We start from the raw sequence: 57,671 nt of genomic DNA on the forward strand, positions 1-57,671 counted from the left end.
CGGGCCATGAGGGGAGGTGTTGTCAGAGGTGGTTACGTCGTCCACGGCGTACTCCTGGGGTTGCGGGCGGGTGGCGTCGGTGTGCGGCGTCGCGGGGCGAGCGGCTGCGGCGGTCACCCGGCACCGCTGTCGTGTCAGGTGAAGGCGAGCTCGTAGAGGCCCGCCGCGCAGGCCCCGCCCGCCAGCGGCCCGACGACCGGAATCCAGGCGTAACTCCAGTCCGAGCCGCCCTTGTTGGGCATCGGGAGCAGGGCGTGCGCGATGCGCGGACCGAGGTCACGGGCGGGGTTGATGGCGTATCCGGTCGGCCCGCCGAGGGAGAGGCCGATACCGACCACCACGAAGGCGGTGATCAGGGCGCCCAGCGCGCCCAGGCCCTTGCCCTCGTCGTTCAGGCCCTGCGTGAGGACGGCCAGCACCAGGACGAAGGTGCCGATGATCTCGGTGGCGAGGTTCTGCCACACATTGCGGATCTGTGGTCCGGTGGAGAACACCCCGAGGACCGGCCCCGGACCTTCGACCGCGGCGGCGGGCCGCTGTCGCGCCTCGGTGACCAGTATCTCGTCGCGCAGGTGCGCGGAGAAGTGACCGTAGTAGGCGATCCACACCAGGACGGCGCCGAGGAAGGCGCCGAGGAACTGGCCCGCCAGGTAGACGGGGACATCGCTCCAGGCGCTGTCCTTGATCGCGATGCCGAGGGTGACCGCCGGGTTCAGGTGTGCCCCGGACAGTGGTGCGGCGATGTACACCGCGGTCATCACGGCGAAGCCCCAGCCGAAGGCGATGGCGACCCAGCCGGCGGCGTGGGCCTTGGACTGCTTCAGTACGACTGCGGCGACCACGCCACCGCCCAGCAGGATGAGGACGGCGGTACCGATGGTCTCGCCGAGGAAGATGTCGGAGCTGGACACGTTGAGTCCTCCGGTCTCGCACTACAGAGAGTGTCTCGGGCGTTGCCGCCGTGCGGTTAGCCGCGCAACCGCGTCGCGATGTCGGCGAGGTGCCGGCCCTGGTAGCGGGCCGCCTTGAGGGTCGGCTCGTCCGGTCCCTCGCCGCCGCTGCTCGGCCAGCTGGTGCCGTAGGGGTTGCCGCCTGCCTCGTACAGGAGCGGATCGGTGTAGCCGGGCGGCACGATGAGGCAACCCCAGTGGTAGAACACGTTGTTGAGCGCGAGGATGGTCGACTCCTGGCCGCCGTGCCGGTTCATCGCCGAGGTGAAGCTGGTGGCGGGCTTGTTGTGGAACACCCCGCTCTGCCAGATGCCGCCGGTGGTGTCGAGGAACTGCTTCAGCTGGGCGGCGACGTTGCCGAACCGGGTGGGGGTGCCGAACGCGTACGCCGTGGCCCACTCCAGATCCTCCAGAGTCGCCTCCGGCACCTGGCTTCGGGTGGCACTGACATGGGCCCGCCAGGCCGGGTTGGAGTCGATCGCGGTGTCCGGCGCGAGTTCCGCTACGCGCCGCAGGCGCACCTCCGCGCCCTGGGCGGCAGCACCGTCGGCTACCGCTGAGGCCAGTGCGTGCACGTTTCCCGTCGCACTGTAGTAAACGACTGCTACACGGACGCCCATGGGACGGCTCCTTCGCTTGTTCTCGCTGTTCGGTCGGTGGATGTGTGTAGGTGTGATCGTCCGGGGACCCGCACAACTCGTCGTGTCAGGAGGCGAGTCGAGGGTCAGGCGACCGTGACGCCGAGAGGGTGAGCAGCAACCGTGTGCGTTCCCACACGGTGACCGCCCGCCGAACCGGGATCCGCCAGGAGACGCCCCAGTCCGCCGGATCGAACTCGGTCGTCAGGGAAAGGCGCAGGCGTGCCCCCATGGCGTCGGAGCCGGCCTCGTCGAGCCGGAACGACGCCTGTACGGGGAGCTCCAGGTCCTTGATGAACAAGTGTCCGCGGGCACGGCGCCGAGCGGTTCCGCCACTGTTGCCGAAGTGTTCGAAGCGGCAACTCAGCATGGGGAACACGGCGGAGTCCAGGACATCGGGCCCGGTGAGGACACGGTCGCGGCGCGCTGTGGCGGAACGCAGGCTGCCGGTGTGCGCGCACACGTACACGCCGATCCCCCCGGACGCGGCCCCGTCGACGTGGATCCGACCGGCGAAGTCCGTGAACTCTCCCGGGCCTCCGCGGCTCCAGGGGAGCGGGGAGCGCAGTTCGACGCGGCTGTGCCGTCGGTCGATGTCGTAGCAGCCGGGTGGCGTGCGCGGCCCTGCCGTACGGACGAATGACTCTGGTTCTGTCAGTGGCATGAAACCCGGTTCCCTCCCGTGCCTCGGCACGCGCTCCTTCTCCGGAGACAGGGCCCGACCCGTCGGCGCGGCAGGCCACGCGTTCTCGGGAATTCGTCACCGGTTGTCCTGAAAGACCGGAGTCGGCTCGGTCGTGTGACAAGGTGTGGACGATCGACGACGCCGCATCTGTCACAGACAACCCTCGCGACCGGTCTGCATATGTGTTCCAGGAGCAGCAGAAAGTCGCGTCGGATAGAGGACAACGTGCGTGAGATCGTGATCGTCGGCGGTGGCTACGCCGGCTTCTACACGGCCCGGGGACTGGAGAAGAGACTGCGTCGGGGCGAGGCCCGGGTGACGGTGGTCGACCCACGCCCCTACATGACGTACCAGCCCTTCCTGCCGGAGGTGGTGGCGGGCTCCGTCGAGGCCCGGCACGCCGCGGTGTCCCTGCGCCGGCATCTGCGCCGCACCCGCGTGCTCGCCGGGGCGGTGACGACGATCAGCAGTGCCGACCGGACCCTCACCGTCCGGCCGGCGCGCGGGCCCGACTACCAACTGCGCTACGACATCCTGGTGGTCACCGCGGGCGCGGTCACCCGCGTCTTCCCCATCCCCGGCCTGGACGACCAGGCCTTCGGTCTCAAACACGTCGAGGAGGCCGTCGCCATCCGGGACCGGCTGCTCACCTCGTTCGACCGGGCGGCCTCACTGCCGCACGGACCTGAGCGCCAGAAGCTGCTCACGGTCACTTTCGTCGGCGGCGGATTCTCGGGGGTCGAAGGCTTCGGGGAGTTGCTCGCGCTGGCGACGGCGCTGCTCAAGCGCTATCCGGAGATCGGCTTCGAGGAGCTCTCCTTCCACCTGGTGGAGGCCCGCGACCGCATCCTCCCCGAGGTGAGCGACGCCCCCGGTGCCTGGGTGGTCCGCTCCCTGGAGCGCCGCGGTGCCCACGTTCACCTGAACACCCAGCTGGTGGCCGCGGAGGACGGTCACGTCGTGCTGTCCAGCGGGAAGGAGTTCGACTCGGGACTGATCGTGTGGGCGGCCGGCAACGCCTCCAACCCGGTCGTCCAACGCCACACCGACCTGCCGATCGACGAGCGGGGCCTGATCGTCGTACGGCCTGACCTCCGGGTCGGCACGGAGGCGGAGCCCGTCCCGGACGTGTGGGCCGCCGGCGACGACGCGGCCGTACCGGACCTGGCCGCCGCGCCGGGAGCGCGCACCGTGCCCAACGCGCAGCACGCGGTGCGCCAGGGCAGGCTCCTGGCGAAGAACATCGTCGCCTCCCTGTGCGGGCGGCGGACGAAGGACTACCTCCACCACAGCCTTGGCGTCGTGGCCACACTGGGGCTGGGCCGCGGCATCTTCCAGTACCGGCGCCTGGTGATCAAGGGCTTCCCGGCCTGGCTCATGCACCGTGGCTACCACGTGCTCGCCGTGCCGACATGGGAGCGGAAGACGCGCGTGCTGGCGGTCTGGACAACGGCCGCCCTCTACGGAAGGGACATCGTCTCGCTGGCCTCGGTGCAGCACCCTCGGGACGCGTTCGTCTCGCGGGGAAACCCTCGGGACGGCGAAGTGACCGCGGGCGCGCCGAGTTCGGGCCCGCGCCCGTGAGGTACGGCTGAGCAGCTGTCGGAGCCCCCGTCCCGAGCGGCAGGCGACGCCCTGCTGGTCGCCGCACGGGCAATCTGGAACGAGGTGAACGGACGGATGATCGACGACTTCGTGGGCCGGGAGGCGGAGCCGGCCCGGCTGTCGGTGATGGTGCGGGAGATCGAATCGCGCACCGGCGGTCAGCAGCCGGTCATAGTGGTGTCGGGCGCACCGGGCGTCGGCAAGACGACCTTCGCCCCGCGCGTCGCTCCACACGGTGTTACCCCTTGGGGCATCAGTGGCAAACAGTGTTCGTGTCGGGTCCGGTGCGCAGCGTATGGTTGTTGTCGGCAGCATTCCCGGCTACCGCGATGACGATGACGTGTCTAGCGATGTTCTGACTGCCGCTCCGGTAGACGTTTCCGTCACGAAGGAACCCACACTCATGCCTGCGATTCTGATCCATGGTGTTCCGGACACTCACCGTGTCTGGGACGGCGTTCGACAGCACCTGTCCCGCACCGATGTGGAGGCCTGGGATCTGCCCGGGTTCGGTGCCGCGCGTCCCGAAGGCTTCGGTTCCTCCAAGGACGAGTACGTCCAGTGGCTCATCGCGCGACTCGAGGAGATCGGTGAGCCGGTGGACCTGGTCGGTCACGACTGGGGGTGCATCCTCACCGCGCGCGTGGCCTCCCTGCGGCCCGATCTGATCCGCACCTGGGCGGGCGGCAACGGGCCGGTCAGCGCGGCGTACGTGTGGCATCCGCTCGCGAAGATCTGGCAGGACGCCGACCAGGGCGACGCGTTCATGGCGGGGCTCGACGTGCCGTCGCTCGTCGAACTGGTGCGGAGCTTCGACGTGGCCGAGGAGGCGGCGCGGGAGACGGCCCGTCACCTGGACGACGAGATGAAGGACAGCATCCTCAAGCTCTACCGTTCCGCCCTGACGGTGGGCGCCGAGTGGGAACCGGATCTGGCCAAGGTGACGGCACCGGGCCTGGTCTTCTGGGGCAAGCTCGACCCCGCCTGCCAGGTCGAGTTCGCGGACCGGCTGGGGGCCGCGATCAACGCCCGGGTTCTGCACCTCGACTGCAACCACTGGACCGTCCTCGATCGCCCCGCGGAGGTCGCGGCCGCCCTGGAAGAGCACTGGGCCGGCACCGGCAGCCACTGAGTCGCCCCCGGCGGCGTCGGTGCGGCGCTTTGGACGCCGCACCGACGCCACGGGCGAGACGTCGGCCGAGTCCTGTCCGGTGACGGACATCGCGTCACCGCAGGCGTCACACGCTCTGGCTGGACGATCGGACAAGCATGCCGGACGAGAGAGCATTCATTGTCCGCCCTCCTCTTCCTACCGTGGAGTCGCACGCTCGAAGAGACAGGAAGCACAACATGACCACATCCCGTGTGACCACACCGTTTCACTCTCACGCGACCACGCACGAGGTGATCGATGGTGTCGACCTCTCCGGACGGCGCGCCGTCGTCACCGGCGGGGCGTCGGGCATCGGTGTGGAGACCGTCCTCGCGCTGGCGGGCGCTGGCGCCGAGGTCACGGTGGCCGTTCGTGACACCGCCGCGGCCGAGGCGCTGCGGGCGGAATGGGCCGGGAAGAGTGCCCGGGGCGAGATCCGTGTGGAGGAGTTGGACCTGGCGGACCTCCGCTCGGTGGAAGCGTTCGGCAAGCGCTGGGACGGTCCTCTGGACATCCTGGTCGCGAACGCCGGGGTGATGGCCATCCCGACGCGCCAGGTCACCGAGGAGGGGTGGGAACTCCAGCTGGCGACCAACTTCCTCGGTCACTTCGCCCTCGCGACCCAGCTGCACGCGAACCTCGCCGCCTCCCGATCGGCTCGGCTGGTTGTGGTGAGCTCCGGCGCTCACCGCACCGCTCCGTTCGACTTCGAGGACCCCCAGTTCGAGAAGCGTCCCTACGACCGCTGGGCGGCCTACGGGCAGTCCAAGACCGCGGACGTCCTGCTCGCCGCCGGCGCCCGGCGCTGGGCCGGTGACGGCATCACCGCCAACGCGCTGAATCCCGGTTGGATCAGCACCAACCTTCAGCGCCACGTCGACGAAGAGACCATGCGGGCCATGGGTGCCATCGACGAGAACGGCGAGATCATCAAGACCTCCTATTACAAGACACCTGAGGAGGGTGCCGCCACTTCGGTGCTGCTGGCCGCGTCTCCGCTGCTGGAAGGGGGCACGGGCAGGTACTTCGAGGACAACCAGGAGGCCGAGGTGGTCACCGACGCGGACGAGACGCCGGGCGGCGTCGCCGCGCACGCGGTCGACCCGGAAGCCGCCGACCGGCTGTGGGACCTGGCGTCCGCGGCCCTGCCCTGATCGCCGACGGCGCGGTGAAGAGGGCGAAGTCGTCGACGAGCCGCCGTACAACGGCTACGGCGTCGGCGCGGGACGCGCACTGATCCCGCCCTTCTGTCTCCGCACCCCCGCGGGACATCCAAAGGCTGTGCGGCCCCGGCCCCCGCCCCCGTCGACGTGTGGACCACGTTCGCTGTCGGGGCGGGAGCTGGGGCCTCATGCAGCAGCGGCGCCCTCGTGCGCGACCGGCCGCGGCTCAGGCGGCGGCACGTCCCGCGAACTCCTTGGCCTTCGCGACCGCTTCCGCCAGGGCCCGGTCGCGGGACTCCTCGTACAGGGGCACCAGCTCGGCCATGGCGGGGTTGTCCGGAGCCATGGTCAGCTCGGGCACGATGAAGTGCACGTCCAGCTCGAGCATGTCGGCGAGTACCGCCTCGAGGTAGTTCTGGACGTACTCGTAGGGCTCCTTGGGGGTGCCGGGGGCGTAGGAGCCGCCACGGCTGGCCACCACGACGGTCGGTGTGCCCTTGGCCGAGGGAGCGGCACCGGCCGTCCGCCCGAAGAGGATGACGTTGTCCAGCCACGCCTTCAGCGTGGACGGGATCGAGTAGTTGTACATCGGCGCCCCGATCAGGACGGCGTCGGCCTGCTCCAGTTCCTCGATGAGCGCGGCCCGCGCCGCGAAGGCGGCCGCCTGATCGGTGCTGTGGTCCTGCGAGGGCAGGAAGCCGGCCGTGTGGGCGGCCGCGTCGATGTGCGGGACGGGCGTGCGGGACAGGTCGCGGTAGACGACCTCACCCCCAGGGTGCTGCTCCTGCCAGGCGTCGCGAAACGCCTTGGTCGCCGAGCGGGACGCGGAATCCTCTCCGGCGAAGATGGAGGAATCGATGTGCAGCAGCGTGGCCATCAGGGATGTCTCCGTATGCATCGGTCACCGAACAGCCGGCTCGGTGAGCGGTCGGTTGGATGAGAGGGAAAAGAGGGACGAGCGCGGGACCGGGAGGGCCGGCGCGCTCGCCCGCCGTGCGGCGACGAGGTCGTCGCCGCACAGGTCTTGGGGCATGGCCGGGCCGTCGGGCCGGCCGGAGGGGCACCCGTCAGGGGTGCAGGACCCCGTCGGGGTCGTAGCGCCGCCAGAGGTCGCGCACCCTGGTTCCGGTCGAGCCCGGGTAGGCACGGTCGCGGGTGACGTCGTCGGGGTGGCTCTCGAAGTTGACGTAGGCGCCGTCGGTATGCAGAGCGAGGGCCTGCCAGGCCCGGTCCAGGTCGGCCCGGTCGTCCGGCGGGAACATCGAGGCGACGACGAGCGTGCGCTGGTGGCGGTGGGAGTAGGCCGTCTCGTCCGGGCCGACGTCGTTGACCGCGCCGCCGAGCGAACGCAACTGCAGCAGGGCCGGTGTGGGGCCGGACGCGGTGGCCACGAGGGACTTGGCGGCGTCCTTCGTCATGCGTGTCAGCAGCCCGTTGGTGGTCACCGACGGCATGCCGCCGGTGTTGGGGTGCAGATGGGCCAGAGGAACGAGCCCTCGGTACGGCATGATGCGCGCGTCCTGGACGCTCACGTCGCCGATGCCGAGGAGCGGCTCGACCGAGGACCGCAGTAGGTCGGGATCCTCCGAGGCCACCACGGCGGTGATCAACGCGGCCGTGGCCGACGTCCCTCGCGGCACCAGGGTCACCGCGGTGGACAGCGTGCGCGGCGCGGCGGCCATCGTCCGCTCCCAGCGCAGGAGGGTCTCCCCGGCCGGGTCGACGGCGGCGGCCAGCTGGACGACGCCCACCGAACCGATCTCGGCCGCCTCGATCTCGAAGGCGACGGCGATGCCGGCTCCGGCGCCCGCTCCGCGCATCACCCAGAAGAGGTCGGGTTCGCGGTCGCGGTCGGCCCGTACGAACCTGCCGTCGGGCAGCACCACTTCCACCGCCCGGACATGGTCCACGGTGAGCCCGTAGTGCCGCACCAGCCAGCCGACGCCTCCGCCGGTGGCGATGCCGCCCACGCCTACGTTCCCGTGGTCGCCGGAGCTGATGGCGAGGCCGTGGGGTGCGAGGGCCTGGGCTACCTGCGCCCACCGGGCTCCGGGCCCGACCCGGACCAGGCGGGCGGTCCGGTCGAGCACCTCCACGCCGTTGAGGGCACTGAGGTCGATGACCATGCCGCCCTCGTTGGTGCTGCGGCCCGACAGCCCGTGTCCACCGCTGCGCACCGAGACGGCCATCCCCTCGCGGCGGGCCATCGCCAGGGCCTCCGCCACGTCGCCCGGGTTCTCGGGCAGGGCGACGAGGGCCGGTCGTCCCACTGTCGTGAACGTCGACCGCAGCCTGCCGTAGCGCTGGTCGTCGGGCGTGACCAGTTTGCCGGTGCGCCCGTCGGCCGCATCGAGGGTGACCGCGTTCACCGGGTGCCCCGCAGGCGCTGCACCTCGGCACGGACGGCGGGAACGACCTCACGGGCGAAACGCCGGGTCTGCTCCTCCGGGTCCGCCGCGGGCCAGAAGACGAAGGTGTCGAAGCCGAGTTCCACCGCCCATTCGCTGAGGGTCTCGGTCCACACGGAGACATCACCGACGAGTCCCTGGCCGCCACGACCGGCGCCGATGGAGCCGATCACGTTGTACACGCGCCGCAGCGAGCGCGGGTCGCGGCCCGCCGCCGTCGCCGCCTCGTCGACGAGGGCCTGACGCGAGGGGACTTCGCCGGGCGGCACGTAGATGTTCAGCGGCGAGATCCAGCCGTCTGCGGCCCGGCCGGCCAGCGACAGCATCTTCGGCTTCTGGGCGCCGAGGAGGATCTCCGTCGGCCACGGCGGTACGGGACCGGCCCGGTAGCCCTCGATGGTGTGGTACGGGCTGTGCAGCTGGACGGTGCTTCCGTGCAGCGCGCGTCGGATGAGGTCCACCGACTCCTCGGCGTACGCCACCATGTCGGCGCCGCGTCGTGCGGGGCCGCCCATCGAGGCGATGGCGTCGGGGATGCCGCCGCCCCCGACGCCGAGGCGGACGCGGCCTTCGGTGAGGACGCTCAGGGACGCCGCCGCCTTGGCGAGCATGATCGGCGGCCTCATCTGAAGATCGGCCACGTCGGTGAGGAAGGAGATCCGCCGGGTGACGGCGGCGAGGTGGGTGATCAGGGTCCACGCGTCCAGGTGACCGGGCACGTACGGGTGGTCCTGGACCGCGAGGTGCTCCAGACCGCTGTCGTCGGCGAGTTGGGCGAGCCGACGTGTGGTGCCGAGGGCGTCGGCAGCGGGGTCGAGGCTCACACCGAAGGAAAGGGTGCGTCCGTAATCGGTCATGTTCACAACGATGCGCCGGTTGCCGAACGGTGGCAAACATGGCGTGAGCGACTTACGAAAAGTAAGCGCCTTATGTTCGGCTGGGTTCGCGATGGCGGCTGCGGGCGGCCGCACTCGCGAGCCATTTCACGGCATCTATGATGAACAGTGGTTCTTTCACTGTCACACGTTCGAGGAGCTTGCGTGGACCCGCTGGAGGATGTGCTGGCTCTGCTGCGCACACGGGGACACGTGTCGTCCGGACTGACCGCCGGGGGCGACTGGGCGGTGCGCTTCCCTGCTCCTCGCGGGGTGAAGTTCAACGCCGTCGAGCGAGGCTCGTGCGAGCTGCTCGTGCCGGACGAGGACCTCTGCGTCGAACTCGGGGAAGGGGACTGCTTCCTGCTCACCCGGCCCCTTCCCTTCGTGCTCCGCGGAGGGCCGGACGTTCCCCCCGTGGACGCGAGCGAGGTGTTCGCCGACGCGGACGACGGCTTCGCGCGCACGGGGACGGGGGACGAAGTCGTTCTGATCGGCGGCGGTTTCACCTTCGGGGAGCGTGCCCGGGTGCTGCTGCTCGACGCACTGCCTGCGATCCTGCACGTGCCGGCCTCGGCTCCGCAGTCCGAGACCCTGCGCTGGGCCCTGGCACAGATCGCCCGGGAACTCTCCCACCGTCCGCCGGCGGCGACCTTGGTGGGGGAGCACCTGGCCGTCGTCATGCTCGTGCATGCCCTGCGCATCCACCTGGCGCAGACCACCCGGCACGCGCCGGGCTGGCTGGCGGGACTGGCGGACCCGATCGTCGGCCCCGCCTTGAGCGCGCTGCATGCCGCGCCGCACCGTCCCTGGACGGTCGCCGAGATCGCGGAGGTCAGCGGCGTGTCGCGCTCGACACTGGCGGAGCGTTTCAAGCGGTCCGTCGGCCTGTCCCCGCTCGACTACCTGAGACGCTGGCGCATCGAACTGGCCTCGCACCGCCTCCGGCACAGCACCGACACCCTCGCCGTCATCGCCCGCTCCGTGGGATACCGCTCCGAAAGCGCCCTGAGCACGGCGTTCAAGCAGGTGACAGGCGTGTCTCCGCGTGTCTACCGCAGCGGGGCGGCCGCCTGAGCCGCGAAGCGGACGAAGTGACGGGACCCGCGCTCATACGATCACTGCGGCGTGTCGTCCTCCCGGCCCCGTGTCCAACGGGCCAGCGGCTGCAAGGCCCGCACCAGGGCGATCCCGTCCGGTGAGAGGGTGTAGCGGACCTGTACCGGGGTGCTGGGAATGACCGAGCGATCGACGAGACCGGCCTCTCCGAGCTCTTTGAGGCGCAGCGCGAGCAACCGGTCGGAGATGCCGGAGATGGCGGCCCTGTACTCGCTGAACCGGGTGGCACCCTGCGCCGCCGCGGTCAGGATCGAACCCGTCCACCGCCGACCCACCAGCTCCAGTGCGGGACCGAACACCGGACAGGCGTCGTCGTGAATGGTCTGGGGCCCGGGTGCCGCCGGGCGCTCGGGACGATGTGTCGTCATCGCTCCTACAAAGTGCAGTACGGAAACAACCGTGTGAACCAATCGCTCCGCCACGTAGCCAGGGAGCGGCCACGGACATGATGGCAAACGCCTCCACCACGTGCGGCATTCCCTCCCAGGGCAGATCCGTTCGGCCGGGGGGGCCTGCGCCGCGCGTGACACGCGGACGGGGCCCGCGGCCCGAGAGGCCGCCACGACGACAGGGGCCGACGGTCCGGCGGCGCCCGGCCGAGATCAGCTGTCGGCGGTGCTGCGCTCGGCGTCCGCGGACGGGTGCGCGGCACCGTTCAGCGAGGCCAGCAGACGCAGGCGTTCCTCGGAGTCGCTGCCCGGTTCGGCGTGGTAGGTGACCAGGGTCTGACCGGGAGCGCCGGGCACCAGCAACTTCTCGTAGTGCAGCTCAAGGGGTCCCACTTGAGGGTGCCTGAGCAGGCTGGTACCGCTCGACTTGTGTTTGACGTCCTGCCGCGCCCACAGCTTGCGGAAGCGTTCACTGCGTATCGAGAGTTCACCCACGATCTCGACCAGGCGGGGTTCGTCGACGTCCGGGCCGGCGACGGAACGCAGATAGGGCACAACCCTGGCGGTCATCTCCTCCCAGTCCGCGTGCAACGACCGCAGCTCAGGCTCCAGGAAGGCCGCGATCACACTGTTGTGCCCCGGCGCGTTGAACGGTGACAGTGTTACGGCGAGGGGGTTGGCGGCGAGGATGTCCATGTACGCGCTGTGGACGTACGCCGGGGTCAGCGGCCAGGTGCCGATCAAAGTCCGGATGCCGTCACTGACCTTCTCGGGCGAGCCGGAGCGCCGTCGGCGGCGGCCGGGGGAGGCGGCCAGCTTCAGGAGGTAGGCCGTGGCGTCCTCGTCCAGTTGCAGTGCCTGCGCGATGCTGACCAGCACCTGCTCGGAGGGGTGCCGGTCACGCCCCTGTTCCAGGCGGACGTAGTAGTCGGAGCTGACGCCGGCGAGGAAGGCCACCTCTTCCCGGCGCAGGCCGGGAACGCGACGGTTGCCGGTGTCCGGGATGCCCACGGCCTCCGGCCGGACCAGTTCTCTGCGCACCCGCAGGTATGTGGCCAGCGGGCCGGGATCGTCGTTGGAGGTCATGCCCACCAGCGTACGGACGTGGGGCCCGCACTGGGTGGCCCTGACACTCCCAGGGTCGGGCAGACCTGGGCGTCCTGCATCGAATGGTGCACAGTGGTTTGCACGGAGCCCGCCGGAAACCAACAGTGTGAGCGGGCCATCCCACTGTTCTGACCAGACCCACTGAGGAACTTGCTCATGTCTGAACTGTTCAAGAGCCCCTTCGACCGTCACTCGACCGCCTCCCAGGTGATCGAGGGCGTCGACCTCCGGGGCAAGCGCGCCGTGATCACCGGCGCCACGTCGGGTATCGGAGTGGAGACCGCGCGGGCCCTGGCCGCCGCCGGTGCCGAGGTCACCCTCGCGGTCCGGCGCCCCGACGCCGGAGAGGTGGTCGCGGCCTCCCTGCGCGCCGCGACCGGCAACGACGCCATCGGCGTCGCCCGTGTGGACGTCGCGGAGCTGGACTCGGTGCAGGCGTTCACCGCCTCGTGGTCCGGCCCGCTGCACATCCTGGTCAACAACGCCGGGATCATGATGCTGCCCGAGCTGGAACGGGGCACCGGCGGACACGAGCAGCAGTTCGCCACCAACTACCTGGGGCACTTCGCCCTGGCCCTGGGCCTGCGCCCGGCCATGGCCGCCGCCGGGGGCGCACGCATGGTGACGGTGTCGTCCAGCGGGCATCTGTTCTCGCCGGTGGTCTTCGACGACCTCGACTACCGATTCCGCCCGTATGACGCACTGGGCGCCTACGGTCAGTCCAAGACCGCGGAGGTTCTCATGGCCGTCGAGGCCGACCGGCGCTGGTCCGGCGACGGCATCCGGTCGAACGCACTGCACCCGGGTGCGATCGCCACCAACCTCCAGCGGCACACCGGCGGTCTGAAGACGCCCGAGCCCTATCGCAAGACGATCGAGCAGGGCGCGGCCACCTCGGTGTTCCTGGCCGCCTCCCCGCTGGCCGAAGGAATCGGCGGTCGTTACTTCGAAGACGTCAACGAGGCCCCGACGGTCACCTCCCGCCCCACGGAACTGGGCGTCCCCGGTGTCGCCGCCTACGCACTCGACGCCGCGAACGCCCAGCGCCTGTGGGACATCACAGCCCCCCAGCTGGGCTGACCCCAGACCCCCTCGGACGGCACCCCGCAGCACACCACGACTCGACGAGAGAAGAGCACGCACATGAAGAGCATCAGCAAGGTCGGTTTCATCGGGCTCGGCGACCAGGGCGGCCCCATGGCCGAGGCCGTGGCCGAGCGAGGCTTCGAACTGCACGTCTGGGTACGCCGACCGGCGTCGCTGTCGGCGGTCGCGTCTGTGCCGCACGGGGTCCACGACTCGGTGGCGTCTGTCGCGGCCGCCACGGAGCTGATCGGCCTGTGTCTGCGCGACGACGACGACATATGGGACGTGCTCGACGGGCAGCGACTGTTGGAGAACACCGCCCCCGGCACGATCATCGTCAACCACGGCACGGGTGATCCGAGTGAGGCCGAGAGGATCGCCGCACACGTCGCGCAAGCGGGCGCCGTCTACCTCGATGCCCCGGTCAGTGGGGGCGGTCCAGGCGCCAGGGCACGCACCCTGACCACGTTTGCCGGCGGGACGCAGGAAGCCTTCCAGGCAGCGCGTCCGGTGTTCGAGGCGTTCAGCGACACTGTGCGGCTGATGGGCCCGGTGGGAAGCGGGCAGTTGACCAAGTTGTTCAACAACGCGCTGACCATTACCAACATGAAGAACGCGGAGGACGTCCTCGCGCTGGCCGCCGAAGTCGGCCTCGATCTGCCCTCGTTGATCGACACCATCGACGCGAGCAGCGGAGGGAGCGCGGCGCTGCGCTCGCTGGGGACGGACATCACTCCGGCACTCGCCGAACATCTTGAGCTGCTCATGCACAAGGACATCCGGCACTTCGCGGATGCCGTGCGGGAGCGCGGAGCGCGCCCCGACGAGGTCTTGGCACGAGGCGAAGCCGGGGCGTCCGGCCTGGTCGAAGCCGCCCGTCTCCTCGCCGGCGCCAGGGGCTGAATCACCTCGAAGCCTAGTTGGCCGCGCCGGGCGCGCCATGACGCGCGCGGCGTGGGAAGGGCTGCCCGCCCGGCGAGCTCGATCACTCCCGACAGCGGCCGACCGGACACACTAGTGGTTGGCCGGGCGTCACGAGCAGCCCGATGATGACGTTGCTTGCGCTGATCGATGCGGCTTCGAGTAGCGTTCCTTCGGGCGAGGCCGATGGTATGGCTTTCGTGCTGCCCGCGGTTGTGCAGCGAAGGCGTCCGGGCCAAGCGTAAATGCCTCGTGAGCCGCGGGATCCTCACCGAACCCCAAGCCGGCCTGTTCACCATGCGCCGACCCGCAAATTGAACCCGCGCGAAGGCTGACAGAACACCCGCTTGGAGTCACTCGCCATTCTTCCGGACTGCTAAACAACTTACGGGGTGCGACTTGACTGGTGGGTGAGGGTGTGCCAGCGGCGTTGGAATTCGGGGGTGTGTTGGGTGATGTAGGTGGGGGTGATGGGGCGGTTGTATTGGCCGGTGATGTGGTGGATGGCGCATTGGTGGGCGATGTCGGCGGCGGATGGTGTGTCGTGGTGTGTGCGGCGGGCTGCCCAGAGGTTGTAGATGCGCCAGTTGAGGAAGTGTCGGCGCAGGTTTGAGGGGCTGACGGGGTTGCCGCCTCGTCCGAGGAGCCCTTGGGCGGCGAGGTGGGTGGAGAGCTGGTCGGGGGTGGGTTCGGTGCCGTGTTGTGTCTGGTAGTTCATCCATTCGAGGTAGTAGCGGTCGGTCAGGGTCGGCTGGCTGTTTGTGGGTGGTGGGTGCGTCAAGTCGTTGACCTGGCCGCGCGGAGGCGGATCGTCTGGCGCCTCGGGCGCGACATGTGCGTAGTGAATCGGGCTCGGTTCTACGGGGGTTGGCGGTCTGGATTCGTGGTTCGCGCCGGTCCGCCGTGCTGGGGACGCGGTGTGGGGGTGCGGGGTGGGGTGGCTGCGGGTGGAGTGCGTGGCAATGGGCTTGTCCGGACCACTGCCGAGTCGCTGATGGTCCTCCGGCGTGGCGGTGGCGTCGGCTTCTGCGTGCAGGGCTGCAGGGCCGGAGGTGCTCGGGAGCGCAGACTCTTCGGTTCGGCGGTGGCGTGCCGGTGAGGCGTCGCTGAGGTCGGGGTCTTTTTCCAGACGGGTTTCACGTCGGGGCGCGGGCGCCGATGCCGGGGTGTCGGTTTGTTGGGTGTTAAGTGCCGTGTTTTCGTGGGTGACTTCGGTTGCGGGTCGTGCCCGATGGTTGAAGGGGTCGTGTGGCTCGGGTATGCGGGTGTGGCTGTGTGCTGGCTCCCACCAGGCCCAGTGTGTCGGTGTGGTTGGTGTACGGGAAGCGTTGCTGAACGCCTGGTGAGGGGTGTGCAGTTGTCGCGGGCCGGACCCCTGCCCGATGCCCTCGGCGGATGCACTCGAGGGACCTGTGCGGGTGGCTTGCGGCGATGAAGTGGCTCGGTTTGTAGTTTCGGGCTGTGTGTGGGCGTGCCCGTCATTGGTCTGTTGGCGTGGGCCGTCGGCTGCGGCTGCCTGGCTGGGGGCTGGTTGCGCGGCGGCTGGGTTGATGCGGCCAGGGGTTGGAGGTGCGCTTGGGGTGGTGTGGGGGAGGGGGATGCCGTAGCGGGTGAGGCGGAGGGGGATGAGGGCTTGGACGGGGGCTTTGTGTCGCCAGGTGCGTCCGTACCGGCTCCTCAATCGGGCCTGGTACAGCAGGCGTTGTTGCTCAAGGGTGAGGGCTTGGGTGTAGGAGCGTTGTTCCCACAGTTTCATGCGCCGCCACAGCAGAAACGTGGCCGCGGGGGCGAGCAGCCAGCGGGCGAGGCGGATGCTGTCCATGTGGGTGCCGGCGGTGATGTGGGCGATGCGGCCGGTGGCGTGGCGGGCGGCTTCGACGGTGGTGATGAACAGCAGGGGGGTGACGGCGTGCATGCCGGTGGCGAGGGGGTCGGGCCAGGCGCTGGCGGCGTTGAAGGCGATGGTCGCCGCGGTCAGGAGCCAGGCGGTGTGCCGTAGGAGAGGCAGGGGGATGCGGTGGTGGGTGAGGAGGAGGTCGAGGGCGAGCAGGACACAGATGCCGGCGTCGATGCCGATAGGGAACAGGTTGGCGAAGCCACCGAAGCCCTTGTCTGCGGCGAGGTCACGGACGGCGGTGTAGGAGCCCGCGAACCCGATGCCGGCGATGAGGATGGCGCCGCTGGCGATGGCAGTGACGAGGAGTCCGTGCACTGGGGGTGTCGCCCGCGTGGCCGAGCCGGTGGGCTTGGACGCGGCGGATGTCTGGGTGCCGTCGTTCCGCGGTCCGGGGGCCGCGTTCGGAGCAAGGGGTGTGGTGGCGTCGTGGGTGGGCGGCCGGGTGCGGGTGGTGTCGTGTGTCGTGGTCATGGGTGGGTGGCCTAGGTGTGTCCGGCGGGACCGAGAAGCGAGTCGATGAGTTGCTCGGTCTCCTTTTCCAAGGGGGAGTTGAGAGCGCGGTTGATGTGCTGGACGCGGCTGATGGCGGTCTGGACGCCGTGCCGGTTGCCCGCGGCCTGCTCGACCAGGATCCAATCCCTGTAGAGGACTTCAGCGGTTTCGTCGATGTCGATGCCGCGGGCGATGGCCCGGCGGGCCCGGTCGAGGTCGTGGTCGGGTCCGGGGCTCGTGCGGTGGGTGGCGATGGTGTGGGCGACCTGGGTGATGGCGGTGGTCATTTCCTGCAGTAGGGGTGCGGCCCAGGGCAGGGGTTTGCCGTCGAAGGGCGTGCCGCGGACCAGCGCGAGGGCTTCCTCAAGTCGTTCGACGTGGGGGACGTCGGTGCCCTCATCCGAGAGTGCGTCGTGGGTGAGGTGTTGGAAGCGGGTCCAGTCGCAGGTGACGGTGGGGTTGAGGTGGTAGGGGTCGTCGCCGGATTTACGGCGCGGGACATACGGCCTGCCGGTGGGGTCGTTGCCGAGGGCGGCGCGCAGGCCGTGCAGGCGGGCGTTGAGGGTGGTGGTGGACCAGGGGTGGGCGGGGTCCATGTCGGTGCAGAGTGCCTCGGCGGTGCGGCCGGGTTTGAAATAGATCAGGGCGGCGAGTTGGGCGATGCGGGGGCCGTGTCCGCTGGCATCGAGGCCGTCGACCTCGACCGGGCCCAGGACCCGGATCTGCGGCGCGCTACTGGCAGGGCTGCGGTCCGTGTCTGACCCCGGTAGTACGACGCTGCCGTCAGTCTGGTTGGCAGTGCCCCCTTGTGCCGGGAGCCTCCTTGCGGACGAGGCCCCCGCCGGACGTGAGAGATCGGTCGTCGCGGGGCGTAGCGCCCTGAGCAGCGCGGGAAAGACCTCGCCGCTGCCGCTGCCGCTGCCGCTGCCGTCCTCGGGGGCCGTTGACGTGTCCGCCAGTCTGGTTGATGAAGTGCCTTGGAGTTCTGGTGAGTTGGCCTTCGGAGTCTGCTCGCTCTGGTCGGGCGCGCGTACGCCGGCGTCCGCAGCGTTCTCTCGCGTGCCGTGTCCGATGCGGTGAGAACGGGGCGGGTGGCTGGAGACTGACCGGAGTGTGTTGGTGATCTCCTGGTAGGCGGCTGGGGTGAGGCGTTGCAGGGTGACCCACCTGTCCAGGTACTCGAGGTACTGGGCGCGGTCGGCTGCGGTGTCGAGGACGGGCGATTCAGGGAGGTGGGGTGCGGTGGTGTCGGCGGGTGCGATGAGGGTGAGGGGGCGAGTGGCGGGGGTGGTGGCGAGGTCGGCGAAGTGCCAGGCCGTTTCCGCGGTGAGCGGGTCGGCACACAGGACTACCAGCGGTTGCCGGCGCGCGTCGGGTAACTGGTGTGCTTCCAGGAGCCGTTCGGTCGCTTCTCGTACGGCGTGCTGGCTGTCCGGGAGGGGGGTGATGATCGGGGCGGGCAGCAGATGATCGAGGCCGTCACCGCAGCCCACGGTGATGAGTTCGAGGCCGTCAGCCCACGGGCTGGTGGCGAGTTCGACGGCCAGGGCGGTGCAGACCTCGCGGACGTGTGCGGGTTCGCCGTCGAGGAGCAGGGCGGGCAGGGCGGCGAGGTTCAGCAGGAGCAGTTCGCCGTTGTCGGTGGTGCCGAGGGTGACCAGGGCGGGGTAGGGAGCGGGCACCTGTGCAGCGGTGTCCGTGTCCAGTAGGTCGGCGTCGTCCGGCAGCACCCAGTGGTCGTCGCGGCCGGCCGTGAAGGGTGCGGGCGGCTCGGTAGCGGGGTCGTCACACAGGAGGCGAAGCGTCGTGGTGCCGATGCAGGCGCCGCGTACCGCAGGCAGGCTCGCTGGTTCCGGCAGTTGGGCTTTGTGGTGGGCCATGGTGCGCAGTGCGGCATCCAGGAGCACGATGCCCGCCGGCCTGTCCGCTTCCCCGGCCGCAGTCGGCGCGTGCGTGGGCTGTGCAGCCTTCGTGCCCATACCGGTCTTACGGCCCTTCATTGGGTGTCGTCGGGTTCTGCGCAGGGCGAGGGCGAGGGCGGCAGCTGCAAGGAGAGCGGCGGCGATCAGGCTGTACAGGCTCACCTTCTGGCCGGCATCGGACGGCGCCGGCGACGGCGTGCCGGAGGGGGTGCTGGGCGGCTCGGCCGTTGCCGAGGCGGTGCTGCTGGGCTGCGCGGGTGCGGAAGGCGTGGCGGAGGCGGTGCCGGTCTGCCCGGCACCGTCCTGGCCTGGTGTGCGGGAGGCCGGCGGCCCAGCAGTGCCGTGGTCGGAGGGCGCAGCGTCTTGATCGGTGATGACATAGCTCAAAGCGAGTGGGGTGGAGGAGAAGTCCAGAATGCGCTCGGGTGCGAGGCGGGTGCCGGGGCGCAGCGCCAACGAGGGCGTCGGCGAGGGGGCGTCGGACTCTCCGGCGCCGCGGGCGCTGGCGGCCGTGGGCGCGACGTCTCGGTTTCCGCCGATGGCGCCAGCCAGCGCCAGCGCGAGGGCCAGTGCGACCGAGAAGACCAGGGCCAGGCGGAGCACGGTGTGGTGTGTTCGGAGACGGGGCATGCCGGCGGGCCTTATCCGGTGATGGTGATGGTGGTGGTGTCGAACAGGGGCATCTGGAAGCCGACGTGGCTGGTGGTGGCGGGTGGTGCGGGGAACTGCATGAACACCTCCGCCTTCTGGTGGGGTTTGAGGCGGGTCAGGCCGATGGTGGTCAGGGGGTTGCCGTCGGTGTCGCGCAGCACGTAGTAGCGCTTGTGGTGGGTGAAGTCGATGAGCGTGGCGCCGGCCAGGGAGGGGCTGGTTTTGACGATGTCGTCCTCGGTGCCGCGTAACTGGGCGGGCACGGTGACGAGGGCGTTGGAGGTGTTGTGCAGGGTGCCGCGCAGGGTGAGGTAGCCGGTCTGGTCGCGTTCGGCCGCGGTGAGCACCAGGGTGAGGCCGGCTGGCCCGTCGAGTTCGGCCAGCACCGTCGTCTGGCCGGTCTGGGTGCGCGGTGTGCTGCTGCCGGTGTGGGCGGCGGGTGTGGGGGTGGGGTCGGTGTGATCGGGCCGGGGACTGGAGGGGGAGCCGGCGCAGTTGGTGGTGGTGAGGGCCAGGCCTGCTGTGATCGTCACGGCTAACAGGCGCCGGGTGAACCTGGTGGTGCCCAGGCTGGTCATGGCAACGCGTGTCCTTTCGGCAGGAGAGGGTGCTTGGTTGAAGGGTTTCTGGCCGCGGGCGGGCCGGCTGGCGTCGGTGGGCCGGCTGCGTGGCGGTGTGGTCAGGGGTGGGGCAGGGGTGCGGGCCAGACGGTGATGACGTCGCCGTCGAGGGTGACGTGCTGGTGGGGGAAGCGGTCGCGGACCAGGCGGAGGTCGTCGGGGCCGAAGTCGGCGAGGCCTTCGATGACGCAGGCCCGGCCGATACGGGTGACGGCCCGGGTAGCCGGCGGCCACCGGTCCGGGCCCGCAGCCTCGCCAGCGGCCTCGCCGGTTTCGGTACCTAATGCTTCGTTATTGCGAACGTGACGCCTGGAATGGCGCATGTGAGGCTCCCTCAAGTGCAGCGTGTGACACGAGTGATGCGCGGTTGTTCAGTAAGTGGCAGAAGCGAATCTATGATTCGCTGACGCAAATCTCAAGTGGTTTGGGGTGAGTTACGAACCTGCGACATTCGACAGCCCCAGCACGGTCACCGTCATAGCGCCGTCCGCCTGTGCCGTTCGCCCGGGAGAGGCGATCTTGGCGCTGAAGCCATCAAGGCAGCATGGCGGTGGCGCACCGTTGACCCGTTCAGCTGGGCTGGCTTGTACAGGCATCGGTCCGAGCGCCTCGGTGTCCTCCAGTGTTGCTGTGCCGAGGAGCACTTGACGGCGCAGACAGGCCCCGGGGCTGGTTGGGGAGCGGTATCGCGAAAGGCGCTGGCCAAGGCGCCGTGAGCGCCGGTGTTGGGCCGCGCGAGTGGGTGGGGGCGGGTCATTGGTATCCCCTGTTGTCTTTGGTCAGGCGTACGGGAGCGGCGGTCAGGTGGGTGAGGAAGGCCTGGACGCGGGCTTGTTGAGCGGCGGCGGTGGCGGTGAGGTGGTTCAGGGGCTGGGCGCGGGCGGTGGTCTGTGCGGCGGCGGTCAGGGCGGTGACCTGGTGGGGGCGGGCTTGGTCGGCGAAGACGTCGTCGAGGTGGCACCCGGTGAGTCGGAGGGGCCCGATGCGGCGTCCGTTGACGGTCAGGGTCGTGTAGTGCTGGTAGCGGTCGAGGGCGGCGACTTCCGTCGGGCTGGGGTTGTCGCCCCATTCGGCGGTGATGGGGGCGATGGCGGTGGTGGAGCCGGTGGTGGTGGACAGGGTGGAGGTGTTCTGGGTGAGTGACTGCCGCACGGGGGCGGGCAGGCGTGCCAGGAGTTGGGTCATGCCGTGGACACTGACGCGGTACTTGCGGAAGTCCTCGAACATCGCGGCGATGGTGTCCGGGGCGGCGCCGGTCAGCGTGATCAGTTCGTCGAAGTACAGGCGGAACGGCGGGCGTTGGTGGGTGGGGGTGTCGCGGCGGGAGCGGACGGCGCGCAGCAGGTCGCGGGCGAGGAGTGCGGTCAGGAGCCGGTCGGTGGGTCCGGTTCCGGCGGGGCAGATCCATACGATGAGGCCGTTGTCCATGGCGGCGCGGCTGTTGTAGACGCCAGCCGGCTGGCCGAGGAAGGCGCGGGTGACGGGGTGGGCGGCGAGCCGGGCGAGGGGGTTGAGGACGACGGCGAAGGCGTCCGCGGGCAGGTGGGGGAAGACCGCCTGCCACCACGAGCGGGTGTCGGCATCGAGGCGGCCGGTGGTCGCGGCCAGCGCTGCGGCGCGGAAGGCGGGGTCGGTGAGCAGGGGCCGGACCTGGAAGAGGGTGGCCTGATCCTCTAGCCGGCCGGCCTGGCAGGCCGTCTGGTTGATGGCCGTCAGGACGGTGAGCGCGGCGGTGAGGATGGTCAGCGCGCGGGGCGCGGTGGCATCGTCCCAGCCCAGGACCGAGGCGAAGGCGTCGGCGACCGCCTCCACGACCTCGTGTGGGGCCTGGCCGTGCTGCAGGGCCAGCGGGTTCCACGAACTCACGTGCGGATCGGGGCCGCCTGTGTTGAGGTCAATCAGCGCGATCCGTCCCATCAGGTGGGGGTGGGCGAGGAAGGGGGCGGCGCGGGGCCAGGAGTCGCGGTGCGGGTCGAGGAACATCAGCGCGCCGCCGGCGTGGGCGTAGGCGATGGCCTGGGCGAGGGCGCGTTCGGTCTTGCCGCCTCCGGCCTTGCCGACCGCGCACTCGAACAGCGTTTCCGCGGTGTGGGTGGCGACCAGGCGGCGGCGTCCGTCGGGATGCTGGTAGATGCCCTGCAGCAGCAGGGCGGGGTCGCCGAAGCGGAAGGTGGGCAGCTCGGTAGGGAGCAGCGGCAGCCGGCAGTGCACGGTGGGCGGTTTGAGCAGCCCGAGGAGTTCTTCCAGACGGACCCAGTTCGCCCGCGGTGGCCGGCACAGGCCGAGCGTCCAGCGCTGCTCGAAGCCGCGGCGGGTGGGCCAGTGATCGGCGCCCAAACGCCAGGGCCCGACCCGTAGCCCGCGCATCGCCCACCGTGAGCGGCCGCCGAACACATCCAGGGCGGCCTGGAGCTGGGCGAGGCGGGCCTGCGCGCGCCCTTCGGTGTTGGAGGCGCACATCACCAAAAGTTGCACGCGGACCAGGTGGTCGTCGGCGGCGAGCTTTCCCAAAGCCTCCTCCCGCTCCACCCGCCGCGGCACGGGCGGCATCGCCAGCCGCCTGCCCGGGCCGTTGTCACGGCCGGTGACGAGCTGGCGGAGCTGGGTGGTGAGGGAGTCCTCGAGACCGGCGGTGTCGTGGCGCAGCCAGCGTGCGGCCCGCTGGGCCTCGCGGCGTTCGGTGCGGCGGGCGGCATGCATCAGCTGGGCACGCCGTGCGCGCAGCGCCCACTTGGGGGCGCGCTGGAGGTCGAGGCGGAGTTCGGCGAGGTCGCCGAGCTCGGCCCGCAGGTCCGAGACCGCGTCGATGAGCGGCTGCAGCGGGTCCGGATCGAGCGGCACCTCCCGCAAGGGTGCGGTGGGGGTTCCGCGCAGGACGAACTCCGCCCGCACTACGTGGGTGCGCGGGCCGTCGTGGAGGGGGCGGGCCCGCTGGACGGTCACGGCCGGTCCGAACGGGGTGATGGACAGCAGCCGTTCGCCGCCGGCCGGGCCCTCGATCCGGTACCGCAACGGTGTACTGCCATCCGCACGCAGCCGGATCTGGACCGCCTTCGCCCGCCGCGGCACCCACCACGGCATCGCGGTGGAGGCCCGGGCGAGCTGGACACCGCGGCGGAAGATCTCCTCCAGACCCGGGTCGAAGTACCGGGCGGGGACCAGCTCCAGAGCCATCCGCTCCGCGGAGGCGCGTGCGGCGAGCCGCCGGATCAGCCACTCCGCTGCGCCCCAGAGGCCGGCCGCGGCCAGCACCGGCACCCACCAGTGCGCCAACATCCAGCCCGCGGCCTCGCTGGTCCCGGTCAGCAGGCCACGTGCCGGGCCGGCCGCCGCCGTTGACGCAGGACCGGCTGTGTCGGTCGGGTGCGGGGCTGTTGCGGGTCCCATCCGGGTGCTCCCTTCGTGTGGGTGCGGGTGACGTACCAGTCACTGATGCGCAGGTCGGTGTAGGTGCCACCGCGGTCGATGCCCGCCCACACCAGATGCACCACCGCAGCGCCCGGGGGGCGCGGCGGGCGATCGCGGCCGAAATGCGGAAGCGTGCGGCAGTGAACGCCGGCGCGAGGTCTTGGTGGGTGCCGGGGAAGACTGTGGGCCATCGGGTGCAGCCGATGCCGGTGGCGTCCGCCCGCAGCAACGCGCGCCCCGCGGCGAGCAGTTCTCGTTCCTGGCCGGCCGTGTGATCGGCGGGCCAGGCGTCCTCGAGCGCGGCCTGGACGGACCGGTCGCTGGCCCAATCCTCGCCGTGCGGTACCCGCCCCGATGCGGTGGGGGCCGGTGGCGACGCTGTGGGCGTGGTGCCGGGGTTCGCGGCGGCAGACGGGCCGGCGGCAGGCGAAACCGTCACCCCCGACGGATCCGCGGCCACAGCCGGTGGACCACCAACGGACAGGGCTGTACCGGTCCGGGAAGCATCCGTGGCTGCGCGTGCGGGCGGCGCCGGCGGCGATCTCGAAATCGTGGGGGACTCCTGCTGTGTTTGCCACCTGGCCTCGAACGAGTCTTCTGGCTCCGGATGATCGGGTTCTCTGGCCCCGATGTGCGATCTTTGGGGTCTGCCGTGACCGAGTTGCTTGGCCCACGTCAGCGAGGTGAGCTTCCGGCCGTGCGGGCGTCGGTAGGGTGTCGTCATGCCGTATTCGCCGATGCCGCTGCGACTCGATACCGCGCGGATGACGTTGCGTCATTGGACCGAGCCCGATGTCGATGCCCACCGCGCGCTCGTCGCCGAACGGGGTGGTGGCATGCCGTCGATCGAGGACAACCGGCGGATGATCGACGATCAGCGCTCTGCGTCGGCACGGACAGGGATTGCTCTGATGCCCGTCATCCGCCGCGCTGCGGGCGACTTCATCGGGTACTGCGGGCTCACGGTCGGTCGGGCTTCCGTTGACGAGCCGGAGATCGCCTATGAGCTGTTCCGGCGCGTGCATGGACAGGGCTATGCCACCGAGGCGGCGTCCGCGGTGCTCGACGCGGCGGCCGCGACGGGGCGGAAACGGCTCTGGGCGACGGTGCGTCCCTGGAACGCGCCGTCGTTTCGCGTCCTTGAAAAGCTCGGGTTCGAACGCGACCACGTCTCGACCGAAGACGGCGTCGAACTGGTGTGGCTCACCCGCTTGCTGCGGTAGGGCACGTTTCGCTCGCTCCGGGGGCCATTTCTGACGAACACTCATGTCACGATCAAGCCCCCTGGAGCCACCGGACTCGTTCCTGCGGGGCCACAGAAGCCGTTCAGAGCCAGCCACATCGGCAGGGCGATGCCACCGGTGGCAAGGCCCGGCACCAATGGTTGAGGCGGGGAGTTCGTCGCGGATGCACGCGAGGCATTCGACCGCTCCCCCTGCCGGTCCGGGCCGGCGGCAGCGCGGTGAAGCGCGGTGCGCGACGACGAAAGCTCGTACCGCGTGCGGAGGCTTGGCTCGCCGGCCACACCGTAACGGCGCGTCCGGCTGTGGATTGGAATCCTGACGACCCATCACCTGGACACCTCTGTCTCTTGATTGCGGAGTCTCGTGCGGGGTGGTGGTCACAGCAGGCGGGCTCCTCCCGCGTAGCCGGACATGGCGCCCACGGAGTCGACGCGGACCACGGTGCCGGGACGGGCGGCGTTGATCATCTGCCCGTGGCCGAGGTAGAGCCCGACGTGATAGATCGTCGAATCACGGCCAGGGGCGTGGGCGTAGAAGACGAGATCACCCGGCTTGAGCACACCGGTACCGAGACTGGCGGGGATGCGCCGGCCGACCCCGGACTGTGCGGCCGCGGTGCGCGGCAGGCGGACGCCGGCCCGGGCGTAGGCGTACAGGGTCAGGCCGGAGCAGTCGAAGCCCTTGATGCTCGTACCGCTTTTGCCGCTGGGCGAGCAGCAGATCCCGTACGTGGGGCCCTGGATGGTGCCGCCGCCCCAGGAGTAGGGCACGCCCCGCTGGGCGAGCGCCGCCTCGATGACGGTGCGGACCGTGCCCGAAACGCCGTCCAGACCGGGGTCGTTGGCAGCGGCCGTGTACCGGTCGATCCAGCCCAGCACGTCGGCGACGTATGCGGTGGAGTGGTTGTACTGGTAGATCGCCGCCTGCAGCTGGGCGCGTTGGGTCAGGTCGCGTCCGTCACCGCACAGGTAGAGGGCGGCGCCGAGCGCGGCGTCGTCGGCGTTGTGCGGATCAGCCACCCGGTCGCCGTTCCCGTCCTCGCCCACGCTCTGCCAGGTGGAGGGCAGGAACTGGAAGGGACCAACCGCACGCTCCCCGAGGGCGGTGCCGTCCCAGCGGCCGCCGTCGGTGTCCGGGAAGGTGGTGGTGTTCCCGCCGGCGCCCGACCCGTTCAGGAGTACCCCGTAGATGCGGGGGCGGATGTCGCCGTTTGCGGTGATGGTGTGGCCGGTGGCGTGGTTGGACTCGACCTTGGCGATTCCGGCGAGGATCGGCCACCGCATGCCCCGGCACTTCGGCGCATGCCGGCCGATCTGCTGCACGGCCTTCTTGTAGGCGGCGAGCATCCGGGCCGGGATGTCCGCCGCGCTGCCGCCCTCGGCAATCGCGTCCTGGCCATCGGCGCCGGCCTGCAGGGCGGCGTAGGCGCTGATCGCGCTGGAGATGGGGGCGGTGCAGCAGACTGCGGCGGACAGCAGCAGCGCCGCCAGGCATGCCCACCGGCCTAAGCGGCGTCGGCGGGGCCTCACTCCGGCTCACCGCCTTCACCCTCCCGGCGGGCGCGTTCTTCGTTGCGGCGCATGATCCGCTGGATCATCTCCCGTGCCTGCTCCCGCGACGCGGGCCCGGTGGCATCGGGCTGCATCGAGGGCCCGGAGGCGCGACCGGGACGCGCCCGGGGCGGTGCGGGCGGCGGGGCTGCCGGGGCGGGCTGCGGTGCTGGAGGGCTCGACGCGCCACCGGCCGGCGGCCAGCCGACGCGGCGCCCGCCCCCGGACGCAGGCCGGGCTGACGGCTGGGAAGGCCCTTGTGCGGTTGGCGGGCCGGCTGTCCCGGGCGGCCGGAGGCTTTCGGCCCGGCGTCGGGCCTGTTCCCGGGTGAGCGGGACGGCCGGTCCGGCTCCCGCGGTGCCGGAGGGTTCCCGGGACGACGAGCGGGTCGCGGTACCGCCGGCAGCACTGCCAGTCGTTGAGGTGGGCAGGCGGCGGGGGTGGGTGAAGGGGCCGGGGCCGCCGCGGTCGTCGAGGTGGTCGCGCATGACCTGGGTGGTGTGGCGGCCCATGTCTCCCCAGGCGCGGCGGTCTTCGCGGCCGGTGTTGGCCCACACGCGGACTTGTTGGCGGGCGTCCTGGGAGTAGCGGGATCCGCTATGGCGGGTGCGGCGGGCGTTGGCGGGCAGGCCGACCGTGGCCCCGTAGAGGAGGCGGCCGCCGCGGTGCAGGATGCGGTAGCCGCGGTAGCGGACGAGCCGGTTGTGGGCGCGGGTGGACAGCAGGGTGCGGTCGCGGTTCTGGTCGTGCAGGACTTCGCCGGTGTTGCGGTCGACGATCTCCCCGTCCTCGTTGCGGTAGCGGTCCGGAGGCCCGCCCGGCCGCCGCGGCCCCCCACCACCGCCCCCATTACCACCTCCGCCGTACGGGCCGCTGTGGGGGTCGCCGTCGGCAGTGGGCTTTTGCCACCTGGCGAGCTTGTCCCGGTCCGGGCGGCGCCCGATCAGCAGCCAGTACGCGCCCCGCGTGCCGAACCGCGCACCGGTCAGACCGAGGCGGGCGCCCAGCCCGCCCGCGGCGGCCGCCGCCGTGACCGGCGCGAGCCCGCGCCCGGCTTCGGCGGTGGCGTCGGCGAGGATGCGGCCGGTGTCGACGGGCATGCCCGCCCCGTCGAACAACGAGGACAGCGCGCCCATCAGCCGCTGGCGGGTGCCGAGCATCGCGAACCGGCCCCCACCGCCGGCGAAGGCACGCAGTCCGCCGCCGTAACCCCCCAGTGCGGCGGGGGAGTTCATGGCGAGGGCGGCGCCGAGTTCGGAGGTGTCGCCCGGCATATGGGTGCCGCCGATCTTGGCGTAGCGCATCCGCATGGCCATGCGCCGCCCGAAGCTGCTGATGCCGGTGAGCAGGCGGCGGTGCCCGGCCGCTGCGGCGATGGCCAGGACGTCGATGAGGAGGATCCGTTCGACCATCAGGTCGGGGCCGTCGGTGATGGTGGCATCCACGGCGATGCCGAAGAACGGCACGAAGGCGCAGATGCCGACCATGGCGAGGATGGCGATGCCCCAGATCGACAGCCACTTCCACACCGACTGGCGGGGCGGGCCGGGCAGCATGGCCGCGATGAACGTCATCGCGCCGCCGGCCGCGGCCGCGGCGCCGATGCCCTGGGTGCCCAGCAGCACGATCGCGCTGGACAGCAGCATGCCGCAGATGAAGAACGCCGCAATCAGCAGCAGGAACGCCCCTCCCACCCGCCACCAGGTCGGCTTCTGGGCGTAGGCGGCGCAGGCCTTGCCCACCTCGCCGGAGTTCTTCAGGTCGTCGAGGAAGGCGGCGAACTGCCGTGCCTCGTCGCTGAACGCGGCACTGTCGATATCGGTCAGCGACTGGCCCGGGGCGAGCCCGACATCGCCGGCGCCCTCAGGGATGTCTTGTTCGGCGCCGGTGGCATCGCGTTCGCAGTACTGCTTCGAAGGCCCCTTGATCTTGCTGCAGTAGTCCTTGCGCTCGGCGCTGACCGGGCCGCTGCCCGCCTGGTAACCGCCCGTGATCCATTTCAGGTGCACGGCGTAGGCCTTGCGGTCAGAGGCTTTGGCGGGGTCGAGGATGCGCCCGTACTCCAGCAGCATGTACGGCTTGACGATCAGTGCGTTGGTGATCGAGTCCTGCAGCGGCCGGGCCACATCGGTAGCCGCGACTGGCGCGTCGGCCTCCTCTTGAAGGCACTTGGCCTCCTGCGCACCGGCCATGCGATCGCAGGGGCTGAGGCTGGCGAGTTTGCCGCCCCAGTCGTAGGAGTTGACGCTCTCCTTGGCGACCTCGGCCGCCACCTGCTGCGTCTGCCCGAGGGGGCCGCCCGGGGTGAGCAGGTAGTCGGGGCGGACGAACGCGGACGCGGCGAGCGCGGCGATCGTCAGGGTGAGGAAGATTTCGCCCAGGCCGCGCCCGACCCGTCCTCGTACGATCATGAAGGCGGCGAAGATGAACGCCCACGCCAGCAGCAGCCCCTTCAATCCGAGGGTGTCGACGACGATGGTGTTGTAGGCGTCGGCGACCCGCTGCGCGGGATGAATGAGGATGGCCAGCAGGGGGAAGCGGAAGGCGAGTTCGATCGACCACCCGGCCAGCCCGACGAGCAGCCGGATGACGGTGAACAGCCCGGACAGGGCGAATGCCAGGGACTGCGACTGGAAACTGAAGATCGAGCCGCCCTGGGCGCCGAGTTCGTAGCCGTCGATCGGGATGCCCTCGCTGGAGGTGATGTTCAGCGGGGACAACAGATCCCCCGTGCCGCCGTCACCGTCGCCGGCCGCGTACACGACCTGCGTGTTGACGACGACGAACACGACGGCCAGGACAATCACCGTGACGGCCGGCCGGAGCCGGGCGCGGGAGAGGCGCCGGGGATGGGGGAGGAGGGCCATTCAGCACCCACCTCGCGTACGCGCCCTGCTGCGGCGCCAGATGATCAGCGCGGCCAGAGTGGAGCCGATCGGCAGCAGCCGCCACACCACCCGCGCCACATCGTGGCCGCTGGGTGTGAGCGGCCGCGGCGAGAGGGGGGTGCGGGTGTCGTGCTCGCAGTAGGTCCGGGCCGGGCCCGCGATCAGATCACACTCCTCGCGCCCCGTTGCCGGAGCGGCGGAGGCGGAAGTGTGGATGTGGGTGGGGGAGATGGCGTTGCTCCGCGGCGACCAGGGCTCGGGCCGGCCCGCGGTGATGAGCAAGGCGAGGAGGACGGCCAGGACGGCCATCATGGCGACGATGGCGGCTGCGGCGGCCAGGCGCCGGGCCCGGGAGACAAACGGCGACCGGGAGGCAGGCAGTAGAGGACGGATGCTCATCCCGATGTCTCCTTCGACAGCGCCACCCCAGCTCCGGTGCTGGCCTCGGCGCCGGCTGGTGGGGGAGTCGTGGCGGCGTGCTGGCCGGGTGTGGTGGTGATGGAGGAGGCGATCCGCGCGATGCGCGGGATGACCGCTTTGACGCGGCCGGTGTTCTGCCGCGGGCAGGCCAGCAGGAACTCGCCCTCGCGGCCCTTGTGGCCGACCGGGGACAGACCGGTCGTCACCAGCCGCAGCAGCTCCGGGTCGCTGGAGTCGAGGCCGACGAACTCCAGGCCGCGGCGCGCGCGTTCCCGGTCGGTGGTCCGGGCCAGGGCGCGGTAGGCCATCAGACCGCGGTCGGGGCCGAGTTCCTCGGCGTCGTGGGAACCGGCGAGGAGCCCGGCGCCGTGCTTGCGGCCGTCGTGGAGGATCTCGTGCACGAGGGCGGTGCCCTCGGCCGAGGAGGTCAGCCAGTACAGCTCGTCCAGGACGACGGCGGTGAACCGGGCGGGGTCCTCAAACGCGCTCTGCCGGGCGAGCGCCGCGATCAGGTAGAGGACGGCGCGGCCGATGAGGGCTTCCAGGGGCTGCTGGTGGAGGATCTCGGGGTTGGCGAAGGCCGCCTTGGGCGGCAGCTTCAGCCCGGCCGTCGTGATCACGATCATGTCGCAGGCGCTGGAGGCATCCAGCCGCACCGGCGGCAGGGCGGCATCGAAGACCATCGCCGCCAAGGGGTTGGCAGCGACCACGTGCAGGAGCCCGGCGAGGGGGGCGGCCGCGTCCTGGCGCCGCCCCGGCTGCCCCTGCGCCAGCTCCTCCAGGACTTCCATCACGCGACGCATGGACGGCATGTCACTGGCGGCGGCCTGTTCGACGGCGTGGTGGAGGACTTCGCCGTGGGTGCTCATCGGTCCGATGCCCAGCTGCAGGGTCAGGTAGGACAGGGCGTAGTGGCGGCCCTCCGGACCGGCAAACATGCGCAGCGGGTCGATGGACACGGCGGCCCGGGCGGCGTCGATGATCTGCACCCGGTTGCCCGCGGCGGCGCGGGCGAAGGTGGCCCATTCGCGTACCGGGGTGCGGTCGATGCAGATGGCGCAGCCGCCGCGCGCCCACACCGCCTCCGCGATCAGCTTCTGCAGCACGCTTTTGCCGGCGCCGAGGTCGCCGATGATGCCCATCGAGGCGGAGGCGTCCTGTTTCGGCGCGTCCGCGATGTTGATCATGACGGGGCGGGTGGTGCCGCAGTCCAGATCGATGCCGAGGAACATGCCGTTCGGATCACCCACCTCCGTTGCGGTGAAGGCCCCGGACAGCGCCCAGTCCTCGGAGATCTGGTGCTGGGTGAACTCCCGTACCGTGCCCGGGCGCACGGTGCCGGGCAGGCCGAGGGTGAACAGGGCTTCCTGCAGGCCCGTCGGGCGCACGCTGCGGTAGTCGGCGCCCGCGAGGAGCGCGGCCAGCGCGCGGGCGCGGGCATCGCAGACGGCGGGGGTCGGCCCCCACACGGTCAGCACGGTCACCGACTGCACCTCCACCTCCACCCCGGTGCGCGACAGCCGGGCATCCAGCTCGCCCAGATCACGGGCGGCCTCGGCCAGCGAGGCGGGCATGCCGGTGGGGCGGGCGTCGTACTGGTCGGCCTGGTCGATGAGTTCGTTCTTCTTGCGCTGCACCTGAGCGCGCGCCTTCTCCGCAGGAACGAGGGTGAGGTCGATGGTGTAGTCGACGGGAAAATCCAGGCTCTCCAGCTGCGCGAACAGATCCGCCGCGCTCTGGCTGACGGCGGGCGGGCACTCGGCCAGCACCAGCTGCGCCTGGTAGCCGGTGCCGGTGTCGGATTCCACCTGCAGCCAGCGCCGCGCCAGCGGCGAGCCTGCCTGGCGCCGCCACCATGCCGCACGCCCCGACCGTCTCACCCGCTCGCTGCCTTCGACGCCGTCGGCGTGCTCGATGCTGGCATCGAGGCCGCCTTCCTGCAGGCGGACTTGGCCGAGGTCGGCGTAGCTGGGGGAGCGCAGCACCCCGCGGTGGAGTGTGCTGTCGAACAGGTTGCTGCTCTCGGCCTCCGTCAGCAGGGGTTCGGGCAGGCCGCGGTGCAGGGCGTGCTGGATCATCCACACGATCTCCGCCGGCCGGGCCGGGCGGAAGGTGATGCCGCCGGCGAGGGCCGCCTGGACCTTCGCGGCCTGCTCGCGGTAGGCGTGCACCTCCCTGCGGGACACCGGCGCGGCCCGCAGGCCGAGCAGCGGCGCGAACTCCGCCCACACCGCACCCAACTGGGCCGACAGTTGCTGGCCGCGAGATTCGGTCGTGAGGGGTACGGCCAGCCACAGCGTGCGCCGGTGCATCTCCTGCTCGTCCAGCAGCTCGAGGGTGGCCTCGACGTTCTCCACCCACGGGTGCGAGCCCGTACCGGGCTCCTGCGCGGCGGGCTCGATGCCCTCGATCATCTTCAGCGCGATCTCACCCGGGTTGACCTGCGCGCACAGCCCGAACAGCCGCGGCGCCCCGGCCAGTGAGCGCACCAAGTGGGTGATTTTGGCGAGCTGTTCGTCGCGGACAGCGGCGGGCGCATAGGTTCCCTGCACCCTTTCCTCGGTCTGCCCGTGCGGGGCGGGGCCGGGATGCAGGCGGTAGATCGCCCAGACGCTGGCCTGCACCGACCACAGCAGATGCCCGGCGATGTGCCGGATCGGAACCCTCATCGCACACCCCCGCCCAGCGCGCCACCGTGCAGCAGTTGCTGCACGCCCGACACCGGCCCCCTCGTCGGCCGGTCCACAGCTGCATGCCGTGGACGGCGCGCGGCGGTTCGGGGCGCGGCGGCGCGGCCCGGCCCCCGTGAGGCCGCGGCGGTGCGCCGTCGGGCGGTTCGGGACGGGGCCCGGTGCGAGGCGGGGCGTGATGCGGGCGCGCCTTCGATGGTGAAGCCGCCGTTCAAAGGCCGGGGTTGGCGATCGCGGGCGGCTCGGCCGCCGATCCGGCCACCGTGCGGCTGGCAGCCCAGCAGGACCAGTCCGAGTGCGGCCTGCAGCGGGGCGCGGCCGCGGATGGTCTGGCGGCGCACCGCCCAGACGGCCAGCAGCCAGGCCACCACCGGCAAGGGGCCCAGCCAGGACCACCAGTGGACGGTCTTGAACAGGACGAAGCCGCCACCGACGGCGAGCGCCAGCTGCGCAGGTGTGTAGGGGCCGAGGGGGATCTTCCAGTCGGCGACCTTGCCCAGCACCCAGGGGTGGCGCCGGGCTGAGGTGTAGTAGCGGCCCACTCGAGGCGCGCTCACAGCCCGCTCCCTGCGGACGGCGTGCGTTCTGATGAGGACGCGGGTGGCGGGGAGATGATGCCGGGGGCGGCGGGGGCGCCCTGGGCGGGGTTTTTCACCTCGTCCTCGAACATGTTCGCCAGGTCCTCGCGCGAGTTGTACAACCCCAGCGCGACGATCATCAGGAGCAGGGCGCCGATCCCGGCCCGCACGCTGACCTTCTGGACCATGGTGATGAAGACCAGACAGGTCAGGCCCGCCTGCAGGCCGAGGTCGCCCCAGCGGTGGAACATGTTGATCCACGCCTCGCCGACATCGTCGAGTTTGCCCGCGAGCATCGTCGTGTCGACCGTGTTCATGACCGCTCGCCTCCGCCCTGGGCCGTCGTGGAGGTGAGCGCGGCGATTTCCCACCGCCCGGAGCGGGCGGTGAGGGTGAGCTCGTAGACCAGCGGCCACCGCCCGCTGTTGTCCTGGGCCGTGGCTGCCGCCTGGATGCGCACCCGGGTGCCGTCGCCCGGAACCGCATCGCCGGCCGCGGCCTCTTCGATCGCGGAGATCTGCCGCACCGTGACCGCCGAGAATGGGGCGGGCGAGACCGCGGTCAGACGCATGCCGGGAGCCAGATAGCGGTCGACCTCACCGGCACCGGTCAGATACGCAGCGAGGAACTCGCCCACAGTGCTGCTCAGTTCACCCTCGGGGACTGGGACGCTGTAGGGAGATTCGGGCGGCTCGGCCCGGCCGGGCCCGGTGATCACGGCCGGGGCGGCGGTCACCGCGAACGAGGTGCCCGCGGTGTTGGTGATCACGGGCACGGTGAAGTAGCGCACGGTGCCGTCCGCGTACTGCGCAGCCACCGTGACCAACCAGGTGCTGGTGCCGGTGTGCGCACTGCGCACCGCGGTGACCGAGACCGGACCCGGCTGCGCATCGGATGCGGGGTCGGGCAGTTCGACGTCGGGTGCCATCGACTGCGCAAGGCGCGCCTGCGCGGTCGCCGTGTCGTCGGCGCTGCTGCGCAGCCACGCGGCCATGAACACCTGCGCATAGCCGGCCGGGTCGGCGGCCACCGCCGTGACCGATTGCGCACCGCCCGCCGGGTGCTGCGGGACCGCGACGGTTGCCGTGGGGGTGGAGGTGACGGCTAGGGCCAGGGCGACGGGTCCGGCCGCGACGACCGCCCACACCGCCACCCGTGACAGGCGTACCCGGCGCCGCATCGCCACCAGGCGGGCCCCTGCCGCCATGACAGCAGTGCCCTCCTCTTTGGCTGAGGCGTGCCTTCGGTGAGGCATGGTCAACCTCCTGGATCGGAACGGATGTTGCTGGTCAGGAGATCTGCCGGCCCTGACCAGACCATCGACCAGGTCGGGCCGACCACGGTCACGATGAGGACACAAACGGCGTGGTCGGGGCGTGGTCAGCCTGACCACGCCCCGACCACGGGCAGTCGCGCAGCGGGTGAAGGTACACGGCTGCGGGCCTGCGCAACGGCCTGTGCGCAGGCGGGGGACCGGGCTCCTGCCGGGGTGCGCAGTCGAAGGGGCGGGCGTGCGCGAGAAAGGGAGTGTGCGCAACAAGCTGCGCGGTCTTGCGCAGTCGACCCGGACGGAGATCCCTCCGGCGCGCGCATCGATGCAGCCGTGCCGTTGCGCACCCGTCCCGGTTGCGCAGCCCTCATCGCGCATCCGGGCTGCGCGATGCTGCGCACGAGGTCTGCGCGATGCTGCGCGGTCAGCTTGCGCAACCACCCGAGCCCACGGCGTGGCGCGGTCAGGGCATGGTCGGCCTGACCACGCCCTGACCACGGCCGACCACCGGTGATGGTGCTCGAACTGTGACCGTGGTCGGCCCGACCTGGTCGATGGTCTGGTCAGGGCAGTCGGCTGGGCTGGCGGACATGGATCTCGCCTGCGTTCGTGCCCGGAAGGATCCCGACGACGATCGCGCTGCCGTGGCGGTGCGGCCTCGTTCCGGCCGCCGTAGGCCCGGTGTGCTCACGGATGCGCCATGACCGGAGGGCGGATCCGTCGCGGTGTGATGGCGACGGATCACTTCACGCAGATCGCCAACGCCTTGTTCCGGGACCACCGCCTGTCCTTCAAGGCGAAAGGCCTCTTCGGATACATCGCCTCCCACCAGAACGGCTGGGAGATCTCCGTCGCCGGACTGGTGCGCTGCGGCCCGGACGGCCGGGACGCGGTGCGTACCGGGCTGAAGGAGCTGGAGGCTCATGGCTACCTGGTCCGTGAACGCCTTCGGCGCACCGACGGCACGCTCGGCGAGGTCGTCTACTGCATCACCGACCGGCCCACGTTCGTGGACGCCCTCATGGCGGACGCGGCCACAGCCCTTCACGCGCCGACGCCACCACCTGGGCGCGGCAGGGGCCTTGGCGGCCTGGGGGTCCGCCGCGGGGTGATGGCAGGAGATCAGTTCACGCAGGTCGCCAACGGCCTGTTCCGCCACGAGCGGCTGTCGTTCAAGGCGAAGGGGCTGTTCGGACTGATCAGCACCCATCGTGAGGGCTGGCGGATGAGGGTGACGGACCTGGCCCGCCGCGGTCGCGACGGTGCCCATGCGGTGGCGAGTGGGCTGGCCGAGCTGGAGCGGTACGGCTTCCTGCGGCGCGAGCGCGACCGCAAGGCGGACGGGACCCTCGGTGCGGCGACGTATGTCATCACCGATCTGCCCGCCTGGCAGACCCCCACGTCACGGCCAGAGTCGGGAAATCCAGGACTGGATGACCCGACGTTGGCTCAACCCCCCACTAAGAACACCATCGTTAAGAAGACCAACCAGCAGAACACCAGCCCCCTCCCTCCGTGCCCCCGCAGCGGGCGCACGCCGGGCGCCCGGGAAGGGACGGGCCGGCCGGTGACGCCGGATGACCCCGGTACCCGGCTGCTGCTGTCGATCGGCTCCACGCACCCTGAACTGCTCCTGCAGGAGAAGGCCCTGTACGACCAGGGCCGGGTGGTGACCGCGATGCTGGAGGCCGGCTGGAGCGCCGACCAGCTGCGCCACGTGATCACCGGTCGCCCGCTGCCGGGGCGGATACGTACCTCCGTCGACGCGATCGTCGCCGCCCGCCTGCGCGCTGCCCAGCTCTACCCGCCCCCGACCACCAGCAGCAACACCGACCGGGACGAGACCGCGCAGGCGACGCAGCCCTCAACGCCGTCCGCCGCCGACCGCACGGTCGAAGAAGCGATCACCTACCGGGCGCTGGTGGAGTGCTCGGGCTGCGGCAGGCCCGGCACCGCACCCGGCGAAGACCTGTGTCCGGCGTGCCTGAACTGGCCGTCATGCCGCACCTGCCCCGGCCCCACGCCCCGGCGTGCTCACCCCGACGGTGACGGCTGCTGCACGACCTGCACCACCGCCCTGACCACGACCGACCTCCTGGAGGAGAGTCCTTCATGACCGACGCGCCGCGTACACCACGGCCACATGGGCAGCCGTTACCTCCCTTTGCCCGTAACCCGCGACGGTGGCAGAAGGAACAGTCCCGCGTGCTGCGTATCGGCCCCACCTGCCCGGATGCCGCATGCGCCGGCCTATGCGAGCTCGCACTCGTCTACGAGCGCACCAGCTGGGGGTGGCTGACCTGGACCGTGCCCGACGACGGCACCCTGCCCGAACACCCGCAGCAGATCGGCGTCCTGACCCCGGATGCCACGCTGATGCAGCGGCTGGCCGTGCGCTGGCTGACCCGGCACCCGGCCACCCGCATCGCCCTGACCACCCACAACCCGGCCTCGCTGCGGCTCTCCACATGGGTCGTGGGAGTCAGCAGCCCCCTGACGGGCCTGTACGCCCTGAACCGCGGCCTGCCCGCCGCCCTCGTGCTGCCGGCGATGCTCCTCGCCCCGCTGCTCACCGAACACCTCCCCCACCGGCTCGACGACAGGGCCGGCCAGCATGCTCGCAGCGTCGACGGCGACCCGGCCTGCCGCTACCTGCACCGCCTCGCCGCCCTGCACACCTGCCTCGTCCAGGCCGCCGCCGACCGCGACGCCTCCTGGGAACGGCGCCGCTCGGCCGAGATCGGCCACCACCTCCTGTGGTACGCCGCCGACCTGCTCCAGACGTCAGAAACCAAGGCGGCCTCCGTCCGGCTCATCGACATCGAGCGGCTGATGGTCCAGCTCGCCGACCAAGTCACCCACTCCCTTGAACGCGCTGCTGCCGCAGCGGGGTCGGGCCCGCCAGACCACCACCAGCCTCATGGCGGTCCAGGCCCGCTGGGCTTGCTCCCGCCCGGCTTCGCGCCCGCGGCCCCGACAACTCAAGAACCCTCGCCAGCCACTTCACCGCTGAAGGGACCCCACCCCATGCCCCAGAGCCAGACTGACCGTTCAGCCCGCACCACGGACACCTACCTGCTGTTCGCCCATGAGCCGTACTACCCCGACTCCTGCACCCAGGAGGTCAACACCACCGTCGTCGCGGCCGACACCCTGCTCCACCCCCAGGTGCAACAGCCCGACGGCGCCCGCATCCACAACCGCCTCACCCGCAAACGCACCCCCGGCGAGATCATCCCCCTCTCCACACTCACCCACGAACTGGACGGCGGCGCCGACTGGCCCCAGGTCGGCGACTGGGAGACGGTCACCACCGACCTCGTCCACCTCGTCCGCACAGGGGAATGCGACGCCCTCAGCCTGGGCCTGCCCGAGATCGGACGCGCCCTCCTGTGCGCCGGCCCTCACAGCCACGTCCGCGTCTTCAACGCTGCAGCCGGCCAAGCCATCGCCTACGGACCCCAAGAGCGTGCCGCCGTCCTGGCCGAGATCGACACGTTACTCACAGGCCTCGTTGCGGAGCAGGCATTCTGGCCGGGCGACGGCCTACTACCGCCGATCTTCCACCAGCCGTAAGATCCAGCACCCCTCGCAGGCAAGGCATAGATCCGAGACCGGCTTGCGCTGTCCTTTCCCGCGGGGACACCCCCGCGTGGGCGGGTAGGCCGCACACGGAGGCAGCTTCCAGTCGGCCACTCCGCGGGAAACCAATGCCCTGCAGACCTCGGGCGGGGTCCTTGAGCGGGATGGGCCTCGGGGCTCGTCGTCCGGTGAGCACACCAGGGTGCCGGCCGTCCTCGGCCGGGCTGGTGAATGCCCGCCGGGCAAGGCTGTGTCACGCGGCGCGGACCGGCACTGGGAGGGCCCGCGGGGCAGAGGGTGAGGGGTATGGACGTTGAGGAGGTCATCGCCGCGGTCCTGTTGCTCGATGTGACCCACCCCAGGGTGCAGGAACTTTATGAGGCGTGGCAGTACGCCAAGGTCAGCGAGCAACAGCCGTTCGCCGACTCACCCGTGTACGCGGTCATGGTCAAGGGCCTTGAAGCCTGAGTCAGACCAAGGGACAGCCAGGATCCCGGCGTAACGGTGCCCCACGATGACCAGCAGTCTCCGGGGTGGTCCCACCTGGCACAGGTAGGCGGAGGCGTCTTGTGGCGTCCATGTGGTCCAGATCGCTGCCGTTCACGCAGGTGGGGCCTTCGTAGTCCAGGTGCGTCGACTGTGTTGGTGACTGCAACGTGACACGTGATGGTGACTGGGGCCCCTTGGCAGGGGGCCTCGGTGTTCCTCAGCGGCGAGGACCGCTCCTCAATCCTGCTTCGGCATCTGGGAACGCGACTAGCGCGTGTCCGATGGGTTGCGTGACTCGCCCTCTGGCCAATCGTGTCGGTCGACATGGGGCGGGGTGATCTTTCGGATGAGGAATGGGCTCGGCTGGAACCGCATCTGCCCAGGCGTGTGGGCCGAGGTGGGCGGTGGCAGTGCCACCGTCGTGTGATCAACGGGATTCTGTTCCGACAGCGGACTGGCCTGCCATGGAGGGATCTGCCGTCCCGTTTCGGGAAGTGGAAGACGGTTCATGACCGTCATCGCAGGTGGTCAGCGGACGGCACCTGGGAGAAGACTCTGCGAGCCGTCCAGGCCGACGCCGATGCCGAGGGCCAGATTGACTGGAGCATGGTCAGCGTGGACTCCACCTCATGCCGCGCTCATCAGCACGCGGCAGGTGCGCGCTCCCGTCCGCCAAGAGTTTCTGGCAGACGAAGCGCCCCCATCCGGCACCGGACCGATGAGGCCCTGGGCCGTTCGAGGGGCGGGCTGACCTGCAAAATCCATCTCGCGGGCGAGGGTGGACGTCGCCCTCTCGCTTTCGTCATCACTCCTGGCCAGTGGGGCGATGCCCCGCAGTTGATCCCCGGGATGGAACAGATCCGGGTCCCCCCGGCCGGCTGGCGGACGCCCACGTACTCGGCCCGACCACCTCGGCGGCGACAAAGCCTATTCGTCGCGGCAAAACCGCCGCTCCCTGCGGCGACGCCAGATCAAGCACACCATCGCGGAGCCCAGAGACCAGCGTGCCAACCGCCAGCGGCGAGCAGTCAAGGCGGCCGTCCGACCGGGTTCGACAGGGAGATCTACCGACGCCGCAACGAAGTGGAGCGGACGATCAACCGACTGAAGTCCTTCCGTGCGCTCGCGACTCGCTATGACAAAAGGGCTTACGTCTTTCACGGGACGGTCACCGGCGCCTCGATCCGACTCTGGCTTCGTGCGTGAGGCGTGGCCAGGTCGCTGTCGGTTTTTTTGCGGCTTATCGCATGACCGGACGGTTGGCGGAGGTGTACTCGTCCGCGACGTTGAAGACGCTGGCACAGAGCGGGCATTCCGCACGTCCGAACAGATGGGCAATTCCACCGGCGAGTGCCTCCTGACCTGTGTGAACGGCCATCTCGAACATCCACTTGCCAGTTCCGGTTAGCTCCTCGGCGGCCACCGGCCGCAGGTCCCTCCGTTCCACATCACCCAGGTTCCAGTCCTGGGTCGCTGAGTACCGCCCGTAGTTGCCGATGGCGATCCTGACCCCGACGCCACAGTGCGGACACGTCAAGGGATAGAAGTCATCCTCGAAGTCGCCAAGGACCGCCGCCCAGTGGTACTCCTCCTCGACCGCGAGCATGGCACGCAAGGATACGAGGAAGTCAGCCGGCCGCGACCGCAGGTGCTGACCCAGCACCTCGCGGAACTCCGCAATGGCGCCAGCGCAATCTGCCAGGAGATCGTCGCAGCCATGGTGGCCTGCGGCACGCTCGAGGATCTCCCCTGCCAGGTGCCGCGCGTTCGCGCTGCGCGGAGCGAGGCGCACCAGGTGCGGCAGGGCAGCGAAACTGGCCGGGGACACCAGGTCATGCTCGAGAACGAGCCGCCATCCCAATTCCTTCCATGCTGCTGTGTCGTCATCGTGCTCGACCTGCTTCAAGAGCTTCGGAACACGCCCGACCTCAAACCAGCAGTCATGCGTATCTACCCAGGTGACCACTACGGCATTGAACCTTGCCCAGGTGGTCAGGGGCGAGTCCGCGTTTGCGGGCGCGTGCCGAAACATGCGTCCGCCTTCCATGATCGGTCATCTGTACTGGACCGAAACCGAGGGACCCGATGACCACCACTGTCGCGCTGATCGTCTTCCTGCTCCTGCTTCTCACCCTGCTGCTGGGCGGGGCGTTGTTCTACGTCGTTCACACGCGCCCCCGTCTCGCGGTCCCCCTCACGGTTGCTATGGCCGGCATGACCCTGCTTGCCACCTGCGTCGTCGGCATCATCGCTCGCTGAGTTCGGCGAACCTGTCACCTCAGCAAGTGCGGCCGTTTCGCCTTCGGCCTGCTCAAGGACGAGTTGGTGGGGTTGCGGGCACGGCGCAAGCACGCTGAGGGCTGGCGGGCGACCGTGACGCCAAGCGGATCCGGTCGAGTTTCGCGCGCTCACACAGCGCGAGCGTGAACAGGAACGCGTCCGGTTCTACCGGCTCGAGGACGTCCTGGACGGGCTTCGCTAGGGGGCCAGGCTCCAGCCGGGGCGCTGCCGAAGGGGAGCATTGCCGACCGCATGTCGACACTGGTGCATCAGCGAACACGGAGGCGGCCGCAGCATCGGGGCGGATCTTGCGCTGCGCGGACGCACGGTAACGCGTCGATGTGAGGAACCAGTCCGCACGAGTGGCGGCGCGATTCACCTGGCCGCTGCTCGAGGCGCGGGCCGTTGTCACAGGGGGGCGCTACTGTCCCGGCGCATGCCGAAGAAGAGGAAGAAGAAGCCGCCGTCGCGGGCCCGGCGCACCGGTGGGGCTGCCCCGCACGAGCAGCTGCCCTCCGTGATCAAACTCGGTGGCCCGCGGGTGCCCTCGCGCGGGTGGACCTTTCAGGCGTTGATCGACGCCGGGCGGGAGTCCGGCCAGCCACTCTTGGAGCTCACGGCGCAGCCTCCCGCCGGATACTCATCCGATTTCGTCCCGCAGGTCGATTCCCCTCGGGCACCGCTCCAAGCGGGATGGTACCTGCGGTCCGACCTGGCCGTCCCGGTCTACCTGTGGGTGTTTCCCGAGAGCCAACTCGCCAATGATCCAGGCGCATTGGATTTGCGGCGACGAGGGTTCGCCTTCTATGCGGCGCACTCGGTGTGTACGCACGGAGGAAGCGACGGCGCCTATGCCGGCGCGGAGGACGTGGAGGCGTGGACTCCGATTGTGGCGCCGGACCCGAGCATCGTGGACGCCGACAGGTATGGCCACCCGCCCGTCTATCGCACGCCTGCGGTACCGCGGCTGCCCCCAGGATCTCCCCGCACGGTGGGAGTGCTCGATGTGGACTATGCGCGAGTAGCGGGCCGGAGCCTGCCCGAGCGCTGGGATATCGACGTCGTCGGCTTCTTGGTGATGGAACGACAGGACGCCACCGACCTGCCGGGACAGGAATTCTGGCGGCAAACAGCCTTTCACACGTTCCGAGATCAGAATCTGGCGGACCTCCGTACCGCAGCCGGAGACGTCGATCTGATCATCGGCCACAATCTCTTCGACGGCGACTACCGATGCCTGCGGACCTACGGCGACGTGGTGGACGTCGGCGTGCTGGCCGCGAAGACGGTGGACACGCTGTATGCCGCCCGTCATGTGGTCGGCGGTCGCGCATCTCGTGCGGCGCGTCTGGACCTCACCACCTTGGCGGGCGCCCAGGGACTGCGGGAACGGGCAAAGACAGCGTCCCGGACCGAGGCCCACCGCGGCATCCGCACTATTCATGACGCGGAGGAGCGCTGGTTCTTCCAGCCCATTTCTGATGACTGCGAGCTGATGCTGGAACTGTGGCTCGAACTGGTAACCAGCCGACGCCTGCGCAGCGTCCTCCCGTCGGGTGAAGCGGTGGAGTACCCGGTCGACGAGGACCATCTGCGGCTGCTGCTGGAGCCGCAACTCGCCCCGGACACCTTCACGAACCTGCTGACGACGAAAGGCACCGTCTACCCGCTGCAGGGCGCGGCGCGCAATGAGAGCGTGGCCCGGATCCACCGCGAGATCGAACAGCAGCGGGCCGACGGCACGCTGGCCAATCGCCACCCCGCCGCCGCGCACCGCCAGCGCTGTATGGCACCCAGCGACACGGGGGGACGGCAGTGCGACCAGCTCATCGAGGCGACGCAGACGTATTGCCGTGCCCATCGCACCAAGCGGCGCTGCCGAGGGAATCCGGCCCTCGACGACGCCTGCACCGCCATCGCCCACGGCGATCTGGCGCATTGCCGCTGGCACCGTATAACCGCGCTCTACGTGCCACAAGGGCAGCGAATCGTCGAGGACTTCACCCTCGCTCTGCCGCTTCCCGGCTGGGGGCGGGGCAGCGACTGGGGATACGACACGGGGACGCGTTCGTTCTTCGCGAGGCTGTACCGCAACGAGGCCGACTCGTCCGGCCCACCGACCATATGGCTTTCGGGCACTGATCCCGGCCTCGGCAGCGTGGTCGCGCTCACGGACGCCGTGCAGAAAGCGACCGGGTCGTCCCGGCAGGACGTCGTGGCAGCCCTGACAGCGGATCGGAAGTCACACCGAGAACGCGCCGTGATCACCCAGGACTGGGAACCGTCCGGGTGCGACCGTTCCTGCCCGTGCGGCACCGCGGACTGTGGCCACGGCGCACCGTGCCCGAACGACGAGTGCAGCGGCCACGACGTCCATACGATGCGCAACCCTTGCACCGAAACGGACGTGACAGCGTGGCAGGACCAATTCGACTGCTGCGAGGGCTGCTCCGGCAGCTTCCTGGACATCTCACTCCCGGAGCGCCCCTGGGGCGAGATACACGACGACGGCACCGTGACCGTGTACCCCGGGGTGTCCCACTACGAGCTCGGTGTCTACCCGTAGCCGCGTGCAGTCGCGGACCAGTGCAGCAAGCCGGGGCCAGAGGGTGTCCGCGATCGAGCTGAACGGCGGGCGTCTGGGCCCGGATAGCCGTTGGGTGTAGCTCCTTCGCTGGGTGCGGCAGGTCAGCGATGGCGCCAGGTTTGGCGCAGCCGCAGGACTTCGGTGGCCCAGTGGGCGGGAAGATCTGGTTCGGGTATGCGTTCGCGGCCGAGGCTGAAGCGGACGTGACGGTAGAGCCAGTGCAGTGAGGTGTCCGTGCTCGCGACGAGGGTGGACAGCAGGGGTTCGTCGGCCGGTGTCTCCCGGTCCACGGCGACCAGGAGTTCGCCTTGGTCGTCCGGGTGCAGGTGTGGCAGCCCGCCGGCCATCCGTAGCCGCAGGTCGCCCCACGTCAGAAGTGAGCCGCCGCTGCGTGCCGCGTCCTTGAGAACGTCGCGGGCGATGGCGGCCAGTTTGTCGATGGTCTCGATCGGCAGACGGTCCGGGTGAGGGGATGCGTGGGCCTCTGGGGCGGAGGCGGGCTTCGCCGGGTTCGCCGCGCGCGGTGCAGTGCGTTGCCGTGCTGCCGAGACGCGGGTCTTGAGCTGGCGTTTCCAGCGTTTGACCTGTACCTCTTCGATGACGGGCAGCCGTTGTTCCAGCCGTCGGCGCAGAGAGTCGATCTCCTCGAGGATCGTGGCGAGTTGCTCGGTGGTCAGCGTGTCACCGGTGCGGCCGAGTTCGTCGAGTGCCTTTCGGATACCGCGCAGGACCGGGTCCGTGTTCGGATCCCGTTCCTGGCACCACGCTTTCACCTCGCGCATCAAGGGCGTGTAGGTGTCGCGGTCCTCGGGCGAGAGTCGCCTGCCGTAGACGGGTCCGGCCAGGCGGCGGGCGGCGTCGACCGCGGCCAGGTCGTCGGCTTCCTGCGCGGCACGGATCTCCGCCACGAGCCAGGTGAATTCCTGCCGGGCCTCCGCGAAGGCGGCAGCATCGGAGGGCCGGGACCCGCTGGGTGACGGCTGGGCCGCGGAGGGAGAGGTTCCATCGTCCGAGGCGGCGGAAGACTCGTCGTTGACCTGCGCTTCCAGACGGGTGAGCGCGGTGTGGATGTCCTGCGGCAGGGGGCCGGGGCAGCGTCGTTTGAGGATCTTTGAATGAGCCAGTGCGCTGCGCAGGGCGAGCGGCGTGGGGGCCGGGTCGGCCGTCGAAAGGTCTGTGAGCAGGGTACGCAGCGCCACGTGAGCGGCTGCCGCTTCACGGCTGTTGATCCAGGTCTGCAGGTCGGTGCGGAGCAGCAGGAGGTTCTGCCGTGGTTCACCGGCCAGCTGTGCCGTGGGGATCCGCGCGGCTTCCTTGCGGACCTGGATGGCCTCTGCCAGGTCGTCGGCATCGCGTGCCTGCTTGAACAGCTTCGTCAGACGGGCGATGTCTGCGGCCGTCTGGGCCTGGAAGGTGCTCCGGCTCCGCCGCGACGATGCGGGGCTCGCCGCGGCAGTCGGGACGGCGGTTGTGCCCGTTGCACGAGCAGGCGTTGGGACGGTGTGGCCGATGAGGCGGTCGAGGTCGCCGAGGAGCCGTGCGGCCTCGCGTTGCCAGGCGCGCAGCTCATGCCGCCGGTGCCGGACGGTCTCGTAGAGCTGCTGGTGCTGCTCGCCGGCCTTGACCGTGGCGGCCAGGCGGGCGGCGCGGCGGCCGGTGGCGCGGGGCAGCGTGGCACGGCCTGCAACCAACTGAGCTGTGAGAAAAATCAGTTGCTGCTGTGCGTCTTGTGCCTCCGTGGGGCGGGGTGCCTCCGTGACGGCGGTCGAGGCCGACGCAGGGGCGGCGCGGTGGCCATAGGCCGTATGCACTGCTCTGATCTGGTCGTCGCTCCACCGGTTCAGGGCGGACTCCGAGGCTGGAGCGGGGACTTGGAGTAGGCGCAGCACGGTGGAGAGGTAGGGCAAGGGGCGGCCGGAGGGGGCGCGGACCAGCACGCACAGCAGCGGCCGGTTTCCGTCCCGGGGTTTGTCGACCTCGACGAGGAGATCCCGGCGCTTGGGGTCGGGCAGGTGCGCGAAGTCCAGGCCGATCCGATGGGCCAGTTCCTTCCACGTCGTAGTGGCCCCCTCCCGCGCTACGCGTTCGAGGGCTCGGCGCAACGCCGTGGCCGTGGGGCTGCCCCCGGTCTGCGCCGTAACCGTGGTGGCCATGGGAGCGGACGGGGTCGAGGGCGCCGGCGGATGAAGGGGCTCGTCGAGGGCAACGGGGGGACGCCACAGGCCGGTGCGCTCGGCGTCCAGCCCGTTGAGCTGAACGAGGCTGTCCGCGCGCACCGCCCAGCGGGTGCTCCCGTCGGACCTGTCCGCTTCGGTGACCAGCAGACGCACGGCACCCGCCAGCCGGTAAACGTAACTCTCCGTAGGAAGAGGCGTGTCCTGGGGCAGAGAGAGCTGGGCCTTGAGGATCCGGTGGCCGGTCGGCTTGATGAAGCCGGATATCAGGTACCGGCCGCCTTCACTGAGCGGCGTGCCGGTGTCCGGCCGGGCCTTGGCGTCGACCGCGAAGACGATCTCGGCGCCGCGCAGCGGCAGGCTGCCGGCCAGGGCTTCGTGGCGCATGGCGCCCGCACGGATGAGCCCGCGGCCGCGCAGCTCGTCGAGTTCGGGAGTGATCAGGCCGTCACCGGTCATTCGGCACTGTTCGAGCGCAGTCCATGCGACGGGGCGGTTCTCGGTGACGGTGCCGATCAGAACCCGGCGGCTGTTGCCGTCGGTCTCGCACCGCACCCGCAGCGCATAGCCGTAACGGGCTGTCACATCCCGGGTGATGGCGCTCTCCAGCCCGAAAACCCACTCGACGTGCCCTTCCTTGGCGGCCAGGCTGTCCGCCGTCCCCCGCCAGCTGCGGTAGTCGTTGGACCGCAGCTCGAAGCGCAGGCGTTGATTCGTGGCGCGCAGCACGAAGTCCACGGCATCCCCGGGTCCGTGCCCGAGGCTACGCAACTCGGCCTGCGTCGCGTGCCCTTGGCCCGCCAGCCACTGGGTGACCTGGGTCTTGATGAACAGGTGGTCGGCGCTGTCCACGCCCTTGGCTGTGCGATGGCAGGCCGCGCGGCTTCCGTCGCGGTCCGGAAAGTGCGAGAAGTGGCAGACCTTGGTCTCGTAGCGCTTGGTCATCAGCCGCTCGCCGCAGCCGCCCAGCAGCCTCCCGCACCAGAAGTCGTCCTTGCCAAACTGACGGCGGAACTCGTCCAGATTGTGCGGTTCCTCGGGCAGGATGACCGGCTGGTCGGAATCCCGGCCACCCATGACCGCAGTCTGTACGAGACGGAAGTCGACCTGCGTCACCAGCAGTCCCCCCGAAAACACTCAGCACCCCTCCACCCCGAACGGGTGCATACCTGACCTGGGCAGCGCGCCCCGGAGAACACCCATGGCGCCCACCGGACACGCACGCGTCTGGCCGGGGCAGCGTCGCCTTGCGCACGGGCCCGCCCTCCCGGCAGACACCGCATCCTTCCGCGCTCGTCGGAAGGATGCGGCGGTTGGTTGGCATACAAGACCAGATTATCTGCCGTATCGGACGATGCGTCAGGTGTGATGGGCATCGCCTCCAGAGGACTTCTCGGGCGGGATCCGGTGAGAGCGCCGCAGGTTCCTCATCGGGCCGGGCGAGATTACGGGGCGGCGCCCCTTCATCCCGCTCCACACAGCCGTCGTGCTCGTCATCAGCGTGCTCATCGGCCTGGTCTCCGGCGGGCTCACCTTCCTCGCAGGCAGCCCGTTGCCCCTGAGTGTTCTCACTGGTTTGGGCGCCAGCGGCACCAGCATTCCTGTCCTGCGATCCCTGATTGACCGAGACGCCTGACGAGCGCAGGGCGATCGACCGACTTCGACTGTGCACCGTATTGTGCTTACTTGGCTGCGCTGGGACCTGCGCACGCAGGCGCACTATGCCGGCCGGGCTGCCGGCAAGGCCCGTCGGACTGCTGGCCGGGGGAGCAGCGACCTGGGCAAACTTATCGAAGACGCGGACGAGGCATAACCGGCCCCAGCCTTTGGTCACCCCGATCCCGCCGGGGCCATCTTTCCGGGCACGGCAGCCGCCTCCTTTCAGCGGCCAGAGTGACCTCGACGGGGCTGTTCGGGCAGGAGCTGACTATGTCCGTGAGCGCGGCCCGCTCCGCATTGTCGATGGCCAGCTCCCACCGGGTTTTGATGGCGATCCAGTCCGTGGCGTAGGCGCACCGGTAGCCTGCAGCCGGGGGCTGCCAGGTGGCCGGGTCCTGATCGCTCTTGCTGCGGTTGGAGGCCGCGGAGACCGCGATCAGCGCGCGGGCGTCGCCGGGGTCGTTGGCGTAGTCCTGGCGTTCCTTGGATGTCCAGGCGGAGGCGCCGGAGTCCCAAGCCTCGGTGAGGGGGACCAGGTGGTCGATGTCCGGGGAGCGGGCGACGGTGCAGTAGGCATCGTCGTAGGGCGAGTACTAAGACGTCGTTTTCTTCGGCTGCTGCGAGCGCTGTGGGCTGACCCAGGTGTCTGTCAGTGCGGTGTGAGAACCTTCGGGCATGAGCTACGACCTGGCTGTCTGGGAAGGCGAACGGCCGGCCAATGACAAGATCGCCAGCCGCATCTTCAACAACCTGTACGACCGCTATCTCGACGGCGAGACCCAGGAGCCTCCGTCCGAGCGCATCTCGGCTTACGTCGCCGCGCTTCTTGAGCGGTGGTGCGACATCACCGAGGACAGCAAAGAGACCTCGCCCTGGTCGGTCGGACCGTTGATCGACAGTGCAAGTGGTCCACTCATGTATTTCGGGATGGGCTGGAGCATGGCCGAGGAAGCTTCGGCCTACGCGGCCAACCTTGCAGAGTTGATGGGGTTGGTGTGCTTCGACTTGCAAGAAAACCGACTCAGACCCTGAGTGAGGTGGCCCATCGGCGGTAGTTGATGAGAGCTGCGGCGACCCCGGCGAAGGCGAGGAAGTGCTCGGCCTTGCGCTCGTAGCGGCGGTGCAGGCGTCGGCAGCCGACCAGCCAGGACACGGTCCTCTCGACGACCCAGCGGTGACGGCCCAGCCGCTGCGAGGACTCGATGCCTTTGCGGGCGATGCGGTGGCGGATGCCGCGTCCCGTGACGCGGTCCCGATGACGACCAGCACCAGGAGGGCGACGAGTGTCTACAGCCACCACGGCCCTTTGCCCCCTGAGCTGCTCTTGGGAGCTTTCTTCCGAGGAGCGGGACGGAGACGAGCCCGCGGAGACTTCTGCCCCCACGCAGCCCCCAGTGCCGCTCACCGGCCATGGCCGCCGCCGGACAAGCCCTACCTCCAGTGGAGCACCACCATGGGGCTCGTGCATTTCGGGACCCCGGCCTGCCCCCTGTACCTCAGGGCCCCAAGTTTGCGGTCCGCCGCCTCGCCACTCGATCAGTGCGGATGACGCAACGTATGCCTCGTCGGCGTCCTCGATCCCGGCCCGGCGCAGGAACTCAGCGATGCCCCAGAGGCCGTACGCGCGGCCGATGATCTCGCCGCCCACGGAGCTCTTGCTCTGGGGGAGGTGCCAATTCGGTCAGGGTAATAGCGGAGGTGTCGGGCTTGGTCATGTCTGATCATCGCCGGCCGCCGTGTCCGTTGGTGGCAGGGTGCCAGTGCAGGTGGCGCGGCCGAATCGACCGTTGGCGGTGGCGCCCTGGATGTACTGGCCGCGGATGGTCAGAGTGCAGCGGGCCTGGCCGCCGCTTGCGCCGAGCACGACGTTGACGATCGGCTCGCGGCCGAGGGGGACGGGAACGGTCTTGCGCCAGGGCAGGGCCGCCGCCTTGACGGTCACGGCGTTTCCGGACTCGCTGCGTGCCTGGTAGGTGATGTCGGCGGTGCCGGTGCCGGTGACTTCGTAGGTCACCGCGGCGGTGGGGACGCGGCGTTCGGGCGTGCTGTCGTCCTTGCCAGTGTCGAGGACGCCGTAGAGGACGAGCCCCGCGCAGGCGGCGAGAGCGGCGCCGGCGATGAGCAGGCCCGCACGGTCGGGGCGAGCGGAGCGGGACTCGGCCCCTTCGCCGGCCGCTCCCTCCTGCTCTATTTCTTCCTCGGATTCCGGCAGGGAAGTTACTGGCTTCCCGGTTTCGGCGCCCATGAAACGTCCTTCTCGGAATAGGGAAATAGCCCGAAGCCGCGGGCGATGACGGGCGCTTTATACACGCCGCTGGTATGTGAAAGCCAGCCCTTGGACATTTCGGACGCCGGATTTCCGCTTCCGCTGTAACTGCCCTAGATGTCTCCTCGCTTGACGCAGCGTCATCCCAGTGATTAGAAACCGGGCGCCGCTGCGCAGGGCCTTTCTCGTGCAATGGAAAAGGCTGCGCTGGCGGCGATTTCAGGCCAGTTCTTGAGGGAAGGTTTGGTGTGAGACCCAGACTGGGGAGAACAATAGCTTGCCTGGTGGTAGCAGCGGTGATGAGTACCGCGCTGCCGCAGGTGGCCTATGCGGCGTCCGGCTCGGATGGTGACGACAAGGGAATCGTCGACACCGTAAAGAGCTGGTTCGCGGATGAGGACGAAGGCGGCGAGGAGGAAGGACCGCCGTCGCACGACGAGGTGGGGGTGGCGGACCGGCAGAAGCTGCCGAAGGAGAAGTCTCAGCCGCCCGCCAAGCGTGTCAGGGAAATCACCGGTAAACGCACGTCGAGCGCCCGGTTCTGGCAGATGTCGGACGGCCGGGTCGAGGCGGAACTGTCGGCGGCGCCGACCTCGTACAGGTCCGGAAAATCGTGGAAGTCGATCGACACGACGGTGCACGGGACCGGTGCGAGGGGGTTCGAGTTCGCCAACTCGACGAATCAGGGTCGCAGTTGGTTCGGTGCGGACGCGGACCGGTTGGTGCGTTTCCGCTCGCCGGACGGCCGCTCGGTGACCCTCGGCCTTCAGGGGGCGGGCGGCACTTTGAAGCCGGTGGCGAAGGGCTCCACGGTCACGTACCAGGACGCGGTGGACGGTGCGGACCTTGAGTACCAGGTGGGGCCGGGCCGGGTGAAGGAGAACATCGTCCTGGCCGACCGCCCCGACGGCCCACTGCAGTTCACCTTCACCCTGAACACCGACGGTCTGGTCCCCAAAGCCCGCAAGGACGGCTCCGTCGCGCTGTACGGCGAGCTGCCCAACACGCCGGTGATGGTGATCCCTGCGCCGTACATGACGGATGCGAAGAAGGACGCGAAGTCCGTCTTCGGCCAGACGTACAGCACCAAGGTCACCCAGAAGCTCACCCGCGACGGTGACTCCTGGAAGCTGACCGTCACACCAGATGCGCAGTGGCTGGCGGCGAAGGAGCGGCAGTACCCGGTCGTCATCGACCCGACGATCACGATCGCGCCGAGCCCGTCGCAGTCCCAGGATGTCATGGTCCTGTCGGACCAGCCGTCGACCAACTTCAACACCACCTGGAAGCTGTCGGCGGGCAAGACCGACACGGGCATCGCCCGCTCCCTGATCAAGTTCCCGCTGGACGAGATCCCGGCCGGTGTGGACCTCGACTCGGCCCGCCTGGAGATGTACTTCGACCAGGCGCACACCACGGGCGGCAACGACAACACCATCGAGGTGCGCCGGGCCACCGGCGCCTGGGACGAAGCGACGGCGACCTGGTCCAACACCAGCTCGCTGGCCGGTGAGCTGTCGGGCACCACGTTCCAGTACGACGACGGGGATGCGGGCACGGCGGCCACCGGCAGCTGGCCGTCCTCCGGCTCGACGCTCACCCAGTACGCCATCGGCGGTGACTACCGCGTCAACCAGGACTCGCTGAGCGGGGACACCTACGCCTGGCAGACCCCGGTGACCGACACCGGCACTTACCGGGTCGACGCCCACTATGTGCCCTCGTCGGGCCGCACGACGGCGGCGCCGTACACGGTGACCTACAACGGCGGCAGCGCCACCACCAGCATCGACCAGACCTCGGGTACCGAGGGCGTGTGGGCCACGCTGGGCAATGGCGCCCAGTATCAGTTCAACAAGGGCGGCACCGGCTACAAGGTGGTCCTGGGCGACACCGCGAACCCGGCCGGCTCGGCGGTCATCGCGGACGCGGTGCGGCTGAACAACCCCGCGCAGATCGTGAAGAACACCGGCGAGTACAACCAGTGGCACAACTTCCCGGTCACCAACACGGTCCAGAAGTGGGTCAATGGCACCGAAGTCAACAACGGCTTCGTCCTTCAGGCCAAGGACGACACCCTGGCCGCGACGGCGACCGGCGGCCCCCGCTACGAGGCCGGCGATGGCGACTACGGCGGCGAGACCGCGACCATCCCGCGGCTGACCGTGACCTACGGCAAGGTCGGCACCACTCTGAACTCGCCGACCGTGGTGCACTCCACCGGCCCGGAGCTGTCGTGGAAGGCGTACTCCAACACCACCGGTGACTCCGGCCTGGACATTGTGGAGTACCAGCTGCACCGTTCCACGCAGCAGTCGTTCACCCCGTCCGCGGCCACGCTGGTTGCCCCGGTCGACAAGTCGGTGACGGCATACACGGACACCACCGCCACCCCCACGCCGGACTCCTCCGCGGAGGAAATCGGCCGGTCGTACTACTACCAGCTGGCGGTGAAGACGAAGGACGGCCAGCTGCTCGGATCCCCGACCCGCATCGTGGGCGTGCCGAAGGCGGGCCGCACCATGCGGCTGATCCAGGGCACTTCCGGGGTCACGGACACGACCCTGTCGTCCGCACAGGCCGCCACGAACCAGGACACCATCTCCTCCTTCGGCGTCGGCCAGAAGTGGTTGAGCGTCGGCAACAACTCCACCACGTACGGCAAGACCCGTGCGGCGCTGAAGTTCACCACGTCCGCCATCCCCACCACGGCCACCGTGCTGGAGTCCCGCATGTTCATGTGGGGCGCGGAGACCACGACCGACAGCAACGGCGCCATCTACGAACTCCACGGTCTCACCAAGGACTTCAACGAGACGCAGGCCACCTGGAACAACGCTGCCACCGGCACCGCGTGGACCACGGCCGGCGGTGACTACTCCGCCACCGTCTCCGACACCGTCGCCCAGGTCTCCGAGGTGGGCCGGCACTGGTGGGACGCCACCAGCCTGACCCAGGGCTGGGTCAAGACCCCCACCAGCAACAAGGGCGCGCTGGTCAGGCTGAAGGACGAATCGTCCACCGGCCCGCAGGAACGCACCCTGTTCCTCGCCTCCGAGGCCGCCGACCCGCAGCTGGGCCCGCTGCTGCGTGTCATCTACGTCGACTCCACGACGGAGGACACCTACTACGCGCCGCAGACCCCGGCCCGCATGACGCCCAACTCCACCTACACGGTCGACTTCACGGTCACCAACACGACCTCCAACGCGTGGGCTGCAGGCGAGCGGCAGCTGTCGTACACCTGGCAACTCCCCGACGGCACGGCTCCCGCCAACGCCGGCACCCCACTCGCCACCGCGATTCCGGCGCTCAGCCCCGGCCAGTCGGCCACGATCCAGGCGCAGGTGAAGACGCCCATCAACTCGGATGCGGGCAACAAGCGCACCGAGTACGTGCTGGGCTGGGACATCAAGAAGGTCGCCGACGGCACCTGGCTGTCCGCGGGCACCGGCGGAATCCCTCCCCTGAAGCAGAACGTGGCGGTGGAGGATCCGACCTCCAACGCGCTGGGCCTGGAGAAGTTCTACTCCTACACCGGCAAGAACACCGGCGCCGGCTCGACGGTGATGAACAACCTGGCCTCAGGCAACAGCGTGTGGTCCTACAACGCCTTCACCAACCCCGGCCGCGGCCTGACAACGTTCGCACGCTTCGCCTACAACTCCCTCGACACCTCCGACACCGTCTCGGGCGCGGGCTGGTCGGCGCAGCTGGCCGGGCCGATCCGGCTGGGCGCGCCGCTGGACTTCCACCCCAACCCCAACCCGACCGAGGTCCGCCTGCCGGACGGGGACGGCACCACGCACGTCTTCACCAAACAGGCCGACGGGACTTGGAAGGCCCCGCGCGGCGTGCACTACCGCCTCACGGCGAAGGCGGGTCTGGACTGCACCCCGAACAAAGACCCCGTACCGGACGCCTGGACCCTGCTGCGCCCGGACGGCACACGGTTCCTCTTCGGCTGCGACGGCTACCTGACGTCCATCGTGGACAAGAACGGCAACACGCAGACGTACACGTACGAGGAGCGCAAGTCCAACAACAAGCCGACCAAGTTCCTCACCTACATCACCGACCCGGCCGGACGTCAGTCGCTCACGGTCGACTACTACAAGAAGGGCGACGCGTCGTACGAGTACATCGACGACACGGGCGCCAAGGCCACCGGCTCGAACCTGACCAACTCCAAGATCTACGACCACGTCAAGTCGATCACTGACATCTCAGGTCGCAAGGTCTCCTTCTTCTACACGACGAAGGGCCTGCTCGGTCAGTTCACCGACGGCGACGGCTCCGCCCAGCCGAAGGTCTTCAAGTTCACCTACGACGCCACCCAGGGCAACAAGAACGTCAAGCTGGTCAAGGCCACCGACCCGCGCGGCAACGGGACCTCGCTGGCGTACTACGAGCCGCCGACGGGCGATGCGACGTACCACTGGTGGACGAAGGCCATCACCGACCGCCTCGGCGGCGGCACCTCCTTCACCTACGCGGTGAACAAGGACAACACCAAGTTCACCGACACCGCCGTCACCGACGCCGAAGCCCACGCCACGCAGTACGTCACCGACGACTTCGGCCGGCCGGTACAGACGACCAACGCCAAGTCCCAGACCACCAAGATGAGCTGGGACGCCGACAACAACGTCACCTACCTGGAGGAGGACAACGGCGCGAAGACCGCGTACTGCTACGACTTCAAGACCGGCTACCCGCTCTGGCAGCGCGACGCGGAGAACAACAAGGCGGGCGTGCCGGACCAGGCGACCACCTGCTGGACGGGCACGGCCAACGTGACCGACCCGACCAAGTGGCCGGCGAACGCGGCGAAGTACCAGTACCAGACACGCGCCGACGGCTACTCAGCCGACCTGTGGCGCAAGACCTCCCCGGAAGGCCACGCCTGGCAGTTCGGCTACGACACCTTCGGCAACCTCAAGACGGTCACCGACCCCAAGGGCGTCGCGACGACGACAGCCGGGGACTACACGACGTCCTACGAGTACAACTCCTACGGTCAGCTGACCAAGGCCACGGACGCCAACGGCAACCCGACGTCCTACAACGACTTCGGCCCCACCGGGTATCCGAAGAGCATCACGGACGCCAAGACCAACTCGACGACATACGTCTATGACGACCGAGGCCAGGTCATCGAGGTCACCGACGCGCTGGGCAAGAAGACGACACAGACCTACGACGTCTTCGGCCGCCAGCTGGTCAACACGGTGCCCAAGAAGCAGGCCACCGGCGCCCTGATCACCACCCCGGCACCGGAGTACGACGCCAACGACAACGTCACCAAGTCCACGTCGCCCAACGGCGCGGTCTCCTCGGCGGTGTACGACGCGGCGGACCAGATCAAGTCGGCGACCGGGCCGGCGAACAACCTGACGGCCTCGCGCATCACGTCGTACACCTACGACAAGGTCGGCAACCTCAAGACGACGACGGAGCCCAAGGGCACCGCGACGACCACGGACACCACCGACTACGTCACGACCAACAACTACAACGAGATCTACCAGCTCACCTCGGCCGTCAACGCATCGGGCGACAAAATCAGTTACGAGTACGACAACGTCGGCAACGTCATCACGGTCATCGACCCGAAGAAGAACGCGACGGCGGACACCACCGACTACGCCTCCAAGACCGCCTACGACCTGAACCACCGGGTCACCTCGGTCACCGACGCGGCCGGAAAGACGAACGCCAAGTCCTACGACAAGGACAGCCGGGTCATCACCACGACCGACGCCGAGAACAACACCACGAACATCGCTTACGACGAGCGCGGCAAGACCCTTGAGGTCAAGGTCCCGCACACCGGCACCACGTCGATCACGTACCGCACGACGAAGTACGAGTACGACCAGGTCGGCAACACCCTGAAGGTGTACACCCCGCGCGCCGTCGCGGCGGGCACGACCACGGCGTTCACCGCCCGCACCGAGTACGACGCGCTCAACCGCCCCATCAAGCAGTACCAGCCCTACGACCCGGCGGACTCCCGCTACAACGACCCGAACGTCTACACCGAGACCACCTACGACGAGGTAGGACGGGTGAAGAAGACGTCGCTGCCGCCGTCGGAAGGCGAGACGGTCCGCAACGACACCACCTACTCCTACTTCGACAACGGCTGGGTCGAATCGTCCACCGACCCCTGGGACATCGCCACTACCTACGACTACAACGAGCTCGGGCAGCAGACCAAGCGCACCCTGACCTCGGCAGGCGGCTCCTCCGACCGCACGATGGCGTGGTCGTACTACCCGGACGGCTCCCTGAAGTCCCGCGCGGACGACGGCGTCCCAGTGGGCAAGTCGGTGGTCCTGGTGGACAACTCCGACACCCAGAACACCACGAAGACCGGCACCTGGACGAAGGGAACCATCACCGGCCAGCACGGCTACGACCACGCCACGCACGCCGCGGGCACGGGCACGGACGCCTACACCTGGACGCTGAACATCCCCAAGGACGGCACGTACGCGGCGTACGTGAAGTTCCCGAAGGTGACGGACGCCGCGACGACGGCCAAGTACACGGTCACCCACTCCACCGGCACGACCGACAAGACGGTCGACCAGAACGCGACCGCGAACCAGGCCACCTGGGTGTCCCTGGGCTCCTACACCTTCAAGCAGGGCAACGCGGCCAAGCTGCAGCTGTTCCAGAACAGCAGTGGTGTGGTCGTCGCGGACGGCGTCAAGCTCGTCCGAGACACCAGCGGCGACCCGGCCGACACGGAGAAGAACAACTTCGCCTACACCTACGACCTCAACGGCAACCTGACCAAGATCGACGACACCTCGTCGACGGCGAAGATCGACGCGTACACGGTCGCCTACACGGCCCTCAACCAGGTCCAGAAGGTCACCGAAGCACTGGCGGGCACGGACAAGAAGACAACGTCGTACACCTACGACGCCAACGGCCAGTCGGAGACAGTCACCCACCCCGACCAGTTCTCCAAGTACACCTACGACCTGCGTGAGCTGGTCAAGACGGTCTCGGTCGGCAAGACGGCCACGGACACGTCGCCCAAGGTGACCTCGTACACGTACACCGACCGCGGCCTGAAACTGAAGGAGACCAAGGCCAACGGCAACACCGTCGACTACACCTACTACCTCGACGCCGCGCTGAAGTCGACGACCGAGAAGAAGTCCAACGGCACCCTCGTCTCCTCCCACACCTACGCCTACGACCCGAACGGCAACAAGGCGCAGGACGTGGCGAAGAAGATGAACGCCGACAACAACACGGCGTACCTGGACTCGACCACCAACTACACCTACGACCCGGCCGACCGCCTGAACGACTCGGTCAAGACCGGCAACGGCGCGGGCACCGAGACATACGTCCACGACGACAACGCCAACGTCATCAGCCAGACCGTCAAGGGCACCACGACCACCTACAACTACGACCGCAACCGCCTGCTGAGCGCCACCGCCGGCACTTCCACGGCGACCTACAACTACGACCCGTTCGGCCGCCAGGAGTCGGTGACCTCGGCCGGCCAGGTCATCGAGCGGAGCGTGTACGACGGCTTCGACCACGTCATCGAGTCCCAGAAGATGAACGACACGGGCGCGATGAAGTCGACGAAGTACACCTTCGACCCGCTCGACCGCACCGCGTCCAAGACGGCGGACGGCAAGACGACGGACTTCGAGTACCTGGGCCTGTCGTCGGAGGTCCTGGACGAGAAGGTCGCCGGCACACTCACCAAGTCCTACCAGTACAGCCCGTGGGGCGAGCGCCTGTCCCAGGTCAAGCACAATACGGACGGCACCACGGAGGATGGCTACTACGGCTACAACAGCCACGCCGACGTCGAAACCCTCACCGACAACAGCGGCAACACGAAAGGCACCTACGGCTACACGGCCTATGGCTCCGACGACGCCTCCGAGTTCACCGGCATCGACAAGCCCGACCCCGCCGATCCCACGAAGGAGTCCTACAACCCCTACCGCTTCAACGCCAAGCGCTGGGACGCCCAGTCAGGTACCTACGACATGGGCTTCCGCAACTACAACCCCGGGCTGAACCGCTTCACCACCCGGGACATGTACACCGGTGCCCTGGCCGACATGAACCTGGGCAACGACCCTTTCACCGGCAATAGGTACGCCTTCACTGGCGGTAACCCCACGAGCGTCATTGAGCTCGACGGGCACCGTCCGGTCTTTCCCAACGGTGTAGGCGGCACGACGTCCACGACATCCAAGACGGGGGGCAGCTGGTTCAGCGGCCTCATCACGAGTTTCATCACCGGCGTTTCCGAACTCCTTGGCCACGACGAGGCTCCGGGTGACGGCTCAGCCAGCGGTACCACGCCCCGAACCGATCCGACGTGCCACGGAACCGACGGTCAGGGCTGGATCTCCTACAAGCCGGTCGACTCGGCGAACGGCGGGCGGGCGACGGGTGCCGTCGGCTGTATCGACAAGGCGTATGCCTCGACCCACGGCAGCGAGGTGCAGTGCCGCAGCGGGCTGAAGATCTGCCCGCCGGGCTACGACTGGGCCAGGAGTCTGGCCTACTTCTTCGGACACCCCAAGCCGGGGCGGCACATCAACGCCTGCCATCTGGTCGGTCAGTCCCTCGGCGGTGACGGCCTGGACCCGGCGAACCTTTCGACCTGCGGCAGAGTGACCAATACCGATGGTGACGATGTCGCGGGAAGGCAGGCCATCAGCATGCGCAGCTGGGAGAGGGTGGTCGAGACTGCGATCGAGTCAGGGCAGGTGGTGCGGTACGAGGTGACACCCAACTACGAGGGTCCACGCACCGCACCGAAGAGCTACACGATGTCGGCGGAGGGCATGTACCTCAACGGCTCTCCAGGTATCTCGTTCAACGACACGGTCCCCAACCTGCTGTT

The 57,671-nt window shown here is 69.5% G+C and carries 39 protein-coding genes and 2 pseudogenes (1 of these 41 running past the window's edge); 16 read left to right on the forward strand and 25 right to left on the reverse strand.

Annotation, left to right across the window (positions count from 1 at the left end; translation table 11 throughout):
* Window positions 1-134: 134 nt before the first annotated feature.
* From IQ210_RS41395 to IQ210_RS41405, 3 genes are all read right to left on the reverse strand, one after another.
* Window positions 135-911, reverse strand: a complete 777-nt coding sequence (locus IQ210_RS41395) for an MIP/aquaporin family protein (RefSeq protein ID WP_194084413.1) — start codon at window positions 909-911, stop codon at window positions 135-137.
* 56 nt (window positions 912-967) lie between these two features.
* On the reverse strand, window positions 968-1,570 hold the full coding sequence (gene wrbA / locus IQ210_RS41400; RefSeq protein ID WP_194084414.1) for an NAD(P)H:quinone oxidoreductase: 603 nt from the start codon (window positions 1,568-1,570) through the stop codon (window positions 968-970).
* A gap of 85 nt (window positions 1,571-1,655) precedes the next feature.
* The gene (locus IQ210_RS41405) at window positions 1,656-2,252 is read right to left on the reverse strand and encodes a YceI family protein (protein WP_194084415.1); all 597 of its coding nucleotides are present in this window, start codon (window positions 2,250-2,252) and stop codon (window positions 1,656-1,658) included.
* 246 nt (window positions 2,253-2,498) lie between these two features.
* Here IQ210_RS41405 and IQ210_RS41410 point away from each other — a divergent pair, with 246 nt between their 5' ends.
* From IQ210_RS41410 to IQ210_RS41425, 3 genes are all read left to right on the forward strand, one after another.
* A complete protein-coding gene (locus IQ210_RS41410; protein WP_194084416.1) occupies window positions 2,499-3,857 on the forward strand; it encodes an NAD(P)/FAD-dependent oxidoreductase in 1,359 nt (452 codons plus the stop codon).
* 424 nt (window positions 3,858-4,281) lie between these two features.
* Entirely contained in the window at window positions 4,282-5,010 is a 729-nt protein-coding gene (locus IQ210_RS41420) for an alpha/beta fold hydrolase (RefSeq protein WP_194084418.1), read from the forward strand.
* Window positions 5,011-5,228: 218 nt separating this feature from the next.
* The gene (locus tag IQ210_RS41425) at window positions 5,229-6,185 is read left to right on the forward strand and encodes an SDR family NAD(P)-dependent oxidoreductase (protein WP_194084419.1); all 957 of its coding nucleotides are present in this window, start codon (window positions 5,229-5,231) and stop codon (window positions 6,183-6,185) included.
* Window positions 6,186-6,420: 235 nt separating this feature from the next.
* Here IQ210_RS41425 and IQ210_RS41430 read toward each other — a convergent pair whose 3' ends face one another.
* From IQ210_RS41430 to IQ210_RS41440, 3 genes are all read right to left on the reverse strand, one after another.
* Window positions 6,421-7,071: an FMN-dependent NADH-azoreductase gene (locus IQ210_RS41430; protein WP_194084420.1), complete on the reverse strand. Its 651-nt coding sequence runs from the start codon at window positions 7,069-7,071 to the stop codon at window positions 6,421-6,423.
* 190 nt (window positions 7,072-7,261) lie between these two features.
* Window positions 7,262-8,563: an FAD-binding oxidoreductase gene (locus tag IQ210_RS41435; RefSeq protein WP_194084421.1), complete on the reverse strand. Its 1,302-nt coding sequence runs from the start codon at window positions 8,561-8,563 to the stop codon at window positions 7,262-7,264.
* Window positions 8,560-9,459 (reverse strand): LLM class flavin-dependent oxidoreductase, encoded by a 900-nt coding sequence (locus IQ210_RS41440; RefSeq protein WP_194084422.1) that lies wholly within the window; start codon window positions 9,457-9,459, stop codon window positions 8,560-8,562. The genes IQ210_RS41435 and IQ210_RS41440 overlap by 4 nt, the downstream gene beginning before the upstream one ends.
* A gap of 183 nt (window positions 9,460-9,642) precedes the next feature.
* On the opposite strand from IQ210_RS41440, the gene IQ210_RS41445 reads away from it, so the two are divergent.
* Window positions 9,643-10,554 (forward strand): AraC family transcriptional regulator, encoded by a 912-nt coding sequence (locus tag IQ210_RS41445; RefSeq protein WP_194084423.1) that lies wholly within the window; start codon window positions 9,643-9,645, stop codon window positions 10,552-10,554.
* 41 nt (window positions 10,555-10,595) lie between these two features.
* Here IQ210_RS41445 and IQ210_RS41450 read toward each other — a convergent pair whose 3' ends face one another.
* Together IQ210_RS41450 and IQ210_RS41455 are read right to left on the reverse strand one after the other, a co-directional pair.
* Window positions 10,596-10,964, reverse strand: a complete 369-nt coding sequence (locus IQ210_RS41450; protein WP_194084424.1) for a winged helix-turn-helix transcriptional regulator — start codon at window positions 10,962-10,964, stop codon at window positions 10,596-10,598.
* 234 nt (window positions 10,965-11,198) lie between these two features.
* Window positions 11,199-12,071 (reverse strand): helix-turn-helix domain-containing protein, encoded by an 873-nt coding sequence (locus IQ210_RS41455; RefSeq protein ID WP_194084425.1) that lies wholly within the window; start codon window positions 12,069-12,071, stop codon window positions 11,199-11,201.
* 177 nt (window positions 12,072-12,248) lie between these two features.
* Between IQ210_RS41455 and IQ210_RS41460 the strand changes: the two genes are divergently transcribed.
* Window positions 12,249-13,172, forward strand: a complete 924-nt coding sequence (locus IQ210_RS41460) for an SDR family NAD(P)-dependent oxidoreductase (protein ID WP_194084426.1) — start codon at window positions 12,249-12,251, stop codon at window positions 13,170-13,172.
* A gap of 63 nt (window positions 13,173-13,235) precedes the next feature.
* Window positions 13,236-14,081 carry an NAD(P)-dependent oxidoreductase gene (locus IQ210_RS41465; RefSeq protein ID WP_194084427.1) on the forward strand — a complete coding sequence of 282 codons (846 nt, stop codon included), beginning with the start codon at window positions 13,236-13,238 and terminating at the stop codon, window positions 14,079-14,081.
* Between the two features lie 403 nt (window positions 14,082-14,484).
* On the opposite strand, the gene IQ210_RS48375 is transcribed toward IQ210_RS41465, so the two are convergent.
* From IQ210_RS48375 to IQ210_RS41490, 5 genes are all read right to left on the reverse strand, one after another.
* Window positions 14,485-16,311 carry a DUF2637 domain-containing protein gene (locus IQ210_RS48375; protein WP_322658071.1) on the reverse strand — a complete coding sequence of 609 codons (1,827 nt, stop codon included), beginning with the start codon at window positions 16,309-16,311 and terminating at the stop codon, window positions 14,485-14,487.
* A 167-nt stretch (window positions 16,312-16,478) separates the two neighbouring features.
* Window positions 16,479-19,040 carry a bacterial transcriptional activator domain-containing protein gene (locus IQ210_RS41475; RefSeq protein ID WP_194084428.1) on the reverse strand — a complete coding sequence of 854 codons (2,562 nt, stop codon included), beginning with the start codon at window positions 19,038-19,040 and terminating at the stop codon, window positions 16,479-16,481.
* Between the two features lie 11 nt (window positions 19,041-19,051).
* Window positions 19,052-19,594, reverse strand: a complete 543-nt coding sequence (locus IQ210_RS41480; protein ID WP_322658073.1) for a hypothetical protein — start codon at window positions 19,592-19,594, stop codon at window positions 19,052-19,054.
* Between the two features lie 146 nt (window positions 19,595-19,740).
* Window positions 19,741-20,004 carry a hypothetical protein gene (locus tag IQ210_RS41485; protein ID WP_194084430.1) on the reverse strand — a complete coding sequence of 88 codons (264 nt, stop codon included), beginning with the start codon at window positions 20,002-20,004 and terminating at the stop codon, window positions 19,741-19,743.
* 430 nt (window positions 20,005-20,434) lie between these two features.
* On the reverse strand, window positions 20,435-23,068 hold the full coding sequence (locus IQ210_RS41490) for an ATP/GTP-binding protein (protein WP_194084431.1): 2,634 nt from the start codon (window positions 23,066-23,068) through the stop codon (window positions 20,435-20,437).
* A 743-nt stretch (window positions 23,069-23,811) separates the two neighbouring features.
* Between IQ210_RS41490 and IQ210_RS41495 the strand changes: the two genes are divergently transcribed.
* Window positions 23,812-24,312 carry a GNAT family N-acetyltransferase gene (locus IQ210_RS41495; protein WP_194084432.1) on the forward strand — a complete coding sequence of 167 codons (501 nt, stop codon included), beginning with the start codon at window positions 23,812-23,814 and terminating at the stop codon, window positions 24,310-24,312.
* Between the two features lie 398 nt (window positions 24,313-24,710).
* Here IQ210_RS41495 and IQ210_RS41500 read toward each other — a convergent pair whose 3' ends face one another.
* The 7 genes from IQ210_RS41500 to IQ210_RS41530 are packed head-to-tail and all read right to left on the reverse strand — an operon-like array spanning window position 24,711 to window position 33,666.
* Window positions 24,711-25,862, reverse strand: coding sequence for a C40 family peptidase (locus IQ210_RS41500; protein WP_194084433.1), 1,152 nt, complete (start codon window positions 25,860-25,862; stop codon window positions 24,711-24,713).
* Complete coding sequence (locus tag IQ210_RS41505) at window positions 25,859-28,750, reverse strand: hypothetical protein (protein WP_194084434.1); 2,892 nt, start codon at window positions 28,748-28,750, stop codon at window positions 25,859-25,861. The genes IQ210_RS41500 and IQ210_RS41505 overlap by 4 nt, the downstream gene beginning before the upstream one ends.
* Complete coding sequence (locus IQ210_RS41510) at window positions 28,751-29,170, reverse strand: hypothetical protein (RefSeq protein WP_194084435.1); 420 nt, start codon at window positions 29,168-29,170, stop codon at window positions 28,751-28,753.
* Entirely contained in the window at window positions 29,167-31,860 is a 2,694-nt protein-coding gene (locus IQ210_RS41515) for an ATP-binding protein (RefSeq protein WP_194084436.1), read from the reverse strand. Before IQ210_RS41515 ends, IQ210_RS41510 begins: the two co-directional genes overlap by 4 nt.
* Window positions 31,857-32,438, reverse strand: coding sequence for a hypothetical protein (locus IQ210_RS41520; RefSeq protein ID WP_194084437.1), 582 nt, complete (start codon window positions 32,436-32,438; stop codon window positions 31,857-31,859). Before IQ210_RS41520 ends, IQ210_RS41515 begins: the two co-directional genes overlap by 4 nt.
* Window positions 32,435-32,776: a hypothetical protein gene (locus tag IQ210_RS41525; protein ID WP_194084438.1), complete on the reverse strand. Its 342-nt coding sequence runs from the start codon at window positions 32,774-32,776 to the stop codon at window positions 32,435-32,437. Before IQ210_RS41525 ends, IQ210_RS41520 begins: the two co-directional genes overlap by 4 nt.
* Window positions 32,773-33,666 (reverse strand): conjugal transfer protein, encoded by an 894-nt coding sequence (locus tag IQ210_RS41530; RefSeq protein ID WP_228049421.1) that lies wholly within the window; start codon window positions 33,664-33,666, stop codon window positions 32,773-32,775. Before IQ210_RS41530 ends, IQ210_RS41525 begins: the two co-directional genes overlap by 4 nt.
* A 763-nt stretch (window positions 33,667-34,429) precedes the next feature.
* On the opposite strand from IQ210_RS41530, the gene IQ210_RS41535 reads away from it, so the two are divergent.
* The 4 genes and pseudogenes from IQ210_RS41535 to IQ210_RS41550 all read left to right on the forward strand — a co-directional run.
* A complete protein-coding gene (locus IQ210_RS41535; RefSeq protein WP_194084440.1) occupies window positions 34,430-35,845 on the forward strand; it encodes a helix-turn-helix domain-containing protein in 1,416 nt (471 codons plus the stop codon).
* Window positions 35,846-35,934: 89 nt separating this feature from the next.
* On the forward strand, window positions 35,935-37,305 hold the full coding sequence (locus tag IQ210_RS47645) for a hypothetical protein (protein ID WP_322658081.1): 1,371 nt from the start codon (window positions 35,935-35,937) through the stop codon (window positions 37,303-37,305).
* Window positions 37,306-37,617: 312 nt separating this feature from the next.
* Entirely contained in the window at window positions 37,618-37,779 is a 162-nt protein-coding gene (locus IQ210_RS41545; protein ID WP_407699743.1) for a hypothetical protein, read from the forward strand.
* Between the two features lie 345 nt (window positions 37,780-38,124).
* Window positions 38,125-38,985, forward strand: a pseudogene (locus tag IQ210_RS41550) (IS5 family transposase); the annotation flags it as partial.
* 55 nt (window positions 38,986-39,040) lie between these two features.
* On the opposite strand, the gene IQ210_RS41555 reads toward IQ210_RS41550, so the two are convergent.
* Window positions 39,041-39,847 (reverse strand): hypothetical protein, encoded by an 807-nt coding sequence (locus tag IQ210_RS41555; RefSeq protein WP_194084441.1) that lies wholly within the window; start codon window positions 39,845-39,847, stop codon window positions 39,041-39,043.
* A gap of 38 nt (window positions 39,848-39,885) precedes the next feature.
* On the opposite strand from IQ210_RS41555, the gene IQ210_RS41560 reads away from it, so the two are divergent.
* Window positions 39,886-40,059, forward strand: a complete 174-nt coding sequence (locus tag IQ210_RS41560) for a hypothetical protein (RefSeq protein ID WP_194084442.1) — start codon at window positions 39,886-39,888, stop codon at window positions 40,057-40,059.
* Window positions 40,060-40,516: 457 nt separating this feature from the next.
* Window positions 40,517-42,646 carry a hypothetical protein gene (locus tag IQ210_RS41565; protein ID WP_194084443.1) on the forward strand — a complete coding sequence of 710 codons (2,130 nt, stop codon included), beginning with the start codon at window positions 40,517-40,519 and terminating at the stop codon, window positions 42,644-42,646.
* Between the two features lie 122 nt (window positions 42,647-42,768).
* On the opposite strand, the gene IQ210_RS41570 is transcribed toward IQ210_RS41565, so the two are convergent.
* Entirely contained in the window at window positions 42,769-45,957 is a 3,189-nt protein-coding gene (locus tag IQ210_RS41570) for a hypothetical protein (RefSeq protein WP_194084444.1), read from the reverse strand.
* 370 nt (window positions 45,958-46,327) lie between these two features.
* On the opposite strand from IQ210_RS41570, the gene IQ210_RS41575 reads away from it, so the two are divergent.
* Entirely contained in the window at window positions 46,328-46,477 is a 150-nt protein-coding gene (locus IQ210_RS41575; RefSeq protein ID WP_228049423.1) for a hypothetical protein, read from the forward strand.
* Between the two features lie 151 nt (window positions 46,478-46,628).
* On the opposite strand, the gene IQ210_RS41580 is transcribed toward IQ210_RS41575, so the two are convergent.
* The gene (locus IQ210_RS41580; protein ID WP_194084502.1) at window positions 46,629-47,045 is read right to left on the reverse strand and encodes an HNH endonuclease family protein; all 417 of its coding nucleotides are present in this window, start codon (window positions 47,043-47,045) and stop codon (window positions 46,629-46,631) included.
* Between the two features lie 130 nt (window positions 47,046-47,175).
* Here IQ210_RS41580 and IQ210_RS41585 point away from each other — a divergent pair, with 130 nt between their 5' ends.
* On the forward strand, window positions 47,176-47,532 hold the full coding sequence (locus tag IQ210_RS41585; protein WP_194084445.1) for a hypothetical protein: 357 nt from the start codon (window positions 47,176-47,178) through the stop codon (window positions 47,530-47,532).
* Here the strand turns inward: IQ210_RS41585 and IQ210_RS41590 are convergent.
* Together IQ210_RS41590 and IQ210_RS41595 are read right to left on the reverse strand one after the other, a co-directional pair.
* Window positions 47,522-47,761 (reverse strand): annotated as a pseudogene (locus tag IQ210_RS41590) (transposase); the annotation flags it as partial. The gene IQ210_RS41585 and the pseudogene IQ210_RS41590 sit on opposite strands and share 11 nt — an antisense overlap.
* A 450-nt stretch (window positions 47,762-48,211) precedes the next feature.
* A complete protein-coding gene (locus IQ210_RS41595) occupies window positions 48,212-48,745 on the reverse strand; it encodes a hypothetical protein (RefSeq protein WP_228049424.1) in 534 nt (177 codons plus the stop codon).
* Window positions 48,746-49,065: 320 nt separating this feature from the next.
* Here IQ210_RS41595 and IQ210_RS41600 point away from each other — a divergent pair, with 320 nt between their 5' ends.
* Window positions 49,066-57,671 carry the 5' portion of a golvesin C-terminal-like domain-containing protein gene (locus tag IQ210_RS41600; RefSeq protein ID WP_194084446.1) on the forward strand. The gene runs 94 nt beyond the window's last position, so 8,606 of the gene's 8,700 nt are visible here — the first part of the coding sequence; the start codon lies at window positions 49,066-49,068; the stop codon falls past the right edge of the window.

The sequence above is a fragment of the Streptomyces justiciae genome (assembly GCF_015163075.1).
Lineage (GTDB): Bacteria > Actinomycetota > Actinomycetes > Streptomycetales > Streptomycetaceae > Streptomyces > Streptomyces justiciae.

Bases quoted from the DNA above. Each gene is read 5' to 3' on its own strand.
- wrbA (WP_194084414.1), bottom strand. From the start codon at position 1,570: ATGGGCGTCCGTGTAGCAGTCGTTTACTACAGTGCGACGGGAAACGTG.
- IQ210_RS41405 (WP_194084415.1), bottom strand. From the start codon at position 2,252: ATGCCACTGACAGAACCAGAGTCATTCGTCCGTACGGCAGGGCCGCGC.
- IQ210_RS41420 (WP_194084418.1), top strand. From the start codon at position 4,282: ATGCCTGCGATTCTGATCCATGGTGTTCCGGACACTCACCGTGTCTGG.
- IQ210_RS41425 (WP_194084419.1), top strand. From the start codon at position 5,229: ATGACCACATCCCGTGTGACCACACCGTTTCACTCTCACGCGACCACG.
- IQ210_RS41430 (WP_194084420.1), bottom strand. From the start codon at position 7,071: ATGGCCACGCTGCTGCACATCGATTCCTCCATCTTCGCCGGAGAGGAT.
- IQ210_RS41440 (WP_194084422.1), bottom strand. From the start codon at position 9,459: ATGACCGATTACGGACGCACCCTTTCCTTCGGTGTGAGCCTCGACCCC.
- IQ210_RS41450 (WP_194084424.1), bottom strand. From the start codon at position 10,964: ATGACGACACATCGTCCCGAGCGCCCGGCGGCACCCGGGCCCCAGACC.
- IQ210_RS41455 (WP_194084425.1), bottom strand. From the start codon at position 12,071: ATGACCTCCAACGACGATCCCGGCCCGCTGGCCACATACCTGCGGGTG.
- IQ210_RS41460 (WP_194084426.1), top strand. From the start codon at position 12,249: ATGTCTGAACTGTTCAAGAGCCCCTTCGACCGTCACTCGACCGCCTCC.
- IQ210_RS41465 (WP_194084427.1), top strand. From the start codon at position 13,236: ATGAAGAGCATCAGCAAGGTCGGTTTCATCGGGCTCGGCGACCAGGGC.
- IQ210_RS41475 (WP_194084428.1), bottom strand. From the start codon at position 19,040: ATGCCCCGTCTCCGAACACACCACACCGTGCTCCGCCTGGCCCTGGTC.
- IQ210_RS41485 (WP_194084430.1), bottom strand. From the start codon at position 20,004: ATGCGCCATTCCAGGCGTCACGTTCGCAATAACGAAGCATTAGGTACC.
- IQ210_RS41490 (WP_194084431.1), bottom strand. From the start codon at position 23,068: ATGGGACCCGCAACAGCCCCGCACCCGACCGACACAGCCGGTCCTGCG.
- IQ210_RS41495 (WP_194084432.1), top strand. From the start codon at position 23,812: ATGCCGTATTCGCCGATGCCGCTGCGACTCGATACCGCGCGGATGACG.
- IQ210_RS41505 (WP_194084434.1), bottom strand. From the start codon at position 28,750: ATGGCCCTCCTCCCCCATCCCCGGCGCCTCTCCCGCGCCCGGCTCCGG.
- IQ210_RS41510 (WP_194084435.1), bottom strand. From the start codon at position 29,170: ATGAGCATCCGTCCTCTACTGCCTGCCTCCCGGTCGCCGTTTGTCTCC.
- IQ210_RS41515 (WP_194084436.1), bottom strand. From the start codon at position 31,860: ATGAGGGTTCCGATCCGGCACATCGCCGGGCATCTGCTGTGGTCGGTG.
- IQ210_RS41525 (WP_194084438.1), bottom strand. From the start codon at position 32,776: ATGAACACGGTCGACACGACGATGCTCGCGGGCAAACTCGACGATGTC.
- IQ210_RS41530 (WP_228049421.1), bottom strand. From the start codon at position 33,666: ATGGCGGCAGGGGCCCGCCTGGTGGCGATGCGGCGCCGGGTACGCCTG.
- IQ210_RS41535 (WP_194084440.1), top strand. From the start codon at position 34,430: ATGACCGGAGGGCGGATCCGTCGCGGTGTGATGGCGACGGATCACTTC.
- IQ210_RS41545 (WP_407699743.1), top strand. From the start codon at position 37,618: ATGGACGTTGAGGAGGTCATCGCCGCGGTCCTGTTGCTCGATGTGACC.
- IQ210_RS41555 (WP_194084441.1), bottom strand. From the start codon at position 39,847: ATGGAAGGCGGACGCATGTTTCGGCACGCGCCCGCAAACGCGGACTCG.
- IQ210_RS41560 (WP_194084442.1), top strand. From the start codon at position 39,886: ATGACCACCACTGTCGCGCTGATCGTCTTCCTGCTCCTGCTTCTCACC.
- IQ210_RS41565 (WP_194084443.1), top strand. From the start codon at position 40,517: ATGCCGAAGAAGAGGAAGAAGAAGCCGCCGTCGCGGGCCCGGCGCACC.
- IQ210_RS41585 (WP_194084445.1), top strand. From the start codon at position 47,176: ATGAGCTACGACCTGGCTGTCTGGGAAGGCGAACGGCCGGCCAATGAC.
- IQ210_RS41595 (WP_228049424.1), bottom strand. From the start codon at position 48,745: ATGGGCGCCGAAACCGGGAAGCCAGTAACTTCCCTGCCGGAATCCGAG.